This window comes from Kitasatospora sp. NPDC003701, from assembly GCF_053587085.1.
In genome coordinates, this window is record NZ_JBSFNM010000025.1 from 1 (window position 1) to 55,807 (window position 55,807).

49 protein-coding genes and 6 pseudogenes are annotated in these 55,807 nt (G+C 72.2%); 26 read left to right on the top strand and 29 right to left on the bottom strand.

Features of this window, described 5'->3' with window-relative positions:
* Nucleotides 1–101: 101 nt before the first annotated feature.
* Nucleotides 102–236: pseudogene (locus tag ACWDRR_RS23170) on the bottom strand (darcynin family protein); the annotation flags it as partial.
* Between the two features lie 77 nt (nt 237–313).
* Complete coding sequence (locus tag ACWDRR_RS23175; RefSeq protein ID WP_449774094.1) at nt 314–1,207, bottom strand: NAD(P)H-binding protein; 894 nt, start codon at nt 1,205–1,207, stop codon at nt 314–316.
* 112 nt (nt 1,208–1,319) lie between these two features.
* Between ACWDRR_RS23175 and ACWDRR_RS23180 the strand changes: the two genes are divergently transcribed.
* Nucleotides 1,320–2,264, top strand: coding sequence for a LysR family transcriptional regulator (locus ACWDRR_RS23180; protein WP_449774095.1), 945 nt, complete (start codon nt 1,320–1,322; stop codon nt 2,262–2,264).
* A 95-nt stretch (nt 2,265–2,359) separates the two neighbouring features.
* On the opposite strand, the gene ACWDRR_RS23185 is transcribed toward ACWDRR_RS23180, so the two are convergent.
* The 3 genes from ACWDRR_RS23185 to ACWDRR_RS23195 all read right to left on the bottom strand — a co-directional run bounded on the left by ACWDRR_RS23185 (nt 2,360) and on the right by ACWDRR_RS23195 (nt 4,786).
* Nucleotides 2,360–3,013 (bottom strand): nucleotidyltransferase domain-containing protein, encoded by a 654-nt coding sequence (locus tag ACWDRR_RS23185; RefSeq protein WP_449774096.1) that lies wholly within the window; start codon nt 3,011–3,013, stop codon nt 2,360–2,362.
* 146 nt (nt 3,014–3,159) lie between these two features.
* Nucleotides 3,160–3,600: a hypothetical protein gene (locus ACWDRR_RS23190; RefSeq protein WP_449774097.1), complete on the bottom strand. Its 441-nt coding sequence runs from the start codon at nt 3,598–3,600 to the stop codon at nt 3,160–3,162.
* Between the two features lie 301 nt (nt 3,601–3,901).
* On the bottom strand, nt 3,902–4,786 hold the full coding sequence (locus ACWDRR_RS23195) for a helix-turn-helix transcriptional regulator (RefSeq protein ID WP_449774098.1): 885 nt from the start codon (nt 4,784–4,786) through the stop codon (nt 3,902–3,904).
* Nucleotides 4,787–4,937: 151 nt separating this feature from the next.
* On the opposite strand from ACWDRR_RS23195, the gene ACWDRR_RS23200 reads away from it, so the two are divergent.
* Entirely contained in the window at nt 4,938–5,561 is a 624-nt protein-coding gene (locus tag ACWDRR_RS23200) for a YbhB/YbcL family Raf kinase inhibitor-like protein (RefSeq protein WP_449774099.1), read from the top strand.
* A gap of 145 nt (nt 5,562–5,706) precedes the next feature.
* On the opposite strand, the pseudogene ACWDRR_RS23205 reads toward ACWDRR_RS23200, so the two are convergent.
* Together ACWDRR_RS23205 and ACWDRR_RS23210 are read right to left on the bottom strand one after the other, a co-directional pair.
* Nucleotides 5,707–6,015 (bottom strand): annotated as a pseudogene (locus tag ACWDRR_RS23205) (GNAT family N-acetyltransferase); the annotation flags it as partial.
* Nucleotides 6,016–6,073: 58 nt separating this feature from the next.
* Complete coding sequence (locus ACWDRR_RS23210; protein ID WP_449774100.1) at nt 6,074–6,988, bottom strand: CPBP family intramembrane glutamic endopeptidase; 915 nt, start codon at nt 6,986–6,988, stop codon at nt 6,074–6,076.
* Between the two features lie 112 nt (nt 6,989–7,100).
* Between ACWDRR_RS23210 and ACWDRR_RS23215 the strand changes: the two genes are divergently transcribed.
* A complete protein-coding gene (locus ACWDRR_RS23215) occupies nt 7,101–8,396 on the top strand; it encodes a histidine kinase (protein WP_449774101.1) in 1,296 nt (431 codons plus the stop codon).
* On the top strand, nt 8,384–9,076 hold the full coding sequence (locus ACWDRR_RS23220; protein ID WP_449774102.1) for a LuxR C-terminal-related transcriptional regulator: 693 nt from the start codon (nt 8,384–8,386) through the stop codon (nt 9,074–9,076). Before ACWDRR_RS23215 ends, ACWDRR_RS23220 begins: the two co-directional genes overlap by 13 nt.
* A gap of 135 nt (nt 9,077–9,211) precedes the next feature.
* Here ACWDRR_RS23220 and ACWDRR_RS23225 read toward each other — a convergent pair whose 3' ends face one another.
* A complete protein-coding gene (locus ACWDRR_RS23225; RefSeq protein WP_449774103.1) occupies nt 9,212–10,195 on the bottom strand; it encodes a phosphotransferase family protein in 984 nt (327 codons plus the stop codon).
* A 473-nt stretch (nt 10,196–10,668) separates the two neighbouring features.
* Here ACWDRR_RS23225 and ACWDRR_RS23230 point away from each other — a divergent pair, with 473 nt between their 5' ends.
* Nucleotides 10,669–11,850: a phosphotransferase gene (locus ACWDRR_RS23230; RefSeq protein ID WP_449774104.1), complete on the top strand. Its 1,182-nt coding sequence runs from the start codon at nt 10,669–10,671 to the stop codon at nt 11,848–11,850.
* A 287-nt stretch (nt 11,851–12,137) separates the two neighbouring features.
* On the opposite strand, the gene ACWDRR_RS23235 is transcribed toward ACWDRR_RS23230, so the two are convergent.
* On the bottom strand, nt 12,138–12,728 hold the full coding sequence (locus ACWDRR_RS23235) for an HAD domain-containing protein (protein WP_449774105.1): 591 nt from the start codon (nt 12,726–12,728) through the stop codon (nt 12,138–12,140).
* A 116-nt stretch (nt 12,729–12,844) separates the two neighbouring features.
* Here ACWDRR_RS23235 and ACWDRR_RS23240 point away from each other — a divergent pair.
* Nucleotides 12,845–12,979 (top strand): annotated as a pseudogene (locus ACWDRR_RS23240) (IS5/IS1182 family transposase); the annotation flags it as partial.
* 47 nt (nt 12,980–13,026) lie between these two features.
* On the opposite strand, the gene ACWDRR_RS23245 reads toward ACWDRR_RS23240, so the two are convergent.
* The gene (locus tag ACWDRR_RS23245; RefSeq protein WP_449774106.1) at nt 13,027–13,638 is read right to left on the bottom strand and encodes a hypothetical protein; all 612 of its coding nucleotides are present in this window, start codon (nt 13,636–13,638) and stop codon (nt 13,027–13,029) included.
* A gap of 305 nt (nt 13,639–13,943) precedes the next feature.
* Here ACWDRR_RS23245 and ACWDRR_RS23250 point away from each other — a divergent pair, with 305 nt between their 5' ends.
* Nucleotides 13,944–14,303, top strand: coding sequence for an asparagine synthase-related protein (locus tag ACWDRR_RS23250; RefSeq protein WP_449774107.1), 360 nt, complete (start codon nt 13,944–13,946; stop codon nt 14,301–14,303).
* Nucleotides 14,304–14,357: 54 nt separating this feature from the next.
* On the opposite strand, the pseudogene ACWDRR_RS23255 reads toward ACWDRR_RS23250, so the two are convergent.
* A pseudogene (locus ACWDRR_RS23255) lies at nt 14,358–14,735 on the bottom strand (transposase family protein); the annotation flags it as partial.
* A 44-nt stretch (nt 14,736–14,779) separates the two neighbouring features.
* Between ACWDRR_RS23255 and ACWDRR_RS23260 the strand changes: the two are divergent.
* The 3 genes and pseudogenes from ACWDRR_RS23260 (at nt 14,780) to ACWDRR_RS23270 (ending at nt 16,423) form a co-directional block, all read left to right on the top strand.
* Nucleotides 14,780–15,193 (top strand): hypothetical protein, encoded by a 414-nt coding sequence (locus tag ACWDRR_RS23260; RefSeq protein WP_449774108.1) that lies wholly within the window; start codon nt 14,780–14,782, stop codon nt 15,191–15,193.
* A gap of 222 nt (nt 15,194–15,415) precedes the next feature.
* Nucleotides 15,416–15,601, top strand: a pseudogene (locus tag ACWDRR_RS23265) (transposase); the annotation flags it as partial.
* A gap of 363 nt (nt 15,602–15,964) precedes the next feature.
* Nucleotides 15,965–16,423, top strand: coding sequence for a hypothetical protein (locus ACWDRR_RS23270; protein WP_449774109.1), 459 nt, complete (start codon nt 15,965–15,967; stop codon nt 16,421–16,423).
* Nucleotides 16,424–16,589: 166 nt separating this feature from the next.
* Here the strand turns inward: ACWDRR_RS23270 and ACWDRR_RS23275 are convergent, their stop codons facing one another.
* On the bottom strand, nt 16,590–18,413 hold the full coding sequence (locus ACWDRR_RS23275; RefSeq protein WP_449774110.1) for a penicillin-binding transpeptidase domain-containing protein: 1,824 nt from the start codon (nt 18,411–18,413) through the stop codon (nt 16,590–16,592).
* 417 nt (nt 18,414–18,830) lie between these two features.
* On the opposite strand from ACWDRR_RS23275, the gene ACWDRR_RS23280 reads away from it, so the two are divergent.
* From ACWDRR_RS23280 to ACWDRR_RS23295, 4 genes are all read left to right on the top strand, one after another.
* Nucleotides 18,831–19,433, top strand: coding sequence for a helix-turn-helix transcriptional regulator (locus ACWDRR_RS23280; RefSeq protein ID WP_449774111.1), 603 nt, complete (start codon nt 18,831–18,833; stop codon nt 19,431–19,433).
* Nucleotides 19,430–21,193, top strand: coding sequence for a sulfatase (locus ACWDRR_RS23285; protein WP_449774112.1), 1,764 nt, complete (start codon nt 19,430–19,432; stop codon nt 21,191–21,193). Before ACWDRR_RS23280 ends, ACWDRR_RS23285 begins: the two co-directional genes overlap by 4 nt.
* 105 nt (nt 21,194–21,298) lie before the next feature.
* Nucleotides 21,299–23,110 (top strand): zinc-ribbon domain-containing protein, encoded by a 1,812-nt coding sequence (locus tag ACWDRR_RS23290; RefSeq protein WP_449774113.1) that lies wholly within the window; start codon nt 21,299–21,301, stop codon nt 23,108–23,110.
* Between the two features lie 161 nt (nt 23,111–23,271).
* Nucleotides 23,272–23,751, top strand: a complete 480-nt coding sequence (locus ACWDRR_RS23295) for a hypothetical protein (RefSeq protein WP_449774114.1) — start codon at nt 23,272–23,274, stop codon at nt 23,749–23,751.
* 283 nt (nt 23,752–24,034) lie between these two features.
* Here ACWDRR_RS23295 and ACWDRR_RS23300 read toward each other — a convergent pair whose 3' ends face one another.
* From ACWDRR_RS23300 to ACWDRR_RS23345, 10 genes are all read right to left on the bottom strand, one after another.
* Nucleotides 24,035–24,904: a hypothetical protein gene (locus ACWDRR_RS23300; RefSeq protein WP_449774115.1), complete on the bottom strand. Its 870-nt coding sequence runs from the start codon at nt 24,902–24,904 to the stop codon at nt 24,035–24,037.
* Between the two features lie 10 nt (nt 24,905–24,914).
* Nucleotides 24,915–25,478 (bottom strand): papain-like cysteine protease family protein, encoded by a 564-nt coding sequence (locus tag ACWDRR_RS23305; protein ID WP_449774116.1) that lies wholly within the window; start codon nt 25,476–25,478, stop codon nt 24,915–24,917.
* 343 nt (nt 25,479–25,821) lie between these two features.
* Nucleotides 25,822–27,288 (bottom strand): APC family permease, encoded by a 1,467-nt coding sequence (locus ACWDRR_RS23310; protein ID WP_449774117.1) that lies wholly within the window; start codon nt 27,286–27,288, stop codon nt 25,822–25,824.
* Between the two features lie 292 nt (nt 27,289–27,580).
* A complete protein-coding gene (locus tag ACWDRR_RS23315; RefSeq protein ID WP_449774118.1) occupies nt 27,581–28,087 on the bottom strand; it encodes an aegerolysin family protein in 507 nt (168 codons plus the stop codon).
* Nucleotides 28,088–28,267: 180 nt separating this feature from the next.
* Nucleotides 28,268–29,785, bottom strand: a complete 1,518-nt coding sequence (locus ACWDRR_RS23320) for an oxygenase MpaB family protein (RefSeq protein WP_449774119.1) — start codon at nt 29,783–29,785, stop codon at nt 28,268–28,270.
* Nucleotides 29,782–30,471, bottom strand: a complete 690-nt coding sequence (gene uppS, locus ACWDRR_RS23325) for a polyprenyl diphosphate synthase (RefSeq protein ID WP_449774183.1) — start codon at nt 30,469–30,471, stop codon at nt 29,782–29,784. The genes ACWDRR_RS23320 and uppS overlap by 4 nt, the downstream gene beginning before the upstream one ends.
* Before the next feature lie 404 nt (nt 30,472–30,875).
* Nucleotides 30,876–32,108, bottom strand: coding sequence for a serine hydrolase domain-containing protein (locus ACWDRR_RS23330; protein WP_449774120.1), 1,233 nt, complete (start codon nt 32,106–32,108; stop codon nt 30,876–30,878).
* A gap of 178 nt (nt 32,109–32,286) precedes the next feature.
* The gene (locus tag ACWDRR_RS23335; protein WP_449774121.1) at nt 32,287–32,676 is read right to left on the bottom strand and encodes a DUF1048 domain-containing protein; all 390 of its coding nucleotides are present in this window, start codon (nt 32,674–32,676) and stop codon (nt 32,287–32,289) included.
* Nucleotides 32,677–32,678: 2 nt separating this feature from the next.
* Nucleotides 32,679–33,008, bottom strand: coding sequence for a PadR family transcriptional regulator (locus ACWDRR_RS23340; RefSeq protein ID WP_449774122.1), 330 nt, complete (start codon nt 33,006–33,008; stop codon nt 32,679–32,681).
* A 236-nt stretch (nt 33,009–33,244) separates the two neighbouring features.
* Nucleotides 33,245–34,147 (bottom strand): NADP-dependent oxidoreductase, encoded by a 903-nt coding sequence (locus ACWDRR_RS23345; RefSeq protein ID WP_449774123.1) that lies wholly within the window; start codon nt 34,145–34,147, stop codon nt 33,245–33,247.
* A 257-nt stretch (nt 34,148–34,404) separates the two neighbouring features.
* On the opposite strand from ACWDRR_RS23345, the gene ACWDRR_RS23350 reads away from it, so the two are divergent.
* Nucleotides 34,405–35,700, top strand: coding sequence for a hypothetical protein (locus ACWDRR_RS23350; RefSeq protein WP_449774124.1), 1,296 nt, complete (start codon nt 34,405–34,407; stop codon nt 35,698–35,700).
* Nucleotides 35,701–35,744: 44 nt separating this feature from the next.
* On the opposite strand, the gene ACWDRR_RS23355 is transcribed toward ACWDRR_RS23350, so the two are convergent.
* A complete protein-coding gene (locus ACWDRR_RS23355; protein ID WP_449774125.1) occupies nt 35,745–36,251 on the bottom strand; it encodes an RICIN domain-containing protein in 507 nt (168 codons plus the stop codon).
* Between the two features lie 378 nt (nt 36,252–36,629).
* Between ACWDRR_RS23355 and ACWDRR_RS23360 the strand changes: the two genes are divergently transcribed.
* Nucleotides 36,630–36,959: a trypco2 family protein gene (locus ACWDRR_RS23360; protein WP_449774126.1), complete on the top strand. Its 330-nt coding sequence runs from the start codon at nt 36,630–36,632 to the stop codon at nt 36,957–36,959.
* 62 nt (nt 36,960–37,021) lie between these two features.
* The gene (locus tag ACWDRR_RS23365; RefSeq protein WP_449774127.1) at nt 37,022–40,912 is read left to right on the top strand and encodes a tetratricopeptide repeat protein; all 3,891 of its coding nucleotides are present in this window, start codon (nt 37,022–37,024) and stop codon (nt 40,910–40,912) included.
* A gap of 132 nt (nt 40,913–41,044) precedes the next feature.
* On the opposite strand, the gene ACWDRR_RS23370 is transcribed toward ACWDRR_RS23365, so the two are convergent.
* A complete protein-coding gene (locus tag ACWDRR_RS23370) occupies nt 41,045–41,884 on the bottom strand; it encodes an SDR family oxidoreductase (protein WP_449774128.1) in 840 nt (279 codons plus the stop codon).
* Nucleotides 41,885–41,975: 91 nt separating this feature from the next.
* Between ACWDRR_RS23370 and ACWDRR_RS23375 the strand changes: the two genes are divergently transcribed.
* Nucleotides 41,976–42,347 (top strand): winged helix-turn-helix transcriptional regulator, encoded by a 372-nt coding sequence (locus tag ACWDRR_RS23375; protein WP_449774129.1) that lies wholly within the window; start codon nt 41,976–41,978, stop codon nt 42,345–42,347.
* Between the two features lie 27 nt (nt 42,348–42,374).
* Here the strand turns inward: ACWDRR_RS23375 and ACWDRR_RS23380 are convergent, their stop codons facing one another.
* Nucleotides 42,375–42,845, bottom strand: coding sequence for an ArsI/CadI family heavy metal resistance metalloenzyme (locus ACWDRR_RS23380; protein WP_449774130.1), 471 nt, complete (start codon nt 42,843–42,845; stop codon nt 42,375–42,377).
* A 102-nt stretch (nt 42,846–42,947) separates the two neighbouring features.
* Here ACWDRR_RS23380 and ACWDRR_RS23385 point away from each other — a divergent pair, with 102 nt between their 5' ends.
* From ACWDRR_RS23385 to ACWDRR_RS23400, 4 genes are all read left to right on the top strand, one after another.
* Nucleotides 42,948–43,325, top strand: coding sequence for an ArsR/SmtB family transcription factor (locus ACWDRR_RS23385; protein WP_449774131.1), 378 nt, complete (start codon nt 42,948–42,950; stop codon nt 43,323–43,325).
* On the top strand, nt 43,322–44,104 hold the full coding sequence (locus ACWDRR_RS23390) for an aquaporin (RefSeq protein ID WP_449774132.1): 783 nt from the start codon (nt 43,322–43,324) through the stop codon (nt 44,102–44,104). The genes ACWDRR_RS23385 and ACWDRR_RS23390 overlap by 4 nt, the downstream gene beginning before the upstream one ends.
* Before the next feature lie 42 nt (nt 44,105–44,146).
* Nucleotides 44,147–44,566: an arsenate reductase ArsC gene (locus tag ACWDRR_RS23395; protein WP_449774133.1), complete on the top strand. Its 420-nt coding sequence runs from the start codon at nt 44,147–44,149 to the stop codon at nt 44,564–44,566.
* A 75-nt stretch (nt 44,567–44,641) separates the two neighbouring features.
* On the top strand, nt 44,642–47,011 hold the full coding sequence (locus ACWDRR_RS23400; RefSeq protein WP_449774134.1) for an FHA domain-containing protein: 2,370 nt from the start codon (nt 44,642–44,644) through the stop codon (nt 47,009–47,011).
* A gap of 58 nt (nt 47,012–47,069) precedes the next feature.
* Here the strand turns inward: ACWDRR_RS23400 and ACWDRR_RS23405 are convergent, their stop codons facing one another.
* Together ACWDRR_RS23405 and ACWDRR_RS23410 are read right to left on the bottom strand one after the other, a co-directional pair.
* Complete coding sequence (locus ACWDRR_RS23405; RefSeq protein WP_449774135.1) at nt 47,070–47,720, bottom strand: hypothetical protein; 651 nt, start codon at nt 47,718–47,720, stop codon at nt 47,070–47,072.
* A 292-nt stretch (nt 47,721–48,012) separates the two neighbouring features.
* Nucleotides 48,013–48,237, bottom strand: coding sequence for a hypothetical protein (locus tag ACWDRR_RS23410; protein WP_449774136.1), 225 nt, complete (start codon nt 48,235–48,237; stop codon nt 48,013–48,015).
* Nucleotides 48,238–48,374: 137 nt separating this feature from the next.
* On the opposite strand from ACWDRR_RS23410, the gene ACWDRR_RS23415 reads away from it, so the two are divergent.
* The 3 genes from ACWDRR_RS23415 to ACWDRR_RS23425 all read left to right on the top strand — a co-directional run bounded on the left by ACWDRR_RS23415 (nt 48,375) and on the right by ACWDRR_RS23425 (nt 51,410).
* Nucleotides 48,375–49,664 (top strand): outer membrane protein assembly factor BamB family protein, encoded by a 1,290-nt coding sequence (locus tag ACWDRR_RS23415; RefSeq protein ID WP_449774137.1) that lies wholly within the window; start codon nt 48,375–48,377, stop codon nt 49,662–49,664.
* 478 nt (nt 49,665–50,142) lie between these two features.
* Entirely contained in the window at nt 50,143–50,379 is a 237-nt protein-coding gene (locus ACWDRR_RS23420) for an EF-hand domain-containing protein (protein WP_449774138.1), read from the top strand.
* 215 nt (nt 50,380–50,594) lie between these two features.
* Nucleotides 50,595–51,410, top strand: a complete 816-nt coding sequence (locus ACWDRR_RS23425; RefSeq protein ID WP_449774139.1) for a sulfite exporter TauE/SafE family protein — start codon at nt 50,595–50,597, stop codon at nt 51,408–51,410.
* Between the two features lie 366 nt (nt 51,411–51,776).
* Here the strand turns inward: ACWDRR_RS23425 and ACWDRR_RS23430 are convergent, their stop codons facing one another.
* Nucleotides 51,777–52,844 (bottom strand): hypothetical protein, encoded by a 1,068-nt coding sequence (locus tag ACWDRR_RS23430; protein ID WP_449774140.1) that lies wholly within the window; start codon nt 52,842–52,844, stop codon nt 51,777–51,779.
* Nucleotides 52,845–52,994: 150 nt separating this feature from the next.
* Here ACWDRR_RS23430 and ACWDRR_RS23435 point away from each other — a divergent pair.
* Nucleotides 52,995–53,291 (top strand): annotated as a pseudogene (locus ACWDRR_RS23435) (MmyB family transcriptional regulator); the annotation flags it as partial.
* 314 nt (nt 53,292–53,605) lie between these two features.
* Here the strand turns inward: ACWDRR_RS23435 and ACWDRR_RS23440 are convergent.
* On the bottom strand, nt 53,606–55,420 hold the full coding sequence (locus ACWDRR_RS23440; protein ID WP_449774141.1) for a CocE/NonD family hydrolase: 1,815 nt from the start codon (nt 55,418–55,420) through the stop codon (nt 53,606–53,608).
* Nucleotides 55,421–55,807 lie beyond the last annotated feature (387 nt).

The window sequence follows — 55,807 nt, forward strand, 5'->3', positions numbered from 1 at the left end:
GGCCGCGGTGACCGGGCGCGGCTCGGGCATCGACGACCGGGTGTGGATGGTCAAGTGCGCGACCGTCCGCGACTCGCTGCGGCGGGCCCGGCCGGCGTGACCTTGCCCTCGATCGCGGGGACGACCTGGGTGGTGAACGCCTCCATCCGCTCCCGGGGGGTCATCGCGAGCCATTCGGGTGTGGTCTTGACGAGCATGAACGCCGTCACGGGCGCTTCGGTTTCCTCAGTGGGCACGGCAGCTCCTTCGGAGAGCGGGAGAGTGGTGCTCCCGGTGCGGCGGGCACCGGGGCGTGGCTGTTCGCGGTGGGGGGTCAGGGGCGGACGGCGGGCACCAGGGTCTCGGCGCACCACCGCTCGAAGCCGGTGCGGGCGGCGGCGTCCGGGGTGCGCGCGATGCCGGTGTCCAGGCCGTCGTCCTTGGCCTGCTTCATGTCGACGATGCCCTGGACGAACGCCTCGTCGAGGCCGTAGCCGACGAGGGTGTCGCGCAGGTCGTGGGGGTGCTGGCGCTCGTAGCGGACGGCACGACCCAGCTGCTCGCCGATGATGCGGGCGAGGTCGTCCGGGGAGAGGTCCTCGGGACCGACGACCGGGACGTCGGCCGTGCCGGTCCAGGAGCGGTCCAACAGCAGTCGGGCGGCGACGGCCGCGATGTCGGCGACGGCGACCATGGGGGCCTTGCGGCCGGCAGCGACGACGTCGGCGAAGACCCCCTTCTCGCGGATCGAGTCGGCCTCCTCCAGGAGGTTCTCGAAGAAGGACGGGCAGGCCAGGGCCCGGTAGGCCGCGCCGCTGCCCGCGAGGAGGTCGTCCATGGCGTGGGAGGCGGTGACGAGTCCGGCGCGGCCGGCGACCGGGGTGCCGCGGCCGAGGGCGGAGACGCCGACGACATGGCCGACGCCGTGGGCCGCGAGCGCGTGCACCGCGGGGAGGGTGAAGCCCGAGTAGGCGTCGTGCGGGGTCAGGGAGGCGTCCGGGGGGACGAGCCAGAAGACGGCGTCCGCGCCGTCGAAGGCCCGGTCGACGACCTCGGCGGTGCCGTGCGAGCCGACGACCACCTCGACGCGCTCGCGCACCGCGTCGGGGAGCCGGGCGGGGTCGCGCACGATCACGCGCAGGTCCTCGCCCCGGGCCGGGGCGGACTCCAGGAGCAGGGGCAGCAGGTGGCGGCCGATGTTCCCGGTGGGAGCAGTGATGACGATCATGAAAACCTCATGGGTCGTGCCGTTGGGGTAGGACCTCATCCTGCTGAGCGCCGATGTGTTGCCACAATGGGAACGTCAGCAACACATCATTGCCCGGAACGGAATTACCCTGGTGAACAGCCCCGACCCCGTCATCGACGCCAACCTCGCCGTCGCGCTGGACGCCCTGCTGACCGAGCAGAGCGTGACCCGCGCCGCCGAACGCCTGCACACCTCCCCCGCCGCCATGAGCCGCACCCTCGCCCGCCTGCGCCGCGCCCTCCAGGACCCGCTCCTGGTGCGGGCCGGACAGGCCATGGTCCCCACCCCCCGCGCCCAGGCCCTGCGCGACGAGGCCGCCACCGTGGTCCGCAGTCTCGGAGCGCTGCTCTCCCCCGGCACCGGCGTCGACCCCGCCGCACTGCGCAGCACCTTCACCCTCCAGACCGCCGACCTGGTCGGCGCGGCGCTGGCCCCCGGACTGCTGCGACTGGCCCGGCAGGAGGCCCCCGGCGTCTCGTTGCGCTTCCGGGCCGAGGACCTGGAGGCCGGGGCGGCCCTGCGCGACGGCCGGATCGATCTGGAGATCGGATCCATCGACCACGTCGATCCCGAGACGCAGGTCGAGGAACTCGTCACCCTGCGCATGGTGCTGGCCGTCCGCCCGGGGCATCCCCTCACCGAGGGCGCCCTGACCCCGGAGCGGCTCGCCGCCGCCGAACACGTCGCGGTCAGCCGACGCGGCCGCTTCACCGGGCCCCTCGACACCGCCCTGGCCGAACGGGACCTCCGCCGGCGGGTCGCCGTCGTCCTCCCCAGCCACCTGGCCGCGATGACCCTGGCCGCCCGCAGCGACATCGTCTGCCTCGTCCCGGCCACCGCCCCCGACGCCGCGCCCTCGCCCCTCACCGAGACCGCAGGTGCCCTCGGCCTCCGCCTCCTCGACGTCCCCCTGCCACTGCCGCCGCTGACCATCGGCATGGCCTGGCACCCCCGCCACGCCGCCGACGGAGCCCACCGCTGGCTCCGCGACGCCGTCCGCCGGACCGTTCGCACGACCGACGCGGCGAGCGCCTGACGGGTTTTCGGAGGCGGTGCGCGCCGTGGCGCCCGGGGCGTCTGCGCGACCCGGGTGGGTGACCGTGTCCGGCTCAGGGCCGGGCGGCGGGCCCGTCAGACGGTGGGCCCGCCGCCCGGCCCGAGGTCCGCCAGCCAGTCGTGTCCCGGATGGACCCGGGCGAGGAGGGTGGCCAGCGTCCGCCGCTGGGTCCGGTCCAGCAGGGGAAGGGCGCCGGCGAAGTCCTGCCGGTCCTTGGGGCGGGTCGCCTTGGCCTTGAACAGCAGTGCCAACTCCGGTGCGAGGTAGGGAATCCCGTCCGGTGTACGGCGGACGACGTCGCTGTACGGCAGGCGGATCGACGGGTCGCGCCGACAGATCCAGGTCGTGCCGTCGTGCGGTTCGCGGAACACGTCCACCAGGAACTTCCCGGTCGACGGGTCGCGCAGCCAGGTCTGGTGGGACAGCTCCGCGACCTCCGGGGTGAGTTCCCAGATCCGGTCGGAGGCCACGACGTCGAAGGTGAACTCGGGGAACCGGGAGCGGATTTCGGGGAACCGCGCGGCCGGGACGGCGATCTCCAGGTCACCGTGCTCACGGGTCCGCCCGCCCCGGAACAGGTCGACGGCCCACCCTCCGGCCACGTACCAGGGGGCCGAGACACCTGCCAGCCGCGCCGTCACCTCGGCGGGCGTCCAGGCGTCCGCCCACCTCGCCACCGCCTCGGCCTCGGTGATCGGGACACCGCCCGGAGGAAGTCCATCGGTCATCCGGCCAGACTACCGAGAGGCCGGTCACCGCACGGGGTTCCCGGCCGAACGCCCACGGGCCGTCCCGTGGCAGGCGGTTGTGCCCAAGGGCCCGACCCGGCCTCGGACCCTCGCCCGCCGGCCGGGCCTCGAACGCATGCGGGGGGTCAGCGGCGGCCGGTGGCCAGGATGACGAGGAACTGGCCGCCGCCCGCCTCGATGTCGGCGGTCACCGGCAGCCCCGGTACGAGTCGGGAGAACCGGTCCACCAGCCAGTCCGCCGCCTCCTGGGCGTCCTTCCTGGTCGGGCAACGACCCACCATCTCCCGGCCCCCCTTGCGCTCCAGCCTCCCGGCCACGGTGATCAGCGGCGCGGGTTCGACCACGTACAGGCGATCCGGCCAGGCGATGACCACCTTGACCGCGCCCTTGCGGGAATTGCAGCCCCGGTGCGCGAGGCGCTCGGCGACCTTGGCCTTCCGGTCCGCCGTCCGGCTGTCGACACTGGGCCCCCGCGGATCGTTCACCGACTCGTCGGGGTCCACCGGTTCGTCGCACACCCAGCACCGCCAGCCGTCACGCTCGGCCACATCATCAAGAAGACTCATCCGAGCAAACTAGCCTGCCCGACCCCCACCCCGCACACCAGGCGCCCGACGACCGGTCTGGCCGGCGCCGTCACCCCCTTCCGGCCCCCTTCCGGCCCCCTTCCGGTTCTGGCAGCACAGGCTGAGCGACGCACCGGCGCCACTACGGCGACGGCCCGCCGCGGACTGTCGCCTCGGCGTCCTCCCGACCGGGCACCCGGCTCGGCGTACGGCCCTCGACCGCTCGCCCGCTTGACCGCTTGACCGCTCGACCGCTCGCCCGCGGTCGTGACGGTGCCGGGCCCCTCGGACACCCGGTGGCTCAGGCGGTCCGGGCCGCCTTGAGCACCTGCTCCGAAGCGCCCACGGCGCCCTGCGAGTAGCCGGCGACCAGCAGCCGAAGCGCCCGCTCGGTCGCCCCGTCCCCCGGGGTGAGCACCATGAGCCGCTGGTCGGAGCCGTCCGTGGCGGCGAGCTGGTCGTAGCACAGGGTCAGCTCGCCGCCCAGCGGGTGTCGCAACCGCTTGCTGCCGTGGGAACGTTCGCGAACCGTCCGGTCCTCCCACCAGCGGGCGAATTCCGGGCTGCCGGCCAGGAGGCGCGCCACGACCGCGTGCAGTCGCGGGTCGTCGCGGTGCCGCGCGGACGCCGACCGCAGCGCACCGACCGTCTCGCGCGCGAACTGCTCCCAGGACAGCTGCGTCCGGCGGCTCTCGGGATCCAGGAACGTCAGGCACGCCGTGTTGGCGGCCGGGCCGGTCCCGAAGTCGTCGCCGAACAACGCGGAGGCCGCGCTGTTCCACGCCAGGACGTCGAGGCGGTGATCGATGATGTAGGCGGGCAGCAGCGGCATGCCGTTCAGCACCGCGCGCAGGGAGGCCGCCGGATCGGAGGCGACATGGCGGCGCGGTGGCGCCTCGCCACGCGCGGTGAGGTGCACGTACTCGCGCTCCGCGGGGGTCAGCCGCAGCGCGCCGGCGATCGCGTCCAGCACCGCCGATCCGGGCGTCCCGGCGCGGCCCTGCTCCAGCCTGATGTACCAGTCGATGCTCACCGCCGCGAGCTCGGCCACTTCCTGGCGGCGCAGTCCCGGGGTTCGGCGGTTCCCGCCCGCCCGCAGGCCGATGTCGCCCGGCAGGGTCCGCTCGCGCGCCGCCCGCAGGAACGCCCCCAGCTCGGTTCGGGGCCCGCTCTGTCGATCGCTCACACCGGACATCGTCGCCGGTCGGGCCCCGCGCGGTCCATTCCCGAGGGTGGCACGCCGAGTACCAGGATGCGCTCGGCCTCCCCCGGGACGCCGGGCGCCGGAAGGCTGGTGCCGACCGAACACCACCGTCCGACCCGGAACAGGAACCTCCATGAAGCGCTCGACCCGCACCGTGACAGCCCTCGCGGCGACCACGGCCGCCACCCTCGCCGTCGCCGGCGCCGCGTCGGCAACGGCCTACTCCGCGACCCACCCGAACCGCTTCGGACACACCGAAGTGCGTGCGGGCATCCCCTCGCACACACCCCGGTTCGTTGTCAGCAGCCCCGAGTGGAAGGGCGGGAAGGTCCCGGCCGCCGGCTACGCGAACGTCTTCGGCTGCTCCGGCGCGAACCACGCACCGACCGTTCGCTGGTCCGGGGCGCCGGCGAGCACCCGCAGCTACGCCGTCTCGCTCTTCGATCCGGACGCGCCGACCGGCAGCGGCTTCTGGCACTTGATGACCTGGGACATCCCGGCCTCCACCACCACCCTCGCGGGCGCAACGCCGGCCGGCGCGGTCAGCGGGCCCAACGACGCCGGCGCCACCGGCTACCTGGGACCGTGCCCGCCGGCCGGCGACGGCGTGCACCACTACGTGCTCCGGGTGGTGGCGCTGGACGTGCCGAGCCTGGGCCTGCCGGCCACCAGCACCCCCGCCGTGGCCTCCTTCTCGATGGCGATGAGCGGGCACATCGTCGGCACCGCGGAGCTGACCGCCACCGCCCGGCGCTGACACTCCCGGCCTCGGCCGGCGGGAACGGGCCGGTGCAGCGCGTGATCGTGCTGCTGGGGGCCTGGTCGCCCGGCATACCGCCGGGCAGTGGCGAGCGGTCCGGGCCTGTCCTCGGACCGGACCGCTCGCCGCCTGCTACGCCTCGCTACGACGCCCGGCCCGCCGGAAGGAAGTTGAGGCGTTCACGGATGACGGGGAAGCCCGCCTTGGCGAAGTCCGCGGCCATGGGGACGTTGGCCCGGTCCGTCGCGCCGCTGACGAACTCCGCGCCCTGCTCGACGAGGACGTGGGTGCACTCCCCGAGGAGGTCGTAGGCGTAGCCGCGGCCACGCTGTTCCGGGACGACCCCGATGAAGCCGATGGTCGGGCCGGAGGGGTTGTGGGCCGGGATGTGGATCCCCGCCAGGTCGCCCTCCGGCGTGCGCGCGACCTGCCACCACTCCCGTGGAGAGGGCTCCGGCTTCGTCGGAAGCGGGCGGGGTCAGACCTGCGCTCGGCGGGTTTCACCGAGATCAATGATCGGACAAGGCCTGGCGGGCCGCGGTCGGCCGACCTTCCGTCGGCGGCAAGGGCCAGTCCCGCCCGGCGCGCCGCCGGTATGCCAGCCAGCCGCCCAGCACGGCGAGGGCGGCCACCGGCCAGGTCGAGATGCTCAGCGGGCCGGCGAGCAGCGGGTCGACGAGGCGGCCCGACACCTCGCGGGTGAGCGGCAGCGTGAACTCGTTGAGCGACAGGTGCGCCGCGACGGCCGCCCACACCGATCCGGTGGACAGCCGGACGGTGGCGATGACCGTACCGAGCAGCATCGCGGTCACCACGGCGACGGGTATGCCCAGCAGCACCGAGTGGCCGGGGTAGCTTCCGCCGAGCGCCGTCATCGGGACGTGCCACGCCCCCCAGATCGCGCCGCCGATCAGGAGGCCCCGGGTGCGGCCGTAGCGGAGCAGCCGGGGCAACAGGTAGCCCTGCCAGCCGAGTTCCTCACCGAAGTACAGCGGAACGGAGAGCAGCGCGCTCAGCACGAGCGGCGCGACGGTGGCGGGCCCGGGCAGGTGCGCGGGGGTGTACCAGCCGATCAGCGTGGCCACGGTCAGGCCGGCGGCGGTGAGGCCGAGCGGGATCGCCAACGCGACCGCGACGGAGCGGACTTCGTGCCGCCACGGGGTGGCCCTGGCGAGTCCGAGGACCCGCAGGGCCCGGCGCGGCCCCCGGCCGCGCGCGGTGAGACCGAACGCGGTCAGCGCCGGCACCAGCATCATCAGGATCATGCACAGCGCCGCGAGCCGAGGCGTCCCCTGCGCGGCGCTCGTCCGGCGGAGGCCGTCCACCCAGAGTGGGACCATGGTGATCCACGCGCCGACGAAACTGATCGACAGGAAGAGGAAGAGATCGGAGCGGGAGCCGCCCGACGTACTCGTTCGTTTCATGGCCCTGACGCTACGAATCGCGCGGCGGCCGGGGCGATCGTGCAGGCTCGCCCAGCGATGGTGTAGCACGCTCCACTGCGCCGGGAGGCCGAGGAGGGGAAGACTGGCCGCCGTGACCGACCTATCGATGACACGAGCGGGCGTGGCGCGTTCGGCCCGTGCCGCCGGGTACTGCACGACCGTGCTCGTCCACGCACTGGCCCTGGTCGTGCTGCTGCCCGTCCTCCTGTACTCGGCCGTACTCTGCCTGGTCGGCGTGGGCCTGCTCGTCCTGCCGCACGAGCTCCGGCTGCTGCGCCGGCTGGCCGACGGCGAACGCGACCGGCTGGGACGGTGGGCGGCGTCCACGCCACCGGCCGGGCCGCACGCGCGAAGGCGCCTGACAGCGGTGCTGTCGGACCCGGCAACCGGCCGCGACCTGCGGTGGGCGACCGCCATGACGGTCGTCGGCACCGCACTCGGACTCCTCGGCGCGGCCCTGTTCCTGTTCCCGGCGGCCGTCCTCGTGCTGGTCGGCCTGTGGTGGCTGTTCCCCGCGGACGATCCGATCAGGCTGATCCTGAACATCCCGATCGACGGCTGGGGATCCGCGGTCTACGCCGGGGTGCCGCAGTTGCTGCTGAGCGTGCTGCTCGCCCTGTTCGGTCCGCCGCTGCTCGCCAGGCTCGCGGCGTCCGTGAGCCGGTGGCTGCTCGCCCCCTCGGCCGCTGCGGTCCTCGCCGAACGCGTGTCGACACTGGACCGGACACGCACCGGGGCGATCGACGCGCACGGCAGCGAACTGCGCCGCATCGAACGGGACCTGCACGACGGCACCCAGGCCCGGCTGGTCTCCCTGGCCATGCAACTCGGGCTCGCCGAAAGGACGCTGCGCGCCGACCCCGCCGCGGTCGGCCCACTGCTGACCCGGGCACGGGAGGGCGCCGAGGAGGCCATGGCCGAACTGCGCGACGTGCTGCGCTCCGTCTACCCGCCGATCCTCGCCGACCGCGGCCTCGCCGGCGCCGTCTCGGCGGTCGTCGCCCGCTGCCCGGTGCCCGCCACCGTCGAGCTCGGCGAGCTCGGCGAGCTCGGGCAGCCCGGCGGACCCCGCGGACACCGTGGACCGCGCGGACTCGGTGACGTACCGGCGCAGATCGAGGTGGCCGTCTACTTCGCCATCGCCGAGGCTCTCACCAACGTGGCCAAGCACGCCCGCGCCGACTCCGTGTCGGTCACCCTCGCCAGGGCCGGCGGCACGCTCCGCGCGGAGATCACCGACGACGGCCGCGGCGGGGCGGCCGAGGGCGGCGGCACCGGACTGCGCGGAATGCGGCAGCGCATCGAGGCGGTCGACGGCGTCCTGCGGGTCCAGAGCCCGCCCGGCGGACCCACCGTGATCACCGTGGAGTGCCCGTGCGGATCGTGATCGCCGAGGACAACGCGCTGCTCGCGCAGGGACTGACCGCGCTGCTGGAGGCCCTGGGGAACGAGGTGCTCGCCACGACCGAGGACGCCGAGTCCTTCGTGACGGCCGCCGTCACCCACCGACCGGACGTGGCCGTGGTGGACGTCCGCCTCCCGCCGACCTTCACCGACGAGGGCATCAGGGCCGCGCTGCGCGCCCGGGAACGTGTCCCCGGCCTGCCGATCCTCGTACTCTCCCAGTACGTCGAGGGCACCTACGCCCGAGAACTGCTCGCCGACGGCACCGGCGTCGGCTACCTGCTCAAGGACCGGGTCGCCCGCGTCGACGACTTCCTCGACGCGCTCCACCGGGTCGCGGCCGGCGGCACGGCGCTGGACCCCGACGTGGTCCGGCAGCTGCTCGCCACGCGCGGCAACCCGCTGTCGCGGCTCACCGAGCGCGAACGCGAGGTACTCGCGATGATGGCCCAGGGATACGGGAACTCCGAGATCGCCGATCGCCTCGTGGTCACCGAGCGGGCCGTGCACAAGCACATCGGAAACATCTTCCTGAAGCTCGACCTCCCGCCCGAGGACCGCGGCGACCGGCGCGTCCTCGCCGTCCTCACCCACCTCGGAGCCCCTCAGCGCCGGACCTCGTCCGGGTGGACGCCCACCCGGCTGCCCGACCTCAGATCGTAGCCGTTGGTGGCGCGGCAGCCGGGTCGAACGGGTCGATCCTGATGCGGCTCTGAGGCGCGGCTCTGAGGCGCGGCTCTGAGGCGACGTCGTCCCGGCGATCGAGCAGTTCCTCGGCTCCTCGGCCGGGTCTCGGACTCACTCGTACCAGTCGAACAGGGCCTGGACGTACTGCTCGAGCCTGTTCGTCAACACGGCGGACGTCAGATCGGCCCGGCCCAGTTCACGCCAGGGGACGGCGACCTTCTCGGCGTCCGGGGCAAAGGCCAGGGCGTCCAGAAGCCGCCAGTAGAGATGGGCGGCCGGATCCTCGGCCAGGATCCCTCCTGCTTCGACATACCGGTCGGCGAAGGTCATGCCCGAGGGAACTCCGTGCAGCAGGGCCAGCGCCGTCGAGCAGTGGGCCACGTCCAGATCGGCCGGCCCCCAGGACGTCTCCACCCAGTCGACGACGCCACTGATCCGCAGGGCCCCGCCGCCGCCCTCGAAGAGGACGTTGCCGGGGTGGAAGTCCCGGTGCAGGAAGCAGGGCAGGTACTCGGGCGGCCGACGTCGAATGACGTCCACGGCCCGCCGCCACAACTCCGGCCGCTCGCTCCGTGCAGGCGGGCTCACCCGCTCGGGCGCCGTCCACGCCTGATAGGCACGCGGCCGGTCCGCGAGGGGTACGTGCACCTGGTGGATGAGCAGCAGTTGGCGGGCCAGCAGGTCCACACGCCGGTCGGCGTCCTCGTCGGCGAGGCGCACGGACCCGGGCAGCAGGGACATCAGCAAGGAGGGGTGGTCGCAGTGCTCCGCCGTCGCGTCCACGTTCACAAGCCGCGCGGCGGGCACGTCCGTGCCCTCGAGCAGGCGCAGAACGCCCGCCTCCCGCGTCAGGAGCGCCTCCGCGTGTCGAAGGTAGAACGGCTTGACGAAGGAGCGGAGGACCAGGGAACGCCGGCCCTGCGGCCCGGAGATGTCCAGACGGCGCATCTCCGACGTCCACCCACCGCGCAACCGAGCCGCACCTTCGATGGATTCCGATCCGAGCAGCCCCTTCTCGACCCAGTCACGCGTCGCTCGCCAGTCCTGGCTGTCACGATCCTCACCGACGCGCTCGGCGCCCCCACCTATGACCATGGGAGCAGGCTATCGGCCGTCCCACCAAGGCACCCCGCGAGTCGGCCCACCGTGTAGCGATTCCCGCCGGCCGGAATCCTCTGGTGCCCCCTCACCGAAGAACCGTTCCATCAACTCACCCATGGACCCGGGAGCGTGGAAGGCTGCCCTGGCCCCTGAGGACAGCGGCCAGGCGCCTCGTCCTCGACCGGACGGCCGCCTACCGGCCGTAGCCTGAACGGTGCATGGTCCGACCCGACCTCGGGCCACGCACCGCCCCCGACCACCCTCTCGCAGCGATCCGGATCAGGAGTTGCCCGACGGCCCTCGCCAAGACCGCCCCCGACCCCCGCTCCGCCATCACCGCGGGGAGCACCCGATGACCACCCAGCCCGTGCGAGTCGGCGGTCCAGCTGCCGCGCGGGCGGCGGACGTCGTCCGGCGCGGGGGCGCAGCAGAACCCGAGCCTGTCTGACAGGAAGGAGCACAGAACCGTGCCCGACTGGGACGAGATGACCGCGGCCGCCCGCACGGTGCGCCGCCTCTACGACGAAGCCAACCACCGTACGCTGGGCCGTACCTGGGACCTGGCGGACTTCACCCTCGGATTCGTCGGTGACGTCGGCGACCTTGCCAAGCTCGTCATGGCGCACGAGGGCCACCGCGCCGACGTCTCGGCCGACCGGGAGCGGATCGGCCACGAGCTGTCCGACTGCCTGTTCTCCCTGCTCGTCATCGCCGACGAGACCGGGATCGACCTCGCCGGCCGGTTCACCGCCGACATGGCCGCGATCGCCGCCCGCGTCGGCACCTCGCCGGCCCTGCCCGCCCCCGAGCTGCGGCAGTTCGCGCAGGACGCCGTCGGGCGCATCACCTCCTGGACGGACACCTCCTGGGTGCGCGCGGGCAGCCGGGTGTGGCGGGTACGCGGCCAGGGCGGCGGCGAGTGGTTCGTCAAGGTCCACCGGGAGAACCGGCGCTTCCACGACCGGGAAGTGACCGCCTACCGGACCTGGGTCCCCCGTCTGGGCGCGGCCGCGCCCCGCCTGGTGGCCGTCGACCCCGCGCTGCGGGCCGTCATCGTCACCGCGGTACCCGGCCGTTCCCTGCACGGGGCGGTCCACCCCCGCCACGAGGAGCGGCGGATCCACCGCCGCATCGGCGAACTCGCCGCGGCGATCCACCGCTCCGCCGTGGCCGTGCCCGGCCACCGGCCGGCAGCCGCGCTCGACAAGCTGGAACGGCACCTCGCCGGCGCCCGCCCCCACCTCGCGCCGGGCGACGAGGACCACATCCGCGCGCTCACCGCGACCGCGGCCGACCTGCCCGCCCTCGACGCGCTGCCCACCCACGGCGACCTCCAGCCGCGCAACCTCCTCTGGGACGAGCGGTCCGGGGAGCTGTGCGTGATCGACTTCGAGCGCGCCGAACCGGGCCCGGCCGTCCGCGACTTCGTGCGCCTCGCCGACAGCTGGGCCGACCGTCCGGATCTCGCGGAAGCCCTCTTCGACGGGTACGGCCGGTCCCTCACCGACGCCGAGCAGGAGCACCTGGCCGTCCACTGCGCCCTGGACGCCGTCTCCGGGATCCAGTACGGCGCGGCCAACCGCGACCCCGAACTCGTCGAACGCGGCCTGCGCACCCTCGCCCGGCTGCGCGCCACCCACCGACCCTGACCACCACCAACGAGGAGCATCGTGGGAAGCGTTCCGCAGGAAGTGTGGGAGCAGCACTACGCCGACGGCCGAGGACACCCCGGCCGAGAAGCGGGGCATCGCCCTGGACGAGGACGAACTCACCCTGCTGACGGCCGGCTGGAAGACGGCGCAGCGCCTCGACGCAGACGGGTTGGCCGCTCTCGTCCTGCGTGGCCCCCGCCACGCCGACAGCGCCGCGGTCGAGCGCCGATGTCCGCTCTCGGGATCTGCCGCGACGGCGGCGCTGAAGGTTGTCCCGTAAACGATCACATGGCGCCCGGGGTTGTCGCGCCACGCGATCCGCGGTGTCGGTGCGGGTCGGTCGCCCAGTCGGCCAGGGTTGCGAAGTCAGCGGCAGTCAGCCCGGTCCGGGGATCGACCCAGTGCAGGAGGGCCGGGCCGTCATGGTGCGCTTGGGCCCACGCGCGATCCGCATCGGTGATCTGGTCGTCGATCCAGGCGAACGGACGGCCCTGGGCCCACGCGACGATCTCCGGCGTCTTCCAGAACACGCCCCCTTCCGGCTGGGGCCGAGGCTCGGACCAGGCGATGAACGGCAGTGCGGGCAGCCGCAGCAGGGGTGCGAGGAAGTCGTTCGCCTCCTCTTCCCATGTCGTTGCCCAGACAAGGTCGAAGGGGAGCCTGGTCAGCGCCCGCCCGTGGTCCGGGTTGAGCCATATCCGTAGCGGCTTGACCGGTTTGTCCGGCAGTCCCCATTCGGTGAGCCGACGCCGCTCGGCCGCTTCCCATCGCGGTGTGAGCAGCCGGTGCGTCCCGTAGCCCTCGGGGTGCCTGTAGGGCTTCGCCGCGTACGGATTCAGCGGCCCGTCGACGTCCACCAGCAGCACCGGCCGCATCAGCCCACCCCCTGAGATCGTTTTCGCACAGTACCGGCCGGCGATGTGAAGACCCAGCGCATTTCCTGATCGCACCGGCCGCCGACCCACGGTGACATGATCTTGTCGCGGCTGGTGTGATCACGGCATCGGAGCCGTCCTGGACAGCCCCGTCCACCGGGCCGAGTCCGCCCTGCTTCGACGAGCTGCTGACGGCTCCTCGGCGCGAGGGCGCCGACACCGTGCGGCGGAGTCGGCCGTGGCGTCCGCCTCCGCAACAAGGAGGCGGGCAGCTTCTGTTGCAGTGACCTGCCCGCGCCTATCGGTGCGGGGTCTCCGGAAGCGGCAACGGCTCGTGGTGGTGCCAGAGGAGCGATCGGTCTTCGCGGCGAAGTTCTGCCGATCCCCACTCCAGTCGCACCACTCCGCTGGCCAGGGAGCACGCGTAGGCGACGATCACCAGCTTGGTCTCGGGCGACAGACGCAGGAGGTCCGCGTGCGGCTCGTCCTCCTCCGGAAGCGCGATGCCGAGGTCGAACGAATACTGGCGAGGCTCTGGGCCATGACGGCGGATGAGGTTCGCGCGGAGCCCGGAGGCGCGTCGGAGCCTGGCGGCCGTGACCGGTACGTCCTTCTTCGCGTAGCGGATCGGGTAGATGACGTGGCCGGCGATGACCATGACCGTTCGTGCCTGGAGCCGGACCGGTTCGGAGCCCGGAAGGCCGGCCAGCCCGGCTGCAAGCTCTTCGTACTGCACCGCGTAGAGGCCGTGGCCGTAAGCCTCGTGGGTTTGGGTGTGAACGCCCTCGTGGCCGCCGCGGGCCCGGTCGTGCGCGCGGAGGATGCAGGCCGGCACGATCGTCGTCAGCTGGGAGGCGAGCTTGCCGAAGACCTCCGTAGCCCAAGGACTGGCGGCGTCGTTCGATCCCATGGGTCCCCCGATCAAAGTCCGCTGGTTCGACCTCCGACGGTCCGGCGGCGGGCTTTGCGGATCAAGGGCGCATCGGGGGTCGCACGATGCACTTGCTGGAGTCGGAGCAGGCTGATCGGACCTCAGGAGCAACGAGACCTGCGGTCAGTTCGCCTCTGGTCGCGGGACCAGGGCGGGACGACACGCTGTGCGCGCGCCGGAACGGGACCAACGCGAACGGGCGACCTGGCGTGCATCGACGGGCCGCTGGAGCCGGCCGAGGCGATCGTGAAGCCCGTCCTGCGCGGCGCCGCCCGGACGGGTGCGTGCGCGAGGTCGTCGCCGACGCGCTCCGGCGGGCCGGCGGGGACCTGGCCCAAGGGCTGACGCTGGCCGACCTGGCCACGGCTTGGCGCCCGCTGGTGATGGCGAGCGACAAGCTGGCCTCCGCGTTCGCGCTGGAGCGGCGCTCGCCGTTCCTGGCGCGGGACCTGATCGAGTTCTGCTACCGCCTGCCGGTCGAGTACAAGATCGGCGATCCGGCGGCCGGCAAGCGGATCCTGCGGGACGCCGCGGAGGTGCTCGGGCTTCCGCCGGAGGTCTGGGGCAGCCGGGACACTCGGGCTCGCCTCCCCGGTCCCGAGCTGGCTGACCGGCCCGCTGGAAGCCTGAGGGCTGTCCCGTAATTGATCTCTGAAGGGTGTGCTGCGGGTTGGGACCGCGCCTGGAAGGGCGGCCCGCTATGCAGTCGCCTGGACGAGGTTGTGGAGGTGGGCGATGCCGAGCATGGCGTGGTGGACGCCGTCGCCGTTGAGGCGGCAGTCGCGCAGGATCTTCCAGGTCTTCATGCGTGCGAAGACGTGCTCGACGCGGGCGCGGACCTGCTTGTGCTCACGATTGTGCTCGCAGAGCTCGCCGCCGGCCGGGCGGCGGTGCGGGATCACCAGTCCGGTGCCCGGGTAGCCACTGTCGCCAATCGTGGTGGTCTTGCCGACCGCGGCCCTGGCACCTGACCCGGCCCAGGCCTTGCAGTCGTCGCGGTTCCCAGGCAACGGGCGTCCGACGACAACGACCAGCCGGCTGTCGGCGTCGATCACGACCTGATGGTTGGTGGAGTACATCTCGGTAGCCCGGACGGTTTCGGCATGAGAGCCTCACGATCATGGCCACTGCAACCGAGGTAGGCGAGCTGTTGCACCAGCGCGGCTGGCGGACGGCGTTCACCGTCGCTGAAAGGGTGAACGCGTGGGCTGCCTTGGTGAGTGCCATCGAGCACGGCTATGACGACGACATCTACGAGTACACCAACGACCTCTACTGCCGGAATTGGCTCCACGAGGCTTGGCTCCTGCTGGACGAACACATCGTCCAGCTCTGGACGCCGCAGATCAAAGCCCTGGACGACCGGTACAAGGCCGCGTCCGTCGACGACGACGGCCAAGCACTCGACCAGTTCCACAAGCTGCCCGGCCCCGACCTGTGGTGGTGGCGGCGACACCCCCGCATCCTCACCGGAGACCTCGGGCGATCACTCCGTTCGGCCGGCGCCATCGGCACCGACCCGGACACGGCATGACCATCAGCCTGTTGGGGCTACGGGACAACTCTTGGCGACCGCCCAGATCAGCGCCGCCCTGGACCAGGCGCCGCTCCCGCCCTCGGGCCCCACGCCCGCGCGCCCACCCGCCCGCCTCCGGCGCTACAACAGCCTCGGTCCGCCCTAGGGCCTGTGTGATGTCGTGATCAATCCCCGGGTTCTGCCCCTGTTCCGGGGCAGAACCCGGAATGTTTCTGTGACATGGAGTTGATCGAGCCCCACCTGCCGATCGGCGGGTTCGGGCCCTATCCCGGACGACTTCGCGACCCGTTCGAGGGAGTGATCCGGCGGTCTCGTTCCAGCGCCCAGTGGCGGGAGATGCCTGACGAGTTCGGCCCCTGGTCCACGGTCTTCGGCAGCGGGTTTCGGGTCCGGCGGGACGCCGGAGCAGGGGCGCGGTGCAGGGGCGCGGTGCGGGGACGACAGCCACGCCGCCCCCGCACCGCGCGGTCGTCCGGCGGCCGGGCCGCCACCTTCCCGCCCGCCGGAACCACGGGACCCCGACCCCGGTGGTGGGTCTCACGGCGTCCCCGGTGAGCGGCGGGGACGGTGCAATCGAGACGGCGCCCGTCTGCCACCTGGTTCGCCTCGGAGCGTCCGATGTCAAGCGTTGCACTGCTGTGCATACGTGAGCGAACAGTTGATTCAATCTGGCCGAAATCCATTCACTCCTTCGAGGGATGGAAATGTCCACCGCCGACGATCTAGGTTTGATGCACAACCCAGCATGGACATAAGGATATTGGTTCAATGCGTTTGACCTCGGCATTCAAGTCCCGTATCGCCTCAGTGGTTTTGCTCTCCGCGTGCGCAACGGTCATGGCCACGCCCTACGCCGGCGCGGCGACGAACTCGGTGACGCCCGGTTCCACGGACGTTTACCTCTTGGTGGAGAATGCCCACGGTTCGGGCGCGGTCAAGGGTTCGCTGTCGTGGAACGGTGAGGGCGGATACGTCTTCGAGGGAACTGCCAACGCGGAGTGCGATTTCGACAACAGGGTCACCGCGTGGCTTGAGTACGGAGGCGCCAGCGAGAGCTGGAAGAAGTCCAACGAGTCGGATTGCACGAAGACGCCGCACGCGGTCCCCGTGAAGGTCTCCGGCACCCTGAACAAAGGGGAGAAGCTGGAACTGCGCGTCAGCACGTGGCGTGCGTGGTCGCTCAACCCGTACGCAGCCAGCAACAAGAACGTCTACAGCATCTCGTAACCTCCACCAGCCCGTTCACTCGGCTCAGTGCGTGCTGGCTGAACCGGGGCGATCGTGATCCCCCCGTGGGTGGCCGGTTGCGGGGCGCGCCATACGCGGAGAACGGTCATCCCCCGTTGAGCGCAGTGTCACCTGCGAGGCTCCGGTGCCGGCCCCACCGTCGGTGTCAGCCCTTGCCGCCGGCCTTGAGGACCTGGGCGGCGGCAACGCCGGCCGCGCTGTTGCCGTGACCGCCGCCCTCGACCTCGGCCGCCACCGCGAGGTCGTCGCGGAAGGCGATGAACCAGCTGTTGGTGCCCTTGCCCGGGCCGGCCTCGACGGTGCCGGTCTTGGCGCCGATCCGCCCGGAGAGCCCGGACATCGGGGCCCGTGCGGTGCCCTGGGTCGCGGTCTTCGCCATCATCGCCCGCAGGTCCCGGGCGACACCCTCGGGCAGCTTGCCGGGAGTCGTCACCCGCTTCGCGTCCGGCCGCAGGACGGGCTGACGGAACGTTCCGCTCTGGACGGTGGCCGCGACCGAGGCCATCAGCAGTGAGTTCACCTGGATCTGACCCTGGCCGATGAAGGTGGCGGCCGCCTCGTCCTTGCTCTTCGGTACCGGGATGGTGGCGTCCCTGCTCGGGATGCCGATGTGCCACTCCAGGCCGAGGCCGAACTGGTTGCGGGCGACCTCCGGCACCGTGCCAAGCTGCAGCTTCTCCAGACCCTTGTCGATGAAACCGGTGTTGCAGGAGTGCGTGAAGTCGTCGGTCAGGGTGTAGCCGGGGAAGTCACCGGGCTCGTCGTTGTGCCAGGGCTTCGGGGAGTTGGTGGTCTCCTTGCACGGCACCACGGTGTCCGGGGCCACCCCGGCCTGGAGCAGGGCGGCGGAGGTGATCACCTTCATCGTGGAGCCCGGCGGCTGCCCGCCGCCGACCGCGCGGTTGAAGCCGTCCGGGGAGGAGTAGGCGAGGGCGAGGATGTGGCCGGTGCTCGGTTGGACGGCGACCAGCGAGGCCGGCTTCCCGCCCGCGGCCTGCTGCTTCACCGCCTCCTCCGCGGCCTGCTGGAGGCGGGCGTCCAGGGTGAGCCTGATCTCCGGCGCGCTCGCCGGGGTGAGGACGAACAACTGCTCCGGTGCCTTCGTGCCGCCGTCGGAGATCACCACGGCCTGCCCGTCGGTGGAGGGCGCGCCCTCCACCGGTGTGATCTGGGGCAGCACGGTCCTGAGGGACGGGAACGCGTCGAGCGGCTTCCCGTTCCGGTCGACCGGCTTCACCACCGGATTGGGCAGGAGCTTGACGCCGATCGTCTCGCCCGGATCGAGATGGGGGTGGATCACGCGCGGCGACCAGCGCACGGCGACCCTCCCGTCGGCCGCCCGCACCACGTTCAGCGCGCTGTCGTACTCCCAGGTGTCGGCCGTGCCCTCGAACTCCGCCTTCGCCCGGAAGCCGACCGCGGGTTCACTCGGCGTGGTGGACGGCGCCGGCCCGGTCCCGGCCAGGGTCATCGAGCGCGGCTTGACCGCATCGCGGAACGCCGCCAGGGCGGTCCGCGCGATCTCCTGACGGTCGGTGAGTGCCGCTGCGGCCGCGAGGTCGCCGCGGCCCCACGCCGCCAGGAAGTCCTTCGCCACCGCCTCGGCCTCGGCGGCGGTCGGCGGCTGCGCCGGCGTGGCCGCGGCGGAGGACTCCGCGTGGTCGCCCTCCCCCGGGCCGTTGCCCGTCACGGCGTTCACCACGTTGTAGGCGCCGTACCCGCCGACTGCCAGCAGTCCGACGACGACGGTGGCCAGCGCCCCCTGCCAGACCCGACGCGTGCCCGATCGGCGCGGCGGCTCGTCGTACTCCGCATCGTCGCCGGAGTCTCCCGGCTCCTCGGCGTACCCGACGTACCCGACGTCCGGCTCGTACCCGACGTCCGGCTCGTACCCGACGTCCGGCTCGTACCCGGCGTGCGGCTCGTACCCGCCGGCGTTCGGGCCGGATTCCTCGTCGTGCCCTGACAATTCGCTTCCCCCCACAGGTCATTTGTCACAGGCCCGACTCCCCGCCATCCCGTTCCGCCGGCCCACCAGGGCTGCCGACAGGATCGCTCGGACCGCGACACAGCATAGGCGGGCCGATACCGGCGGCTGGGGGCAGGGCGGCACTCGTCCGCATGCGCAGGAGAGCGATACGGCCGCGCCCTCGACGCTGGCAAGGTCGCGCGACGGCACGCGGCGGCACGCGGCGGCCGTGGACAGGCAGACGTACGACAAACCTCCCGCCCGGACCGCGCAGGAGTCCGCCGGGTGGAGCGGAACCGTGAATCACCGTGAACTCCCGTGAACAGTCCAACAACTCGCCGTCCGGTGCGTTGACCGCCCTGACGGGCTGTCGATAGAACACTGAGCACATAAGTGATTCTGCACATAGGGGCCTCGATGCAGTTCGAGTATGTCCTGCTCGCCCTGCTGGCCGGCCGTCCGCTCAGCGGGTACGACCTGCGCAAGTGGGTCGAGACCGAGGGCCAGTTCCTTCGTTCACGGGCTCATCACAGCCAGATCTACCGCCTGCTGGGGCGGATGGTGGCCGACGGCTGGGTGGCGTTCGAGGTCGATCCCCGCGAGGGGCGTCCCGACGCGAAGGTGTACCGCCTCACGCCGGTCGGGCGGGAGGCCCTGTTGGACTGGGTCCGCTCCCCGTACGAGCCGCCCAGCCGGTTCCAGGACGCGGACTTCCTGTCGCGCTTCGCCTTCGCCGCGGTCCTGGACCGCGAGGCGGCGATCCGGCTGATCCGCACCGAGTTGGACTACCGGCGCGAGCAGATCGCCCGCAACCGGCCCCGCGACCGCACGGTCCGCTTCGAGGACCCGCTGCCCGAGCTGGACCAGGAGCTGGCGCGCGAGGTCTACGAGGAACTCCACCAGTACGGCGCCGGCGCGATGGACGCGTGGGTGGCCTGGCTGGAGCGCATGCTCCGGCGACTCGAGCAGTGGCAGCCGGGGCCGAAGGCGCCACCGGCCGGAGAGGAGAGCACCCGATGAAGGCGATCATGGTGATGTTCGACAGTCTCAACCGGCACCTGCTGCCGCCCTACGGAGGCGACTGGACGCACGCACCGAACTTCGCCCGGCTGGCCGAGCGGTCGGTCACGTTCGACACCGCCTACGCGGGGTCGATGCCGTGCATGCCGGCCCGCCGTGAGATCCACACCGGCCGGTACAACTTCCTGCACCGCAGCTGGGGCCCGCTGGAGCCGTTCGACGACTCCATGCCCGAACTGCTCAAGCAGCACGGGGTGTACACCCACCTGGTCAGCGACCACCCGCACTACTGGGAGGACGGCGGCGCCACCTACCACGGCCGGTACAACACCTGGGAGTTCTTCCGCGGCCAGGAGGGCGACCCGTGGAAGGGCCAGGTCGCCGACCCGGAGATTCCCGAGGACCTGAAGAAGCTGCGGTTCGACTCCTACCGGCAGGACTGGGTGAACCGCCCGCACATGGCGACCGAGGACAAGCACCCGCAGACGCTGACCTTCGACGCCGGACTGGAGTTCCTGCGCACCAACCGGGACGCGGACAACTGGTTCGTCCAGATCGAGACCTTCGACCCGCACGAGCCGTTCTTCTCCCACCAGCGGTTCAAGGACCTGTACCCGCACGACTACGACGGCCCGCACTTCGACTGGCCCGACTACAAGCGGGTGGTGGAGACCCCCGACCAGGTCGAGCACGCCCGCCTGGAGTACGCGGCCCTGCTGTCGATGTGCGACCACTCCCTCGGCCGGGTGCTGGACCTGATGGACGAGCAGAACCTGTGGGACGACACCCTGCTGATCGTCAACACCGATCACGGCCTGCTGCTCGGCGAGAAGGGCTGGTGGGGCAAGGTCGTCCAGCCCTGGTACAACGAGCTGGTCCACCTGCCACTGTTCGTCTGGGACCCCCGGGCCGGCAAGGCCGGGGAGCGCCGCCGGGCCCTGGCGCAGACGATCGACCTCGCACCGACGCTGCTGGAGTACTTCGGCGTCGAGCGCCCCGCGGACATGCAGGGCCACCCGCTGCCGGTGGCCGAGGACACCCCCGTGCGCGAGGCGGCCCTGTTCGGTGCCCACGGCGGCCACGTCAACGTCACCGACGGCCGGTACGTCTACATGCGCGCTCCTGCCACGTCGCAGAACGCGCCGCTGCTGGAGCACACACTGATGCCCACGCACATGCGCGGGCGGTTCTCCCCGGCCGAGCTGGCCGACCTTCAGCTGGCGGAGCCGTTCACCTTCACCAAGGGCGTGCGCACGCTGCGCATACCCGGCCGCACCTTCATCAACCCCTACCAGCACGGCACCCTGCTGTTCGACCTGGAGAGCGACCCCGAGCAGCGCACCCCGCTCACCGACAACGCGACAGAGCTGCGGATGGCGACCCTGCTGGTGGAGCTGATGCGCGCGAGCGACGCACCGCCGAGCCAGTACGAACGCCTCGGCCTGCCGGCCGAGGGGCCGGTCGAGGCGGAGCACCTGCTGGTCCGCACCCAGCGCGCGCAGGCCGACAAGGCGGCCCGACCGCTGCCCCGCCCGGAGGACTACCCCTCGGGACGCTTCTCGCTGCGGACCCCCGTGTTCGCCCTGATCTCCGACCCGGTCGCCGTGGAGGTGCTGCGCAGGCACCTGCCCGGCATCGTCGACTCGGAGTTCCTGCAGTTCCTCGGCCCGACGCCGCTGATCGACGTCGCCGCCCTGGCCGGCGGGCTCACCGACGTCTCCGCCCTGCACCGGGTGGCCGAGGAACTCGCCGAGCTCTGACCGGTCGGCGCAGCCCTCGCCCGACGCCCGGCCGGCCCGTTCCGGCGTCGTCGGCGAGGGCGGCCGCACCGACGGCCGGGACCGGAGACGTGGGAGAATCCGCAGGTGAGTCCCATACCGCCGCAGAAGACGATCCAGCTGTGCGCCGATCCCGGCTGCTCGCTACCGGCCGCCTTCCGTACGCGCTCGCGTGACGCCTGGTGCGACAGCCACATCACGGAGATCCTCCGGTCCGGCGGTCTGGAGCCGCTGGAGCCCTTCACGAAGCCGACGGCGTGGCGACTGACCCGGTGCCTGGCATGCGGCTGCGAGGCCCACTACCGGTTCGAGTACACGCTCGCCAACAACGCGGCGGGCGTGGCGACATGCCGGGCGTGCTACTGGCGGCAGTGGGCGCAGGAGGACCGCCTGCTCCGCGGCGCGTACGCGGACATGACTCCGGTCCCGGCGGCGCAGGCACAGGCGCACGCGGAGCAGAACGGCTACGACTACCTGGCACCGCTGACCGCGCCGTCCCTCGGCGAGGACCCCCACCACGTCCGCTGCCGGCACTGCGGGCGTCTGAGCGCCGACCGGCTCGGGGACATCGCGTTCGGCTGCCGGTGCCGGACCAACCCGAGTCGCGCCCGGCAGACGCCCAACGCCCCGGGTGAGAAGCAGCGGGCCCTGCTCAAGGACTCCGGGCTGCCCGTCCTCGACTGGTGGGACCACGAGGCCAACGACAGCGCGCAGTGGGAGACCGTCACCGTCACGGCCCGCCGGGAGCTGGCCTGGCGCTGCCCGGACTGCGCGCTGCAGTTCACCGCCCGCGTCAGTGACATGCTCCACAGCCGGCAGTGCCCCGGGTGCGAACCGGAGCGCCGCGCCGAGTGGGAGGCCGAGTACGAGCGTCTCCGGGAGACGCCGGTCGCCGACATACCCGAGCTCCTCGAAGCCTGGGCCGACGACCAGGACCCCCGTACCGTGTTCGTCGCCGACCACGGTCCGCTGCGCCGCTTCCGCTGTCCGCAGGGGCACCACCCCCGGGTGTCGCCGCACACCTACCTGCGCTCGGGCTGTCCCTCCTGCCGGGGCCGGGAGACGCTCTCCGCCGACCTGGAGGTCGCCGGCCCCGCTCCCGCTCCCTTCAGGATCGGTCCGGAGCTCGCCTCCCAGTGGCACCCGACCCGCAACGGCCGCGTCAGGCTGGCCAAGATCTCTCCCCGGTCCCGCAGGGCGGTGTGGTGGCAGGACCCCGACTGCGGCCACGAGTGGCAGGACACCCCGGAGCAACGGGACAAGGGGCAGCGCCTGCGCTGCCCCGAATGCCGCACGATCCTCGACTCGCTCGGCTTCCACTTCCCCGACCTCGCCGCCGAGTGGTCGGCCGCGAACCCCGTCTCCGCCTGGCAGGTGCGTCCGACCGCCCAGACGTCGTTCGTTCCGGCCTGGGTCTGCTCCGCCAACCCCGAGCACGTCTGGCAGGCGCCCCTGCCCTCCCGCGCCAACGGCAGCGGATGCCCCGAGTGCAGGGAGCACGGCAAGTCGCAGGTGGAGCTGAACCATCATCGGTCCGCTGAACGCGCCTTCGGCAAGGCCTCGTCCGGCCAGGCAGTACGCCACGACGCCTTCGTCCGGCGCGGCGTCTGGTCCGTCGACATCACCGTCGACCTCCCCGACGGCCGGAAGCTCGCCGTCGAGTACGACGGCTCCTACTGGCACGTGGACAAGGCCGACATCGATGTGGAGAAGTCCCGGGACCTCCTCGCGGCCGGGTACCTCGTCGCCCGGCTTCGCGAGCACCCGCTGCCGCCGCTGCCCATCGACGATCCCGGCTACGCCGAGTTCACCGTCCACTCCACTGCCCCGGACCCGGACGGCGTGATCGAGCGGGTGAGGCAGTGGACGGCCGGCCACCGATCACACGGCCTGCGGTAACGGCGGCGGGCGCCGCCGAGGTTGGCTGGCCGCCGCACACTGTCGGCACGGTGGGGTCGGCGGTCGGCGGGTGCGCCTTCCTGACTGGTTCGCCCACGAGTGATTGACTTTGCAAAGTCACGTGCTCACCCGGTGTGAGATCCCTCGTCGAGGAGGCCTGCATGTCCTACCGTTCGAAGCTGCGCGGTGTCGTGGTCGGAGCCTGTACCGCGGCACTGGTGGCCGGCTCGGGCCTGTTGGCCCTGCCGGTCCAGGCCGACAGCCGGGCGGCGTCCGCCGCTGCACTCCGGGCACCGCAGGCATCGCGAGCCGAGGTGCAGGTGAACGCCTTCTTCTCCCAGTACCGGAGCGCGGTCCTGGGGCAGAATCCGAACCAGAACCCCCGTGAGGTCCGGCAGGAGTTCCTCACCCCGGAGCTCGACACCGCGCTCGACACGTGGGCGGCCGACAACCAGGCGGACCCGGTGTTCCGCGCCCAGAACGTCCCCGCCAACTGGTCGGTGGCGTACGGGGGCAGTGGCGCCGGCCATTCCACGGTGATCCTCACGGAGTACTGGCGTGATGGCAGCACCACGACCGTCTGGTACCAGGTCCGGCTCTCCGACCTGAGGATCAACGACCTGAAGAACGCGCCGGCCTGATCGCCGATCGCCCACCGCGCCCTCTGCTCGCATCCGTGTGCCCGCCCGTGTCCCCGCGGTCGGGCACACGGTCGTTTCGGCCGTGCACCGGGCGCTCGATGCCCGGCTCGCCGGCGGACTGAACGACCGCCCGCCGGGCGTACCGCACCGACGACCATGGACACCTGACGGTCCCCCGCCCGCTCCCGGGGAGCCGATCGGCCCGGAACCGGCCGAGGGCGCGGCTTAGCCCCGACCCCGGCCCAGGGCCGGAGGCGAGGCGAAGGGGGCGAAGGGGCCGGGTTCAGCCGTTGGTGTTGCGCCGGCGACGGAGGGCGATGGCGCCGCCCGCGAGCGCCACGGCCGCGCTCGAACCGCCGACGAGCGCGGGTGTCGAGGAGGAGGCGTCCTCGGTGTTCTTCACGATGCCGTAGCCGCTGGACATCCCCGCGGTGTCGTACTCCGAGCCGGGCAGCTTGTCGGCGTAACGGGCCTTGACCAGCTTCTGGTAGTCACTCAGCGAGACCGCCGACTGGCCGTCCAGACCCTGCCGCGCCTGGTCGTTGAGCGGTTCGACCGTGGTGAGCTTCAGCTGGTACCAGCCGCGGATCTGCGGTTCGGCGAACACCAGGGTCCCCGCCGTGGCCCTGCCCGCGAACGTGGCGTCGCTGTCGCCCTCGCGCACCGCCGCCAGGTGCCAGCCGCCCCCCTGAGTGGGGGCGAGCATGACGGTGGCGTTCCGTCCGTTGACCGGAGCGTTCAGCGCGGAGACCAGATAGCTCAGTTTGACGGCCTCGGTGGGGATCGGCAGGGACGTCCCCGCGACGAAACCGGGGGTGATCTCGTTCAGGGCCAGCGGGTCGTTGACGGTGAACGCCGGCATGCCCTCGCACGGGTCGGCCTTGTCGGGGATCGGCTGTGGTGTCCCGACCCCGTCGCCCTGGGGCACCGGAACGCTGAGGAAGCGGCAGACGGTGTTGTGGACGTCGGCCGACCTCACCAGGTCGAGGGCGGCCCGGTAGTCCGGGATGTCCGCCGGGAGCGGGTCCATGGGTGCGGCCGCACGGGCGGGCCCGGCGACGGACAGGAGCGCGGTTGCGCTCAGTCCCAGGACGGTGGTCACGAGGGAGCGGCGGGAGGCCGACCGCTTGCTGGACGTTCTTGCTTCGTGCATGCCGACTGCCTTAACGGGAGATGCCGATCCGGGAGTGAGTCCACTTGAACGAGCTGTTGCTGACGTAGTCGTTGTAGTTCCACCACGTGTAGGTGGCGGTGTCCGGCCACGGGTCGGCGACGCCGATGGTGTTGTTCGACGTGTCGAAGCCGTAGACGACGTTCATGTGGCCACCGCCGGACGTCCATCCGATGCGGGCGGCGACCGGCCGGGCCGCCTTGACGTCGGTGTAGACCTGGTTGAACGTGGCCGCGCTGCTCAGGCCCGAGCCGGAGTTGGCCATGCCGAGGCTGCGCCAGCCCTTGGCCATGTCGTCGAGGGTGGCGGGCTGGTTGTTGCAGCCGTAATAGGGCTGGGCCCGGTCGCAGAAGTCCGTCTGCGTGCTGCCGTAGCCCTGGAACTTGGCGATCGTCAGCCCGGAGGCGACCCAGCACCACTGGGACTTCTCCTGCTTGTACATGCCGATGTTGTCCTGCCCCGCCTCGGCGTGGGCCGGGCTCCCTGCGGCGGCGAGCAACCCCGAAGCCGTCAGCGTGAGGGCCGCCGCCGTGGCCGCGAACGTGGATCTGCCCATCTTCCTGCCTTCCCGCGAAAGTGCGATGCGTGCCGGGGGATCTGGCAGAGTTATGACAGCACGGATCGATGCCGGCACATATAGTTGGTACAGAAACTGTACCCGCAAGGGCGAATCCTCATATATACCCAAGGGCCCGACGGCGCCGTCGACTTGTCGGCAGCGAAAAGAAGCTCGAAGACCTGGACGGCTCGACCCGGGGCGCTTGCAGGCCGAATTCCCGCCGGACGCGGGAAACGGTTCGGCCAAGGACTTCCAGGTGATGAACACGAGCATTTCGTCGTGGAGTTGATTCCGGCAGCCGGCCCCGGACCTTCCGTGTCAGTGCCCCGTCAGTGCCCCGTCAGTGCCGGAAGGCGTTCTCGTCGCCCGGCTCGACCGCCAGCACCTCGCGGTCGAAGGCCAGCATGCCGAGGAAGAACAGCCCGCCGACGACGAGCAGGCCGATCACGATCACGACGGGGGTGAGCGCCTCCGAGGGCGTCACCAGCACGAACAGTGCAGCGATCGTCCAGACCAGTGCGCAGATCGCGACCGGCAGCTCCAGGCGTCCGAGGTCGAACGCGCCCTCCTTCCGGCTCAGTCCCCTACGGACGGCCAGGTAGAGGACGACCGTCGAGCCGTAGGTGAGCGCCGGAAGGATCGTCGAGGCCGTCACCAGCTTCAGCAGAGCGGCCCCCGGCAGTGCGACCATCAGGACGACCCCCAGCGCGAAGATCAGGACCGTCGCCGGGATCGGGGTCCTGGTACGGGGGTTGACGCGCCGCATCAAGCGGTACGCGGGGAACCGGGAGTCGCGTGACATCGCGTAGACCAGCCGCGAGCACGCGACCATCACCACGATCCCCGCCCCGAAGAAGGCGATGGTGATCGCGACCAGCAGCGACTTCTCCGCGGTCGAGCCGAGACGTTCCCGCATGATCGCCGCGACCGGCGAGCCGTCGGCGCTGATCCGGGGGATGTCCTCGATCGCGACGGTGAGGGTGATCAGGAACAGCATGCCCAGGACTCCCGCCGCCACCACCGACCCCACGATCGCGCGCGGGACGGTGCGGTAGGGGTCCTTGGCCTCCTCCGCCAGGTTCGCCGCGGAGTCGAAGCCGACCAGGGTGGCGAGTCCCATGATCATGGCGAGCATCAGCCCGCCACCGACGGCGAAGTAGTCGGGGGCGTCCGCGGCGATGCCGCGCGAGGTGAGGTTGCCGGGCGAGCCGTCACCCGCGACCACCACGGCGACGACGAGCGCGATCGCCACCACCACGACGAGCGCCAGTTCAAGCCCCACGGCGACCGAGTTGAGCAGGCTGACGAGGCGCGTCGAGGCGATCGCGAGCACGGCCTGGACGAGCAGCACCACCAGCGTGATCAGGCGTGCGATCTGCTCGTTCTCGTCGATGCCGGCGAGCGGCATGAACGCCTGGCTCGCCAGCGCGTTGTCGATCGCCACCACGCCGATCGCCAGATAGCAGAAGGTCAGCCAGCCGAACCACCAGCCGACCCTCGGGTTGCCCAGCCGGGAGGCCCACTGGTACGAGGAGCCGCTGAGCGGGATGCGGGCCGCGAACTGCGCGACCACCAGCGCCACCAGGGTCTGCCCCACCGCCGCGATCACCCAGAGCCAGATCCCGACCGGGCCGGCCGTCACCAGCACCTCGTCGAAGGTCGCGAAGATCCCGACCGCCACCGAGATGAACGCGAACGAGATCGCGAAGACCTGGAACGGGCCGAGCGTGCGCTTCAGCTCCTGGTGGTACCCCCCGAGTTCAACGGCCCCTTCGCCGTCCTGCGCGTCAGTCGACGTCTCCGCCACCTCGGCCACCTCTCCGTACCCTGGCGCCTCCGCCTCCGCGGTCGGCGGCAGGGCCCGGCCAGTATCCCTATTGGGGCACCTGGGCACGGTTCGCCATGGGCGATTCACGCGATCACACCCCGGACGGACGCCGCCGTTCGAGAGGCCGCCGTTCGGGAGGCCGCCGGGCCGGCGTACGGCGCGGTGGCGACGTCCGGCCCGGCAGCTCGGCTCACGGTTCGGGCCGGGGCGGAGGGCGCGCGCCCGGCCGGCGGAGGGCCCCATTCCGGGTACCGCCACCGGCCGGGGCGGCTCAGTTCTGGGTGATGGTGAAGCTGACCTGGGCGTGCTCCCCGGAGCCTCCGCCGCGCTCGCAGGAGTAGTCGCCGAGCTGCACCGTGCAGGAGTAGGAGTTGGCGCCGACGAGGGGATTGTTCCAGGTCATGTGCACCCTCCCGTCCCGGCCGATCATGTAGTCGGCCCAACCCGATGTGCCCTTCAGGGGACCGCACGACTCGCTCGCGAACATCACCGAGCCCCCGTTCGCGCGCACGATGGCCTGCGGTGCCTGGTTCTCCATCCAGCACTCACCGGAGCTCTCGAGCAGGGTCAGCGGCTTGCTGGTCCTGTTGTACACCCCCACCCAGGTGCTGCGCTGCGCAGTGGGGCGTGCCGCAGCGGGGGCGGGTGCCGACGCCGCCACGGGAGCGGCGATCGTCACGGCGTCGGGGGGGGCGGTCTCGGCCTGGGCGGGAGCGGCGGTCAGCGCGAGCGCCGCGAGAGCGGCCGCGCCGGCAGCGAAGGTACGGATCTTCAGCATGAGGTGTTCCTGGCTGGGTGGGAGGTGGCCCGAACGCGGGCCTGCCTGCGTCACCCTTCGACATGTCCTGACATGTCGTCAACGACTCCGGGGCAGCGAGGTGCGAATGCGGACGAACACTGCCCGAAAGGACATCGTCGGCCCGCACTTCACGCCTCACCACCCCGGACACCCCGCAGGTCACGCCTGGGCGAGCAGCGGGTCGTAGGCCGTGGAGCGCTGACGGCCCGCCATGAAGGCGAGGAAATCCTTGACGAACGCGGCCCGGGTGTACGTCCCGTCGGAGTCGAGCAGTTCCCGCCGGAAGCCGGTGCGGAACAGGGCACGGTACTCGTCCGCGTCGATGGTCTGGTTGCCGTCGGCGTCGGTCGCGTCGAACAGCACCTCGGCGACCCGGATCAGGGCCGGGCCGGCGAGGGAGGGGACCGCCTCCGCGTACTCCTGGCGGCTGATCCGGCCGTCGCCGTCCGTGTCGAGCACCGACTGGAGCTCCCGCCACCAGGCGGCGTAGGCGTCGTAGAGCCTGGTCTCCGCCGGCTCGTCCAGGTCGAGCCGCCCGGACAGCTCCCGTGCCATGGCCGCGAGGTCGGGCCAGTCCAGGTAGCCGTTCCCGGTCTGGTCCAGCACGGCGTCGAAGAACTCCTCGGCACCGCGCCGTCCCGCGCCGCCCCGCGCGTTCCGCCCGGACGACCCGCCGGTGCCGGGGCTGTCGGGCTCGTCCGGCAGCGGAGTGACCAGCCGCAGTAAGGCGCCGAACCGCTTCACCCCGTCGCCCACGGCGGCCAGTGCCCTGGCCCTGGGATCGTCGCTGTCGGGCGACAGGGAGAGCAGGTCGATGAGGTTCTCGGCGGTGATCCAGCCGTCCGGCAGCAACCGCGCCGCGCCCAGGGCCAGGTAGGCGCCCTGGCTCAGCGCCTGGGCGCCGGGGATCTCGGTCAGCCCGGCCCGCCTGCGGAACGCCTCCGGGAGGGAGGCGACCGTGACCACGCCGATCGCCGGTCCGGCCAGGGCGCGCCCGGCCGCCCACACCGTGGGCAGGCCCTCCAGCAGGGGCGGCGCCGGAAGGTGGTCGAAGAGGTGGTACAGGATGGTGCGCAGCGCCTCGGTGTTCTCCAGCTCCTCCTCGACCACCCGGTCGTAGTACGGCCAGAAGTCCTTCAGGGACTCGGGGAGTTGACCGGAGGAGTCGCCCATCACCGTCAGGAAGGCCCGGAACTGCGCGTACAGCTCCTCCATCGCGGGCTGGTCGAGCGGCCGCCCGCTCCAGCGGAACATGGTGACGGCGCTCTCGAACATGGTGGCGACCACCCACGCGCGGGCTGCCGGGTCCATCGCGTCGTAGGGCCGGTTCGCGGCGTCGGTGCCGTTCAGTCGGCCGTGCATCCGGTTGAGCCGGGCCGCCTCCCGCTCCCGCGCCGGTTCGTCCGTACCGGTCATGCGCTGCAGGCTGCGCAGGGTGTTGTTCAGCCGCCGCCAGGGGTGCGTCACGAAGGTGGAGCTGTCGACCAGGGCCGCGCCGATCTGCGGGTGGGCGGCCTCCAGGACCGTCGCCCGGATCATGGCCACGGCCCAGCACGGGTCGTCGAAGAGCCGGTGGAACCGCGTCCCCGGGCCGAACAGCGGTCCCGGCCGCGCGGCGGACTCGGTGTGCGGGGCGCTCTGGGCGCTGCCCTGGTCGGTGCCGGTCGTCAGGGTCACGATCCGGGTTCTCCCTTCGTGTCGGCCGCCACGCCGCCGAACCGGCGCTGGCGTCGCTGATAGGTGGTCAGGCACTCCAGGAAGTGCGTGGCGCGGAAGTCGGGCCACAGCACCGACGGGAAGACCCACTCGGCATAGGCGACCTGCCAGAGCATGAAGTTCGAGATGCGCTGCTCCCCGGAGGTCCGGATGACCAGGTCCACGTCCGGGGTGTCGGGGAAGGGCAGATGGGCCGCGAAGCTCTCCTCGTCCACGGCCTCGGGCGCCGCGCCGCTGCGGATCAGGGAGCGCGCGGCCTCGACGATGTCCCGGCGGCCGCCGTGGTCGAACGCCACGGTCAGCGTCATGCCCCGGTTGCGGCTGGTGAGCGTCGTCAGGTCCGCGAAGTCACGGGCCAGAGCGGCCGGGATCCGCGCATCCGCACCCCCGAGGAAGCGGCAGCGGATGCCGCGTGCGTGCAGCAGCGGCGCGTGCTTGCGCACGACCCGGCGCACCAGGCGCAGGAGGTAGTCGACCTCGTCGTCGGGGCGGCGCCAGTTCTCGGTGGAGAACGCGTACAGGCTGAGCCACCGGACGCCGGCCGACCGGGCCGCCTCGATGACGTCGATCACCGTCGCCTCGGCCGCCCGGTGACCGGAGGTGCGGGGCAGGTCGCGGCTCGCCGCCCAGCGGCCGTTCCCGTCCATCACGCACGCGACATGGCGCGGCACCGCGTCCGACCGCTCCCGTGCCCCGGCCGGCCGGGGCACGACCACCCCCACGGGCGGGGCGAGACCCCCCAAGACCTGCTCCACCGCCAACGCCACCCCTCCGCTCGCCACCGGCCCCGCGACCCCCGCGAACCCGTCAGCAGCGTGCCGGTGCCCGGCCCGGCGTGTCCGGCGTTCCGGGGATCTTCACCCGATCCGGTCATGCCGGACCGTTCCGCCACCGCGGCAGGCCGGTTGCTGCACCTGTGGCGGCCCGGTTCCCGGACGGGGCTGCGGTCTCACTGCCGACGGGCGGCAGCGCCGAGGCCAAGGGCCGGGGGCCGGGGCCTGGTCGAGGTCGTCCGCCGGACCGACCGCGACCAGGCGGGCAGGCCGGCCGGTCAGTCGTCGAGCGCCTGGTAGAGGGTGGCCCAGAAGTCGTGGATGGCCCGCATCGAATCCGGAGTGGACATCCCGGTCTGGGTGAGCAGGATGCCGACGAGCCCGTGCTCCGGGTCGGCGTAGGTCGAGGTGCCGGCTCCGCCGTCCCAGCCGAACTGGCCGATGGGCGCGAAGTCACCGCGGTAGGTGCGCACCGTCATCCCGAAGCCCCAGCCGCCGGTCTGCCCCTGGCCGTGTGACAGATGGACGACGCTGCGCGCCCAGGCCTGAAGGGCGGTGGTCTGCTCGGGCGTCAGACGGTTGGTGGTCATCAGCTCGACGGCCGGCCGGGACAGGATCCGCTCGGTGCCGTGCATCCCGTGGTTGAGCAGCATCCGGAAGTAGGCGTGGTAGTCGTCGACGGTCGAGTCGAGTCCGCCGCCACCCGACTGGAATGCCGGAGGCCGGCTGTGGTGCCCTCCTTCGACCTCGTCCGCCACGGTGAACTCCCCGGTCCGCGGATCGGGGGCGTACAGGGGAGGCAGCCGGTCGATCTTGTCGGCGGGCACGTGGAAGCCGGTGTCCTTCATGCCCAACGGCTCGAAGACGCGCTCACGCAGGAACGCCTCGAACGACTGGCCGGTGACCCTGGCGACGAGCACGCCGAGCACGTCGTCGCCGACGTTGTACAGCCACCGCTCCCCCGGCTGGTACATCAGCGGGAGCGTGCCCAGGCGGCGCATCCACTCGTCCGGATCCGGTGCCGGCAGCATCCATTCCCGGCCGTAGACCCCCTGCTCGAAGAACGCGCTCATCATCGGGGAGCCCATGGCCGTCGTGTCCAGTCCGAGCCCGAACGTGGCGGTCAGCAGGTCCCGTACGGTGATCGGACGCCGGGCCGGCACGGTGTCGTCGAGCGGTCCGTCGGCCCGCTTGAGGACCCGGCGGTCGGCGAGCTCGGGCAGCCACCGGTCGACCGGGTCGTCCAGCCGCAGCCGGCACTCGTCCAGGAGGACCATCGTCGCCGCCACGGCGACCGGCTTGGTCGTGGAGGCCATCCGGAAGATGGTGTCGCGGCGCATCGGTGCGCCACCGTCGTGGCGCATCGTCCCGATCGCCTCGACGTGCGTCTCGTCACCCCGGCCGACCAGGGCGACGAGCCCGGGAATCCTCCGGGACTCCACGTGCCCTGCCAGGACCTCGCGCAGTCGGCGCAGCCCTGCCTCGGAGAAGCCGCCAGTGCGTTGACCCATCATGAATCTCCTTGCCTGCCGTGTTCGATCCACAGAGTGTTCGATCGTGCGAGCCCCGCCCCGGCGTGGCATTCATGGTCTCTGCGCCTTGGCGCGGGCGCGCCCGGCCCGGTTCTCGCAGCTCCGAGGGCGCCGACGACCGCGCTCGGGCCCGGGCAGGACGTGCTGTGCCGCGTTGTCAGACGGCCTTGTCCTGCGTTCCGGTGCGCTCACCGGCCGCGCCCGCGACGGCGTCGGTCAGCCGCTTCCGCTCGCGCGCGGGGACGTAGCCACCCTCCGAGTAGTTCTGGACGAACGCCTCGACGAACTCCACCGGCTCCTCCCCGACGATCTCGCGGATCGGCGTTCCGTTCGCCGCGGCCTGTTCGAACAGGTCGGCGAGGTCCTCGAACATCGCCGCGTTGCTCTCGCCGTCGGTCGGCACGAAGTGCATCAGGTACCGCTCGATCGCTTCGACCGCCGTGCGGTAGTCCTCGGGAAGCCGGCGCGAGCGCGCCTTGTAGGCCCACCAGCGCTTCTTGGGCCCGATCACCTTCGCGAGGAAACCGCTCTTCTCGACATCGGACATGGTCACGTGCCCCCTTCGCGGAGCTGTTCCAGTCGTTCCGCGAGGAAGCTCCACGTCCTCCAGAACTCTTCGAGGTACTCCCGTCCCTGAGCGTTGAGGGAGTGCACCTTGCGTGGCGGCCCCTTCTCGGAGGGGACCTTCTTCACGTCGACGAGACCGCGCTGCTCGATCCTGATGAGCAGCGCGTAGATGGTCCCTTCGGCGATGTCCGAGAAGCCCTGCTCCCGCAGCCGCGCCGTGATCTCGTAGCCGTAGGCGGGCCGGTCGGACAGGGACGCGAGGATGATGCCCTCCAATGTGCCCTTGAGCATCTCCGTCAGCAGCTTGGCCATGGGACACCTCCTCCCCGAGCTATTCAGCGTTGATGAGTACCGGTACACCGTAACGCTGACTACTGGTACTTAGCAAGACGGAATAGTGGGGACGCGAGGCAGTAAGCCGGCGCTGCGAGCGCGAAGTTCGGCGGCACGGCCGGTGGGGCGCGAGCAGGCCGCACCGATGGTGGAGATCGGCGGGCACCCGTGGAGCGCGGTGACCCGGGCGCGGCGGGAGCCCTGGCCGACCGGGGTCAGCCGACCAGCAGGACGAGCTTCCCTCGCACGTGACCGTCCTCGCCGGCGCGGTGCGCCTCGGCGATCTCGGCGAGCGGGAAGGCCCGGGCGACCGGGAGCGAGAAGCGCCCCGCCTCGATCAGCTCGCCGATCCCGGCGATCGCGTGGACCGCACGGCCGGCGTCCCCGCGGCTGAACCTCACCCCGTGCTCCTGCGCACCGGCGAAGTCCGCGATCGTCACGACGTGCTCCGGTCCGCCCGCGAGCTCGATGAGCTCGGGCAGCGCACCGCTCCCCGCGACGTCCAGCGCCAGGTCGACGCCGTCGGGCGCGAGCGCCCGAACCCGCCCCACGAGGCCCGCGCCGTAAGCGACGGGGGCGGCGCCCAGCGAACGCAGGTACGCGTGATTGGCCGCACTGGCGGTACCGATCACCCGTGCGCCGCGCGCCACGGCGAGCTGAACCGCGGCGCTGCCGACGCTCCCGGAGGCGCCGTTGACGAGCAGGTGGCTGCCGGCCCCGACGCCGAGCGCGTCCAGGGAACGCGTGGCCGTCTCGATGGCGGCCGGCAGCGCGGCCGCACCGGCGAAGTCCAGCGACGGCGGGATCGGCGCGTAGGAGGACAGCACCGCCGACTCGGCCTGGGCCGCCCCCTCGGCGGAGAAGCCGAACACACGGTCGCCGACGGCCACGTCCGCCACGCCTTCGCCGAGCTCGTCCACGACGCCCGCCGCCTCGTAGCCCATCGTCTGCGGGAGCTCCTCGTCCATCAGGCCCCTGCGCTTCTTCCAGTCGCTCGGGTTGACGCCGGCCGCGCGCACCGCGATCCGGACCTGACCGGGGCCCGGGTGCGGATCGGGCAGGTCCACGATCTCCAGGACCTCCGGGCCGCCGAACCGACTGAACCGGGCCGCCTTCATCAGTCGCTCCACTCTCGATACCGGGATTCCGCGCCCGTCGCCGCGCTCGAAGAGCACACCGTGCGCTGCGGACACCGTACGTCAGGTCGTGGCGCCGGCCGTGACGCATTACCCCAGCGTCCGACGGCGAGGGGGAAGTGACCAAGCATCATGTGATAAGCCGTTCTTTCGGTACATCACCCGAAATGGCCCCGGCTCCCCTCGCCGTACCAGATCCTGGACTGACAATCGGGACACCCACCCTCGGGGGATGTCGAATGTCGTTCGAGATCGCCGCACGGCCCCTGTCCGCCGACGTCCCGGGCGCGTGGCAGGACGTCGCCTTCCGGGCCCTGCTCACCGTCATCGTCCTGCTCGCCGCGCGGGAGCCCCTGCGCGGGCTGAGCGCCGGGGCGAGCCGGCGGCCCGGCACGCTCGGCGCGAGGCTGGGCGACCGTCTCGTCCGTCCCGGGGTCCGCACCGCACTCGCGGCCGTCCTGGTGCTCGCCGGACTCGCCTTCACGGCCGGTGTCCTCCCGGTGGCGGCGGCCGTGGTCATGGCCGCGGTGTTCGTCCCGGTCACCACCGTTCACCTGTCGCAGGAGTTCGCCGGCTACGTCACCGAGGACGACGACGGGACCCGCCACTTCAAGGTCCACCACCACCTCCACCTGACGGGACTGGTCCTGCTCGCCGTGGCGGGCGCGGGGCTCGCCGCCGCTCCGGGCGGCGACCCGCAGCGGGTCACCGGGTGGATGGCCCAGGGCCTGTGGGGGGCGGTGGCGGCCCACTACTTCGTCTCGGCCGTCTCCAAGGTCCGCAAACGCGGACTGCGCTGGCCGGACCGGCGGCTCTTCCCCTTCTACCTCACCCTGTTCGCCCGCTACCGGGCGGGCGACGGCGAGACCGTCCGGCAGTCCGGTCCGGTCCGGCTCCTGGTGCGGCGGCCGGGCCTCGGGGTGCCGGTCCTGTGGGCCGCGCTCCTGCTGGAGTTCGCCGCCCCCCTCCTGCTGCTCGGGCCGTGGGAGCGAACGGCCGTCGGCCTGTCGCTGGTGCTGTTCCACCTGGCCTCACGGTGGCTGCTCGCGGTCGACTTCCGGGAGAACGCGATGTTGGCGGGCCTGGCGGCATTGCCGCTCCCCGCCGACACCGGCCCGTGGACCGGCCTGGACCCCCGGCCGACGGGCCTGGTCGTGTTCGCGGTGTGCGCGGCGCTGTCGTTCGCCCTGGACGACCGGGTCTACCCCTTCTCCAACCTCCCGATGTTCGCGGACGCCTACCGCCCCTCCCCCGTGGTCACCCTCCGCTCCGCGGACGGTGCCGACGTCCTGCCCACCCCGGCGGCGGCGGGCTGCTCCACCGCCGGGCTGTCGCGCGAGTACGCCGCCGCCGACGCACCGGGCGGCGATCCGGCCGCCTTCCCCGACCTGGTCCGCGAGCGGGCGGCCACCAGCGGGGCGGCCCTGCCCGCGGACACCGCGCTGTGGGTCGAGACCGTCGACGTCGACCTCACCGGCGAGGTCCGCACGACACACCGCCGGCTGCGGCTCCTCACCCCGGCCGAGCGGGACTGAGCAGCCCGGCGGCCGGGCGGGCCGATCCGGTGCAGCGGTGCGTCTCAGCGCCACTTCTGCGTGGCGGACCAGTTGCACTGCCACTGGTTGGCGGTCGCACCGTTGTGGGTGGCGTCGCCCCAGATCTCCAGGCACTTGCCCGAGTTCCTGTTGGCGAGTTCACCGGTGGCGGTGATGAGCCACTGCTGGGTGGGAGATCCGTTGCAGTCCCACTGGCCGGCGCGGGCGCCGTCGTCGACGGAGTCGCCCCAGATCTCCAGGCACCTACCCGAGTTGGCGTTGACGATGGTGGCCCAGGCGCCATCGAGGTGGATCTGCCACACCTGGGTGGCAGAACCGTTGCAGTCCCACTGACCGGCGCGAGCACCGTTGTGGGTGGCGTCACCCCAGATCTCCAGACACTTGCCCGAGTTGACGTTGACGAAGGTTCGTGAACCCGCCGACAGGGCGTGCGCCGGCGCGGCGCCGGCGGACGGCGTGACCGCGAAGCCCGTAGTGATGACGATTCCGGAGACAAGTGCCGCTGTCCCCTTACCGATCCGAAGATTCACAGCTCTCCTTGGAAGTGGGTGGCGCGGTCGAAGCTCCCTGCCCGGACAGCACCTCGCGCCTCCGGGTTCTCCACTGGACCGGCCGGCGGAGACCCCACTGTTCAGCCCGTGCCGATTGTCCGGCAACAGAAGCACGGATGTGGGCAAGTGAGCGGCGGACAACCTGTCTTGTCCGCGGACAGGACAGGAGACGGAGGACGGGTGGAAACGGACGTCCACAGCGGCCCTGATGCCGACTGGGCTGCGCACAGCCGGGGTCCTGAAAAAGCCGGGCGCCTCAACGGGCCGTGGAGATCCGAGGGTTGGTGCGGGGCGGCTGCGGGAATCGGGCCGGTACACGCCCTGTGCGAGGGCAGGGGGACCAGGAGGGGGACGGGTATGAGCGGCACGAATGGCACCGGTGGGGAGTGGTTGGACCTGGCGGACGCGATCACCCTGCTGCGGGACCAGATCGCCGAGGCCCAGCGCCGGATCGCCGACCCGGTGGGCGGGGGCGACAAGGGGGTGCGGTTCACGATGGGCGAGATCACGCTGGACCTCGGCCTGGAGCTGACCGGCACCAAGGGCGTCAACGGCGGGCTGCGGTGGAGCGTCATCAGCTTGGGCGGGAAGAAGGAGAGCGGCAGCAAGGCCACCCACACCGTGCACGTGAAGCTGACCCCGCACCGGACGGGCGGCGGCGACGTCGAGGTGGGCGACGAGGAGTAGCCGCACCGGCTGACCAGCGGGACCGGGTGACCGGGTGGCCGGGGATCGAGGGGGGAGCGTTCATGGAGTTCGACCGTCGGGTGCAGATCCGGGTGAAACGCGCGGGCAAGGACACGAAAGGGTTCGGGACGGGATATCTGGTCGCGCCGCGGTTGGTGCTGACCGCCGACCACGTCATGGACGGCCTGGACCCGGACGGCGGGCCGGGCGCGGTGATGGTGTGCCAACCCGACACGGACGAGCGGGAGTTCCCCGCGACCGTGTGCTGGCGGCGGCGGGACGACGAGGTGGACGCCGCGCTGATCGAGATCGACGCCGACAGCGACTGGCCGATCCCCGAGTCCCTGGGCGATCTGACGGCCAGGCCGCCCCAGCGCTACGGGAGGCTCATCGGCCCCCGCTCCCACCCGGTCGCCCTGACCGGCTTCCCCCGCCTGCAGAAGGACCCCGAACGGGGCCGCCTGGACGAGCAGTTGGAGGGCTGGATCGCCCCCGGCAGCGGGGCGCTGGCCAGCCGCTACGAGGTCACCAGCACCACCCCCACCCCCCAAGGCCCCCTCAGCAGCGGCGGCACCCGCTGGTCCGGCATCTCCGGCGCGGCGGTCCTCGCCGACGACGGAACGGGCGGGGACCTGCTGTGCGGCATCATCCGCTACGACCGCCAGGCCGACGGCGGCACCCGCCTGACCGCAACCCCCATCAGCCGCATCCTCAGCAACCATGGGAGCCGGCCCTCCGCGTTCCGCCGACTGATCGCCGAGCACACCGGATGGGACCCGGTCCTCGAACCCGTCGAACCCGCCCACCTGCTCAAACCCGCCACCGTCGACCGCGACCTGGACTCACCCGCCGCCCTGCTGCGCGCCGACACCGAGGCCGTCGCCTTCCACGGCCGCGACCAGGAACTCGCCGACCTGCACGCCTGGTGCACGACCGACCCGGCCAAGGTCGCGATCCGGGTCGTCACAGGCCCCGGCGGACAGGGCAAGACCCGCCTCGCCCGCCGCCTGACCGACGCGCTCAGCCGCGAGGACTGGGTCACCGGCCATCTGCGCTCCGACCTCACCGACCACGACGCCCCGCCCGACCTGGCCGCGCTCAGCACCGCGCTGCCCCTGCTGCTGGTCGTCGACTACGCCGAGACCCGCCCCCGCCTGCTGCGACGCCTGGTCACCCACCTGCACACCACCCGCCACCGCGTCCGCCTGCTTCTTCTCGCCCGCTCGGACGGCGAGTGGCGCACCGACACCCTCAGCGCCACGCCGCCCGTACGCCGCCTGCTGGCCTCGGCCCCCGTCATCCCGCTGGGCCCGCTCCGGCCCGCCGGCCGGCCCGTCCAGGACCGGAACATCGACTTCCGCAACGCCGTCCGCGACCTGGCACGCCTGCTCCCGCGCATCCCCAGCGTGCCCGACCACGACTGGGCCGCCCTGGCCGGCTCGGTCCGTCCCACCGACGACCTCAGCCACCCCCGCTACGACAACGCCCTCACCCTGCAGCTGACCGCCCTGGTGGCGCTCCTCCAGCAGGGCCCGCGCCCCGCGACCGCCACCCCGGGCGACCCGGCCGAGAAGATCCTGCTGGAGCACGAGGAACGCTTCTGGACGGACAGCGCGCAGGCTCCCGGCTTCGAACTCGGCCTGGACACCACCACCCTCAGGACCGCTGTCGCGGTCGCGGCTCTGTGCGGGGCCGCCACCTCCACCAGCGCCGCCCTCGTCCTCGCCACGGTGCCCGGCCTGCCCGCCGACAGGACCCCCCGCACCGCCGCGTGGCTCGCACGCCTGTACCCGGCCGACCCCGACCGCTACTGGGGATCGCTCCAACCCGACCGCATCGCCGAGTACCACGCCGCCCGCGCCCTGACCCGGCGCGACCTCGAACTTCCCGCCCTCCTGGGCGCGGCCGGCCCCGACCAGCAGGCCCAGACCGTAACCGTCCTGGCCCGTGCCGCCATCGCCCACTACAACGCCGACCGCACCTCCGACAGCGACCACGTGCTCCGCACCGTCGACGCGGCCCTGGACGGCGTCCCCCTCGCCTACCCGGCACTCCGGGCCGCGATGGCCGCACTCCCCTACCCCTCCCGCGTCATCACCCCGCTCGCCGTGCGGCTCGCCGGCGCCCTCGCCCAGGCCGACCGGGACCTCGCACAGGACGACCCCGCCGCCCACGAGCCCGACCTCGCCGGCTCGCTGTCCGGCCTCGGCGTCCGGTTGTCCGAGGTGGGGCGGCGGGTCGAGGCACTGACCGCCGCCGCCGACGCGGTGGAGGTCTACCGGAGGCTGGCGGCCGCCGACCCCGCCACCTACGAGCCCGACCTCGCACGCTCGCTGTCCAACCTCGGCCTGGTTCTGTCGGACGCGGAGCGGCGGGCCGAGGCGCTGACCGCCGTCGAGGAGGCGGTGGAGATCTTCCGGAGGCCGGCGGCCGCCAACCCCGCCGCCTACCAACCCGGCCTCGCCCGCTCGCTGTCCAACCTCGGGAAGGTTCTGTCGGCGGTGGGGCGGCGGATCGAGGCGCTGACCGCGGTCGAGGACTCGGTGGAGATCCGGCGTCGGTTGGCGGCCGCCAACCCGGCCGCCTACGAGCCCGACCTCTCGGCCTCGCTGTCCAACCTCGGCTTGGCCCTGTCCGCGGTCGGGCGTCGGGCCGAGGCGCTGACCGCCGCCGCCGACGCGGTGAAGATCCGCCGGCGCCTGGCGGCCGCCAACCCGGCCGCCCATGAGCCCGACCTCGCCGCTGCGCTGATCAACCTCAGCGGGGCGCTGTCGGCGGTGGGGCGGCAGGGCGAGGCGCTGACCGCCGCCTCCGACGCGATGAAGATCTACCGGAGGCTGGCGGCCGCCAACCCCGCCGCCTACGAGCCCGACCTCGCCGACGCGCTGACCAGCCGCGGCCTGGCCCTGTCCGCGGTCGGGCGCCGGGCCGAGGCACTGACCGCCGCCGCCGACGCGGTGAAGATCCGCCGGCGGCTGGCGGCCGACAACGCCGCCGCCCACGAGCCCGACCTCGCAGGCTCGCTGTCCAACCTGGGCCTGGCGCTGTCGGCAGCGGGGCGCCGGACCGAAGCGCTGACCGCCATCGAGGACGCGGTGGAGATCTTCCGGAGGCTGGCGGCCCGCAACCCCGCCGCCCACGAGCCCGACCTCGCCCTCGCGCTGTCCAACCTCGGCTTGGCGCTGTCCGCGGTCGGGCGCGGGGCCGAGGCACTGACCGCCGCCGCGGACGCGGTGGGGATCTACCGGAGGCTCGTGGTCGGCGACCCGGCCGCCCACGAGCCCGACCTCGCCGCCGCGCTGGCCAACGTCGGCAACCGGTTGTCGGAGGCGGGGCGGCGGGCCGAGGCCCCGACCGCCCTCGGGGACGCGGTGGGGATCTACCGGAGGCTGGCGGCCCGCAACCCCGCCGCCCACGAGCCCGACCTCGCCGCCGCGCTGTCCGACCTCAGCATGGCCCTCGCGGATGGGGGGCGCCCGGCCGAGGCGCTGACCGCCATCAAGGCTGCGGTGGAGATCCGGCGGCGGCTCGCGGCCGCCGAACCCGCCGCCCACGAGCCCGCCCTCGCACGCTCGCTGACCAACCTCGGCGCCCGCCTGTGGCAGGCGGAGCAGTGGGCCGAGGCGCTGACCACAGCCGAGGACGCGGTGAGGAGGTGGCGGCGGCTGGCTGCCGCCGACCCCGCCGCCACCTCCGACCTCACTCACGCGCTGTCCATCCGGGCCATGATCCTGGCGACCGTGGGAGATCTGACTGCGGCGCTCCGTGCCACCGATGAAGCGGTGGAGTCCTGCCGGCCTCACGTCGCCACGCTGCCCGCCTTGCTTCCGGGACTCCACAGGGTGCTGGACCTCCAGGCGACACTGCTGGACGCGGCTGGACGCCCTCAGGACGCCGCGACCGTCCGGCACTGGCTGGAGAAGAATCCGCTGCCGCCGGGTTCTCACAAGTGACGGTGGTGCGTGTTCTGTGAGCCCCCCGAGCACGATGTGGACGGCTCACCCCGCACGCCCACGGCATCGGCCCCGACGTGAACAGCATGCCCCGGCACCCGAAATCGAACGGCGAACCGATCCCCAACAGTTTCAGCGGAACGCGGCAACATGGCGAGCGGCCCAGTCGGCGAACGGGCGCGGGGCGCGGCCGAGGACCCGCTGGACGTCCGGGCTGACGCGCAGTTCGGCCGGGTTCGGGGAACCGAGGATGGCCAGGGTGTCCTCGGCGAGCTCGGCCGGCATGCTCCGGGCCATGGCGGCCTTGGCCTCGGCGCGGGTGAGGTCGTGGAACCGCACCGGCGAGCCCAGCGCGTCCGCGATGGCCGCCGCCTGCTGACGCGGCGTGATCACCTCCGGGCCGGTCAGCTCGTGGACGCCGCCGGTGTGCCGGTCGTCCAGCAGGCAGGCCGCCGCTACCTCGGCGATGTCCGCCGGGTCGATGATCGGCACCCCGACGTCGCCGAAGGGAGCGGCGACGACCCGCTGCGCGCGGATGGACCCGGCCCACCACAGGGCGTTGGAGGCGAAGCCGCCCGGCCGCAGGATGGCCCACTCCAGGCCGGACTCCCGCAGCACGTCCTCCAGCGCGCGCATCGCGATCCGCGTCGCGCCGAAGGGCCTGGTCGCCACGCCCTGCGTGGAGAGCAGCACGACCCGGCGGACGCCGCTGGTCGCGGCCCGGCCGATGATCTCGGCCGGGCGGGCTCCGGCGGCGTGCAGGTCGCCGGAGAGCAGCAGGAACAGCGCCTCCGCCCCGGCCAGCGCGGGGTCGAGGCCGGTCGGCTCGGTCAGGTCGGCCGCCAGGTGGCGGACGCCGTCCGGCACCTGCGCCGCGTGCCGTGACACCGCCGTCACCTGCCGGCCCGCCTCGGCCAACGCCCGCGTCAACGGTCGGCCCACGTTCCCGGTAGCCCCGGTCACCACAATCATGTTCGGCTCCTTGCCACTTGTCCTCTGTGGACTTCACGCTAGGAGCCGGGCTAACTCTTGGTAAGGACATACCTTTGGGTAAGCTCATCACGTGACGGGAAGCGCGCAGCGCACACGGGCCGAGGCCGGCGAACGGTATGAGGTGTTTCACACCGACTGCCCCGCGCGCGATGTGGTCGACCATGTGACCAGCAGGTGGGGCGTCTGGGTCTTGATCTCCCTGCGGAGCACCGACCTCCGGTTCTTCGAACTGCGCGAGAGCATCCAGGGCGTCAGCGAGAAGATGCTCGCCCAGACCCTGCGCGCGCTGGTCCAGGACGGCCTGGTCCGGCGGGAGGTCGAGCCGACGACACCGCCTCAGGTCACCTACGGGCTCACCGAGTTCGGCCGGGACGTCGGCGAGCCGCTGGCGGAGCTGTTCGACCGGATCACACAGCGTCTTTCGCTGCCCGACGCGGGATAGCGCGGTGGCGATCGCTGGTGGCGACGGTCAGCCGCAGGCGCAGCCCGTGGCGGCAGGGGCCGGTTCGGCGGGGCGGTCCGCGTTGGTGCAGCAGGTGCCGGGGGCGCTGTCGGCGCTCTTGCCGAGGGTGTCGGCGTCGGCCTTGACGACATAGACCTCCCAGGGCTCCTTGCCGGGGCCGGTCACCCAGACCTTGTCCTGGAGGGCGTAGCAGCAGGAGGTGTCGTTCTCCTCGAAGGTGGCCAGGCCGGCGTCCTTGAGGCGGGTGGTGGCGGCAGCGACCTGCTCGGCGCTGTCGACCTCGACGCCGAGGTGGTCCAGCCGGGTGTCCTCGCCCTGCTCCCCCTCGATCAGGACGAGCTTGAGCGAGGGCTCGGTGACAGCGAAGTTCGCGTAGCCGGGCCGACGCTTGGCGGGCTCGGTGCCGAAGAGCTTGGAGTAGAAGGCGACGGAGCCTTCGAGGTCGGCGACGCGAAGGGCGAGCTGAACGCGGGACATGGTGGTCTCCCCGATCCGGGATCCCTGAGCGGGATCATTGATTCGACAGTTGTCGATACAGCGAGCTTGCCTCCCGGGATAGATGACTGTCAACATAGACGCATGTCGAATCCGGAACTGCAGGTGCTCGACCAGGACGAGGCCGCCGCGTGCTGCTCGCCGATGGTCCGCGAGCCCCTCGACGAGGCGGCCGCCGTCGACCTGGCGAAGATGTTCAAGGCACTGTCGGACCCGGTGCGGCTGCGGCTGCTGTCGCTGATCGCCTCGCACGAGGGCGGCGAGGCCTGTGTCTGCGACCTGACGGGTCCGTTCGACGTGTCCCAGCCGACCATCTCCCACCACCTCAAGGTGCTGCGCGAGGCCGGGCTGGTCGGGTCCGAACGTCGCGGGACGTGGGTCTACTACTGGGTGCTGCCCGCCGCGCTGGCCCGCCTGTCCGCCCTCCTGGACGCCCCGGCCACCGCGGGCGGGCCCAGATGACCGACAAGGCGCCGCTGGGCCGCCGGGTCATGGCCGAGCTGGTCGGCAGCGCCGCCCTGGTCGCCGTCGTGGTCGGCTCCGGCATCCAGGCCACCGAGCTGTCGCAGGACGTCGGCGTGCGGCTCCTCGCCAACTCGCTCGCGACCGTGCTCGGCCTCGGCGTGCTGATCCTGCTGCTCGGCCCGGTCTCCGGCGCCCACTTCAACCCGGCGGTGACCCTGGCCGCCTGGTGGACCGGCCGCCGGAGCGGGGACGGGCCGACCCTGCGGGAGGTCGCGGCCTACGTCCCGGCCCAGACCGTGGGCGCGATCGGCGGCTCGGTGCTGGCGGACGCGATGTTCGCCGAGCCGCTCGTGCGGTGGTCGACGCACGACCGCTGGGCCCCGCACCTCTGGCTGGGCGAGGTCGTGGCAACCGCCGGCCTGATCCTCGTGGTCTTCGGTCTGGCCCGGACCGGGCGCGCGCACGTCGCCCCGGCCGCGGTCGCCTCCTTCATCGGCGCCGCCTACTGGTTCACGTCCTCGACCAGCTTCGCGAACCCGGCGGTGACGATCGGCCGCGCGTTCACCGACACCTTCGCGGGCATCGCTCCCGCCTCGGTGCCGCCGTTCGTCGCCGCCCAGCTCGCCGGACTGGCCGTCGGCGTCGCACTGGTCGCGGCGCTGTTCGGCCGCCCGGCGCCCGCCCGCGAGGACGTCCTCGCCGCGCGCGACGACCACGCCCCGCACGACGACCACGCCCCGCGCGGCGACCACCACCCGGCTGCGGCCGCGCGCTGACCCCGCTGCCCCCTGCCCGTCCCGAAGATCAAGGACTGTCCCGTGAGCCCTTCCACCATCCCCTCCGTGCTGTTCGTCTGCGTGCACAACGCCGGCAGGTCGCAGATGGCCGCCGCGTTCCTCACCCGCCTCGGCGGCGAGCGGGTGCAGGTCCGCTCCGCCGGCTCCGCCCCCGCCGGGAGCGTCAACCCGGCGGTGGTCGAGGCCCTCGCCGAGGTCGGCATCGACATCGCCGACGAGATCCCGAAGGTCCTGACCGTCGAGGCGGTGCAGGCATCCGATGTGGTGATCACCATGGGCTGCGGCGACGCCTGCCCGTTCTTCCCCGGCAAGACCTATCTGGACTGGAAGCTGGACGACCCGGCCGGCCAGGGTGTCGAGGCCGTCCGACCGATCCGCGACCGGATCGAGGCCCGGATCCGCGGCCTGCTCACCGACCTCGGCATCGAACCCGCCGCATGACCGGCCGCCACGGGCCGGTGCGGCGGGATCCGGCCCCTTGGGCGGGTGCCCACCGGCGGGACTAGCATCGGACATATGGCAGAGCGAGAATTCGCGCTCACCGCGCCGCAGCTCGTCCTCGAGACCGACAACCACTCGCAGGTGATGAGCCCGGGTCGCAGCTACGCCGTCGGCCGCGACCCCACCAGCGATGTCGTGCTCTCCGATCCCAGGGTCTCCTGGCACCACGCCGTCCTGCACGTCGGAGACGGCCACTGGATGCTCGACGACACCGGCTCCACCAACGGCACCTTCTGCAAGGGCCACCGCGTCCAGCACCTGGATGTCGGCCCCGGGTACACGCTCCGCTTCGGCAACGCCGCCGACGGCCCCTGCTGCACCCTGAGCGCCCTGCACAAGGCGACCGAGCTCAGGGAGCAGCCGTCCGCGCTGTCCGTCATCACCGGCCTGGACCGGCCGCCGACCAGCGTCCGGCGGCTGCCCGCCAAGGTGATCAGGATCGGCCGCGCGTCCGACAACGACCTGGTGCTCGGCGACCTGTCCGTCTCCCGCCACCACGCCGAACTGCGCGCCCACGCCGACGGCCGGTACGAGATCGCCGACCTGGAGAGCCACAACGGCACCTACCTCAACGGACTTCCGATCGGGCAGGCGCTGGTCGGCCCCGGTGACATCGTCGGCATCGGCCACTCGGCGTTCTGCCTGGTCGGCGACCAGCTGCAGGAGTTCGTCGACACCGGCGACATCGACCTCGACGTCGAGGACCTCACCGTCGAGGTCACCGACGGCCGCGTCCTGCTCGACGGGGTCACCTTCCCGGTCGGCCAGCACTGTCTGCTCGCCGTCGCGGGCCCGAGCGGCGCCGGCAAGTCCACCCTGCTCAACGCCCTCACCGGGCTGCGCCCCGCCGACCGGGGCACCGTCCGCTACGACGGCCGCGATCTGTACCACGACTACGCGGAGCTGCGCCACCGCATCGGCCTCGTCCCCCAGGACGACATCCTGCACACCCAGCTGGCCGTCCGCCGGGCCCTCGGCTACGCCGCCGAACTGCGCTTCCCCGACGACACCGCCCCCGCCGAACGCGCCGCCCGGGTCGAGGAGGTGATCGCCGAACTCGGCCTGACCCAACGCGCCGACCAGGTGATCTCCACGCTCTCCGGCGGCCAGCGCAAGCGGGTCAGCGTCGCCCTCGAACTGCTCACCAAGCCCTCACTGCTCTTCCTCGACGAGCCCACCAGCGGCCTCGACCCGGGCATGGACCGCTCCGTGATGCAGATGCTCCGCAACCTCGCCGACGACGGACACACCATCATCGTGGTGACCCACAGCGTGCTCAGCCTCGACCTGTGCGACCGCCTGCTGCTGCTCGCCCCCGGCGGACGGCTCGCCTGGTACGGGCCGCCCGACGAGACCCTCGACCACTTCGGGTTCGGCCGCTGGTCCGAGGCGTTCGAAGCGTTCGAGAACGAGACCGACCGCGACTGGGCGGGCCAGTACCGCGCCTCCCCTCCGTACCTCCGCTACATCTCCGGTGCGACCGCACGGCCCGGCGCGACCGCACGGCCCGCCACGCCCGGCCCCGCGGCCCCGGCCGCCGAGGTCCCGCCGCCCAGGCCGAAGCCCAAACCGCGTCGCTGGAGCAAGCAGGTCGCCACCCTGGTCCGGCGCTACGCCACCGCGCTGTCCGCCGACCGCACCTTCCTCGCCGTGATGATCGCCCTGCCGTTCATCATGGGCGCCCTGGTCCGGGCCCTGGCCGGCAGCCGCCTCGACGACTCCACCGCCCTCAACGCGCTGCTCATCCTCTGCGTCAGCGCGGTGCTGATCGGCGCCGCCAACGCGGTGCGCGAGCTGGTCAAGGAACGCAGCATCTACCAACGCGAGAGAGCCGTCGGCCTCTCCAGATCCGCGTACCTCTGCTCGAAGATCGTGGTGCTCGGCACCGTCACCGTCGTCCAGTCCGTGGTCCTCACCATGGTCGGCCTGGTCGGAGTGCAACTCGGGCCACCGGGCACCCAGGGCGTCTTCATGCCACCGCTGTTCGAGATCACCCTCGCCGTGGCCATGCTGTCGCTGACCGCGATGATGTTCGGCCTGGTGATCTCCGCGCTGGTGAAGAAGGAGGAGGTGACCATGCCGCTGCTGGTGCTGGTCGCCATCATCCAGGTGGTCTTCTGCGGGGCGCTGCTGCAGCTGAACAACACGCCGGGGCTCAACCAGCTCTCCTGGCTGGTGCCCTCCCGCTGGGCCTTCGCCGCGATGGCCGCCACGATGGACCTCGGCGCCGCCTTCCCCGCCACCTTCACCAACGACCCGCTCTTCGCCCACCAGGCCGGCACCTGGCTGCTCGACATGGGCATGCTGGTCGCCCTCTCGGTGGGCTGCGGGTTCCTGGTCAGCCGGCTGCTCCGCCGCCACGAACCCGCCATCATGCGCGGGTAGCGGAGCGTTCTGGCGTTCTCACCCGGGCCCGGGGCGCCCGCTCGGCCGCCCCGGGGGCTCAGGCCGGCTCCCCGAGACCGGTCGGGGCCGACGGGCCGGGTGCCACCGCGGAGGTGCCGGCGTCGGTGACCGGTCCGGGCCGGGGCAGCGGGCACAGGGCGATGCCGTCGGCGATCACCCAGGCGGCCTGCTTGTCCTCGCCCCAGCGGACGTGGGCGATCCACGGCAGCTGCGGTCCCGGGCGCCGACGGGCGGTGACCAGGACCGAACGCCAGCTGCCCTCGGCCCGGAGCCAGGCCGGCCGCCAGCACCGCTCCCCCGGGTCCGTCCCGACCGGACCGGCGAGCTCGGCCGGCACCCGCACCGCGTCCCGCCACGTCCCGCGATACGGGGCGGCGGCCGGGGCCGGCCCGGCGGGCTCGGGCAGCGGGCGGATCCGGTCCCCGTCGAACAGGAACCACCCCCACTCGCCGGTGCTCTCCGGGCCCCAGGTGACGTGGACGACCCACACCCCGCTCCCCGGCGGGCGCCGCCACACCGTGAGCATGCCCGGACACCACCGCCCGCCCAGCCGGATCTCCACCAGCCGCCACCGCCGCTCGTCCCGGTAGTGGCCCGGCAGCGACATCAGCTCCCGCGGCGCCCGCTCGGCATCACCCGGACTCTCGGCGGAGCGAACGGGACGGGAGAACGGGACGGACGAGGTCATGAACCCATTATTCGATTGTTTGTTCGAGTGATCAAACGTCAGCTTCCCGCTTCACCCATCGGGCCCGTGTTGTGCCGAAGCGCGACAACTGCCACATCAGCACGCAAGCTGTCACCAAGACCGTCGTGGCTGCGGTGGGTGTATCCGCGGAGCTGTCCTGTCGCAGTGCAGCTGGCGAATTCTGACTCGGTCTCATCCGTGCTGTCGGATTCTCACTGCATCGCGCGCTGAACGATGGCTTTGCCCCGTTTGGGGGAATGTCGCTTCGCCGGTCCGGTTCTCACTGCACCTGTCACGGTCGCTTCGACATGTGTACGTGAGGGCCGGGGGTGGCGAGTTTCAGCACGGTCTCCCGGGTGATTTCCGGCCGCTCCAGCCGGTGCTCCGCGGCGGCGAGTTGCCCGCTGAGCTGGGCGATCTGCTCGCGCAGGCGGGCTGCTTCCTTGCAGCCGATGGCCTTCGGACATGACTGGCGTGTTGGGGAGTCGATTTCGGGTCGGATGAGGCCGGATGCCACTTATGGGTGGGTTGGCGATCTTCCCGGGTGAGCGACGAAATGCCTACGCTGCGTGGCGGCGGGTGGCAGAGCACGGGCGCATGGGGCGACCGGGGCCGCTCGCCGTTCGGAAGGATCGTCGCGTGACGGAGTCGGGTGTGTCTCACTTCTACATCGCCTACCGGCAGACGGGGCCGGAGCCGGGCGGCATCGCGGTGCTGGATGCTGCCACCGGCCGGATCAGGACGACCCAGGCCCTGATGGGTAACCGCGGCCTGGCCGCCCAGCCCGGCGGCGCCGGCACGAAGCTGTACGCCCTGGCCGAAGGGGGCTACAACGCCAGCACGGTCGACACCCGGACCCTGGAAACGGACACCCTCTACTCCGACCAGGAGAGTCCCTCGGCAACGGACGCGGCGGTGAATGCCGACGGCAGCCGTCTGTTCCTGGCCCAGGGCTTGGTCGTGCTCGAGCTGGACGCGGCCTCGGGGAAGGTGGAGGGGGACCACCCCGTCCCTCAGGAGCCCGTGTTCAGCGCCTGGGCGACCGTCGCGCTGTCCCCGGACGGCAAACGACTCTACCTGGGCAGGCAGGGTCAGAACTCGAACCGGAAGCAGACGCCCTGCGTGCTGGCCATGGACGTCCCCGAGCGGGCCCAGGACGGGAGCAAGGCGCAGGAGGACAACGCGGAGGAGACCGACTCGGGTCCGGGGCAGGCGGTCGACATCGCCGCCCCCGCCGAGAAGTACCGCGCCGTCCGGGTGCTCCTCAGCGCCGACGGCGCCACCCTGTACGCGTTCGTGCCCCATCAGGCCGACCCGCTGGTCGCCATCGACACCGCCACCATGACCGTCACCGCCCGCGCCGAGGGCCCCGCCCCGACCGCCCTCGCGCTGTCCCCGGACGGCACCCTCCTCTACGCCGTCCACGCCGACCGCGCGGGCAGCATCCTCAACGCCGCCGACCTCACCGAGACCGGCACCTTCCCCAGCACCCCGGACGGGGCCCCGGCCATCGCCGTCGCCCCTGACGGCACCGTGTGCGTGGCCTACTCCGACCACACCTGCACCGTGATCTCCCCTGACGCCGCAGAGGCATCCGCTCCCGCCCGCCTGGCCGGCGCACCGCTGGCCGTGGTCACCGCCGCGGCCAGCGAGGCCGACCCCCAACCCCAACCCGAGTACGTCGGCCAGTACCGGCGCGATGCCATGCCGCGCCGGTACAACGAGTACTCCGAAGGGCACGGCATGTGGTCCACCGACGTCACCTGCGAACAGGGCACCTTCGTGCCCGCCTACAACAAGGTCTACGAGGGCTCCTACACCCTCACCGACGGCGTCGGCGTCTGGCGCAAGGCCGTCCTCGGCGGCGGCGAGAACAAGAAGTTCTACCGCATCCCCGCCTGGGACAACCTGATCGTCGACGGCGACGACGTCACCTGGCTGTAGGCGCCCCGCACCCACCCGGCCGGCACAGCCCGAGGCGATCCGATTCCCAACAGCAGCTCCAGCACACCAGGGGAAGCCCCCGGCCACCGTGGCCGGGGGCTTCCCCCTCATGCGGCGTGCCATTGATCCGATAGCTGCTGGGTGCCCGCTGACCTGCTCAGACGCACTGACACGCGACCGAACGAGCAGTCGACTGTCCGGGGCACGACGCGGCCCGCCGCACAAGTCTGCTTGCGCAGGAGCCAACTTGTTTGAGAACGATGCCCGATCCTATTCCCAAACCACCTGGCAGCCCCGCAGGTCAGAGCCGTGACAGCTGCCAACTCGGATTGGACGGGACAGGAGTTCTTGCCCGATCGGCGGCGCGGCCGGCCGAGTGGCCTGGCGGTTCCATCGGAAGCCCTGCCGAAACGATCACTGATGTGGTTGGCTCGCCCCCGGTAGAGCTCGTACGGACACACAAAGAATGGGGTGGGACATGGCAGACGCGGAGAAGGAAGAGAAGGCGGCCATCGTGCAGGCGTTCGTGGACCAGATCGCGGGCCCGATGACCGTCCAGGAGGCCGAGGACGTTATGCAGGCGATCTCCGCCCAGCTGGGCTCCTACGGGCAGCTGGCGAAGGAGACCTTCAAGGGCATAGGGGCTCGGGCCGACAAGGACGGGGACGGCATGGTCACCGCCGAGGAGCTCAAGCAGGCTCTCCTCGCCCTCTGATCCACTCCGGCTGGAGCCGGGTGGACGAGTCCGGCACGGTGATGGGCGGTCGGGGCGTCGTGCCCCGACCGCTCCTCACCCGCTTCCGCGTCGGCCCTCGTACCGGGCCACGCCGGGAGCCGCTTCGCCAGGCCCTCTCCAAGATCCAGATTGCGGCGCCGTTCTGTGGGATCTGACGTAGCGCGCGGGGACCAAGTCCCGCGAGGATGCCCGCCATGGCCATGGACGACGACCTCGCCCCCGTCCGCTCGACGCACCCGGTGCCCGTGGTGTTCGCCGCCGGGGCGGCGATCGGCGTGCTCGGCGGGATGATCGGACTGGGTGGGGCGGAGTTCCGCCTGCCCCTGCTGATCGGCCTGTTCGGGTTCGCCGCCCTGTCGGCGGTCATCCTGAACAAGGCGATGAGCCTGGTGGTGGTGCTGACCGCACTGCCCGCCCGGCTCGCGGCGGTGCCCGCCTCGCAGGTCGCCGAGCACTGGCCCGTCGCGGTGAACCTCCTCGCCGGGAGCCTGCTGGGCGCCTGGGCCGGGGCGTCCTGGGCGGTGAGGATGCGCTCCGCCACCCTCTACAAGGTGCTGGCCACCCTCATGGTGCTGATGGCCGCCGCCCTGGTGTTCACCCACACCGCCGACCTGGACGGCCTCGCCCTCCCGCTGTGGGCGCAGATCCCGGCCGGGGTGGTGACCGGGTTCGGCATCGGCGTGGTCGCGGCGATCATGGGTGTGGCCGGGGGCGAACTGCTGATCCCCACGATCGTGCTGCTCTTCGCCGTGGACATCAAGACGGCCGGGAGCCTGTCTCTGCTGGTGTCGCTGCCCACCATGCTGGTCGCCTTCGCCCGGTACTCGCGCGACGGCAGCTTCGCCGTCCTGCGCGCCAACGTCCGCTTCACCGCCGTGACGGCCGCCGGCTCGATCATCGGGGCCGTCCTGGGCGGGCTGCTGCTCGGGGTGTTCCCGGACGTGGTCCTCATCCCGGCGCTCGCCGTGATCCTGCTCGTCTCCGCCGTCAAGCTCGCCCGGCACGATTGAGCCCGGACTGCGGCTCACCCTGGTGACAACCGTCCTGGCGATCCGGTGACAGATACCCTGCAACGTTCCGCGGGAACACCCAGGTGAGCGGAGGCCGCTGGTGACATCTACCGCGGCTCGGCACTGTTCGCCGTCGTTGGCGAGTGTTCGGGCTTGTTGGCGAGGCAGCCGCGACGATCACCTGAACTGTGTTTCTGCCAGTGGGAGCGCACCAGTCCGAGGCTGGCGGGGACCGACAGGGGGCGCACCTGATCCGTCGTGGGGCATGCCGGACGGCGGGAAGCGTCGGACGGAGTTGGTGCCCGGTGTCGAGCGTGCGAAAGGCCCCCGTCGTGACGACGGGGGCCTTCGGTGCTGCGGGCCGGGTCAGCGCCAGGTGGCATCCTCGATCTGGAACCGGCCCGGTGTCGCGCCCGCGACGAATCGCAGGCAGTCCTTCTCCACGACCAGCGGGCGCCCCTTCTGGCGGGTGCCCTGCCAGATCTCGTAGTGGGTACCCATGTCGTAGAACGTGGTGCCGTCCACCTTGGAGCCCTGGGAGGCGACCCAGCCGTCGGAGGAGTCGATCCACCGGCCCTTGAGGTCGCCTCCGGAGGTGATCTGGAGGTAGCCGCCCCAGTCGCCGTCCTCCTCCCACCCGCCGTCGGCGACCTTCACCCACAGCGTCTGGCTCTGCGCGTGCGCGATCTCGCCCTGGTTGCGGTTGACGTAGCCGCCCTTGTCGTCGCTCCAGACCAGGGGGCTTGCGACCTCGTTGACGCCGAAGCGCGCACCGTCCTTGGACCGGACCGTCCGCTCCGGGGCGCGGTGGGGGGTGTAGGTGTCGCCGGGGAGCTCGGCCTTGGAGACCACGATCTTGTAGACGTCCCAGGCGAAGTCCCGCAGGTGCTTCTCGGCGGTGGTGGGGAAGGTCTTGCGCAGGTAGTCCTTGAAGGCGTTCTCGTCGACGACGCTGTCGTCCTGGACCTGGCGGACGATGGTCCGCAGCCGGTCGCCCTCGGAGCCGGCGACCTTCGCGTCGGTCGCCGCCACGTCCTCCCTCTCCCCCGGCCGGACGGCACCGGTGTAGTCAGCGACCACACCCGCGTTCGAGCCGAGGTTCGCCAGGCCCGCAGGCAGGCCCGGGACCGCGGACTCCTGGTTGTAGGAGCTGCTGTAAACGACCCCGGTGTCCTGGGCTGCCGGGGAGTCCCCAGGAATCTGGGTGTCGTCCCCGTCGAGTACGGAGACGACCCCCATTCCGCCCAGGTCGTGGACAACCAGCTTGCCCCGGATGAGCGCGTCGATACGGCCCTGCTTACCGGCCTCGTGCGCGGCCTCGACCTTCGCGATCTCCGCCGCGTCGAGGACCTTCCTGTCAGGCGCGCCCGGGTCATGGAAGATCAGGAAGCTGGTCTTGCGCAGATAGCCCATCGAGTGGTCCTCCCATGTCATCGGTCAGTTGCAGCAGGCAGACGCTAACCGATCAACGGCCTGTCGGGGCCGCGCCAAACCGCGTTCACCCGATCGAGCGAACTCGTCGCCAACACCCCTTCAGCTCGCGCGCTCCGGCCCGCAGAGGCACCCGTCCGCGACTGCCCCGCGATGATCGCCAACCTCGCCCGGACCGCGGACGGCGCCGCCCATCTGCGCGCGGCCCGGGCCGCCCACCCGCAGGACCGGGCACTGGCCGGGCTGATCGCCGAATTCACCGCGCAGGACGAGGACTTCGCCCGGCTCTGGGCCGAGCGGGAGGTCCGCGTCAACGGCCGCGGCCGCACGCTGCTGCGGCACCCGGCCGTCGGGACGATCGCCGTCGACTTCGAGGTCCCGCTCCCGCTGGAGGATCCGGAGCCGCGGCTTCTGGTCTACCGCACCGCGGACGACGAGAGCCGCGCGGCCCTGCACCGGCTGTGCGGCAGGTCGTACGCCGATAAGCCACCAGCCCGACCGGGTCGGCGCCAGGGATCCGGGGATGTGGCTGCGGTGCCCGGCCTCGGAGTCGAACCGCAGCCGGTACGCCGCGACGCCACGTCGACCAGTTCCGCAGCGAGGTCCGTGCCAGCAGGACCCGCGTCTCCTCCAGGCTCTCCGCGCACTGGCCCACTTCGGCCCACCCGTGTGCGGGCGCGGCGGAAGCGCCGGCCCCGGCGGGAGCGCGGGGTGCAGGTGCGGGCGGGCCGCCGTACTGCGGCCCGCCCGCACCTGAACCGGGTTCAGCCGAGCGGCAGGTCCAGGAAGACCGGGTGGTCGGCCGGCGAGGTGACGGTGGTGGTGCTGCCCTCGGCCCCGGCGAATGAGTACAGCTCGTCGCGGCCGTTCACCACCAGGGCCAGGCGGTGACCGGTGGGCAGGTCGTAGGCGGCGGGCTGCAGCCGCACCTCGACGAAGCGGTCCGTACCCGGCTCCGAACCGGACGCGGTGAACGGCTCGTGGGTGATGATCCGGGCGGTACCGTCCGGGGCGACGTCGAACAGGTACACCACCACGGTGGAGTCGCCCCCGGTGTTGCGGACGGTCAGACCCACCGTGGCGGCGCCGCGGACGGCACGGGCCACGCCGTCCCGGCCGGTGAGCGGCTCGCTCGACCAGACCAGCAGCTGCGACCGCTCGAACTTCGCCAGGTCGTAGACCTTGGGGTTGCCGTACCACTCCTTCTGCCCGGTCTGCAGGATGGCGTCCACCGCGGTGGCGGCGGTCGGGGCGCCGGCCGTGAAGTCCCGCTTCCACCCGGCGGCCTGCTCCGCGGTGGTCAGCGCGCCGTCCCCCGAGGCGCCGGCGGCGGAGAGGTGCCACCGCTCGGTGCCGGTGGTGACGTCGTCCCACGTCGCGCGCTCCTCGCGGCGGGCCGGCGCCCCGATCTGGTTGCTGCCGTCGGGCAGCGGCGTGGTCCGGTAGGTGAACATCACCTGGTTGCTCACCTGCGGCCAGCCTGCCACGCCGTTGTCCTTGCCGAGCAGGTGGTGGTCCAGCCAGGCGTAGGCCTCCTGGATCGGCTCGCGCAGGCCCGGGAACGCCTGGCCGGCCGGGAGCCCGGCCAGGCCGGGGCCCTCGGGGGCGCCGTGGTCGCCGATCCACAGGTTCAGCCGCTTCGGCCCGGTCAGCCGGTTGAAGTGGTCGACCGTCTGCCCGGCCGGGAACAGGGTCTCGTGCCAGGTGTTGGAGAAGAACGTCGGGACACCCCGTTCGTTGGTCCGATCAATGTAGGTCTCCGGGGACCGGTCCGCGGCCCACTGCCACACCTCCTCGGTGATCCTGCCGTTCAGGAAGTCGGTGAGGATCCGCCGGTTCTTCTCGTCGAACTTCTCCTCCAGCGGGCCGCCGGTGAAGGCGATCAGTGCCTTCACCGCCGCCACGTGCTGGGTCTCGTTGCCCAGCAGGCTGGTGGCCAGGTTGCCCCAGGTACTGAGCGCCACCACCGTGCGCACCCGGGTGTCGTGGGCGGCGACCAGCTGGCTGATCCCCGAGCCGTACGACTCGCCGAACAGTCCGACCCGCGACATGTCCGCCGTGGCGAGGTGCTCCGCCGCCCAGTCGATCACCGCTGTCCCGTCGGCCACGTCGTTGGCCCCGGCGACGTCGACGAACCCCTTGGACGTCGAGACCAACCCGGCGGCGCCGAGCCCGCGGGGCGTGTAGGCCAGCACGTTGTAGCCGCGCAGCGCCAGGGTGAGGTAGGAGTACAGGAACGGCAGCCAGCCGTAGGGGCTCCAGCCGGCCGGAACCACCACGAGCGGGCGCGGGTCGGGACCGTTCGAGCTGATGGAGAAGGCCGACAGGCTGACCCCCTCCTCCCGGGGGATCGAGTGGACGCCGACCGTCGCGACCCGGCGGACATCCGCCACCAGGCTCGCCAGCTCCGCCGGAAGCGTCCCGCCCTTCTCGCCCCGCACGGCGGCGAGCAGGGCCTTGCCCGTGTCGACGGCGGCCGGGTTGACCGTCAGGCCGGACCCCCAGAAGCCGTTCGCGGCGATATCGGTGAGCGTTGCGTCGGTGATCGACGGAATCGGCCCTGCGCCAGAAGCAGTCATGCGAACCACCCTCTTCGGTAACGGACAACAAGCCCTCGGGGGCCGGCCCCGGAGGCAGCGCGGGACACCCGGGTCCCGAAACGGGTACGCCCGGGAAGCGCCGAAAGCCATCATGATCAACGCATGCGCAGAGAACCTGAGCTTGCCTCACATTCGCCGGATAGGGTGAACCCCCGACCGATCCACCCGGCCAGCCGCCTTCCGTGTGCTATCTCCGTCGGTCGGGTGCGGAGTGACCGCCCCGCCCGCCGAGGCCGGCGGCCCGGAACAGCGGTACCGCGGGAAGGGGCTGGACCTCCGATCCGCCCCCGTGCACACGTACAGGCACAGAGCGCGGGAAGCGGCGGCCGGCCCGGGGGCGCAGGCACAACGCGAAGTGCAGGGCGC

What these genes read in the sequence shown, in the direction of transcription:
- ACWDRR_RS23175 (WP_449774094.1), bottom strand. Translation starts at nt 1,207, where the DNA reads ATGATCGTCATCACTGCTCCCACCGGGAACATCGGCCGCCACCTGCTG.
- ACWDRR_RS23185 (WP_449774096.1), bottom strand. Translation starts at nt 3,013, where the DNA reads ATGACCGATGGACTTCCTCCGGGCGGTGTCCCGATCACCGAGGCCGAG.
- ACWDRR_RS23190 (WP_449774097.1), bottom strand. Translation starts at nt 3,600, where the DNA reads ATGAGTCTTCTTGATGATGTGGCCGAGCGTGACGGCTGGCGGTGCTGG.
- ACWDRR_RS23200 (WP_449774099.1), top strand. Translation starts at nt 4,938, where the DNA reads ATGAAGCGCTCGACCCGCACCGTGACAGCCCTCGCGGCGACCACGGCC.
- ACWDRR_RS23210 (WP_449774100.1), bottom strand. Translation starts at nt 6,988, where the DNA reads ATGAAACGAACGAGTACGTCGGGCGGCTCCCGCTCCGATCTCTTCCTC.
- ACWDRR_RS23225 (WP_449774103.1), bottom strand. Translation starts at nt 10,195, where the DNA reads ATGGTCATAGGTGGGGGCGCCGAGCGCGTCGGTGAGGATCGTGACAGC.
- ACWDRR_RS23235 (WP_449774105.1), bottom strand. Translation starts at nt 12,728, where the DNA reads ATGCGGCCGGTGCTGCTGGTGGACGTCGACGGGCCGCTGAATCCGTAC.
- ACWDRR_RS23245 (WP_449774106.1), bottom strand. Translation starts at nt 13,638, where the DNA reads ATGGGATCGAACGACGCCGCCAGTCCTTGGGCTACGGAGGTCTTCGGC.
- ACWDRR_RS23260 (WP_449774108.1), top strand. Translation starts at nt 14,780, where the DNA reads ATGGCCACTGCAACCGAGGTAGGCGAGCTGTTGCACCAGCGCGGCTGG.
- ACWDRR_RS23270 (WP_449774109.1), top strand. Translation starts at nt 15,965, where the DNA reads ATGCGTTTGACCTCGGCATTCAAGTCCCGTATCGCCTCAGTGGTTTTG.
- ACWDRR_RS23280 (WP_449774111.1), top strand. Translation starts at nt 18,831, where the DNA reads ATGCAGTTCGAGTATGTCCTGCTCGCCCTGCTGGCCGGCCGTCCGCTC.
- ACWDRR_RS23285 (WP_449774112.1), top strand. Translation starts at nt 19,430, where the DNA reads ATGAAGGCGATCATGGTGATGTTCGACAGTCTCAACCGGCACCTGCTG.
- ACWDRR_RS23295 (WP_449774114.1), top strand. Translation starts at nt 23,272, where the DNA reads ATGTCCTACCGTTCGAAGCTGCGCGGTGTCGTGGTCGGAGCCTGTACC.
- ACWDRR_RS23300 (WP_449774115.1), bottom strand. Translation starts at nt 24,904, where the DNA reads ATGCACGAAGCAAGAACGTCCAGCAAGCGGTCGGCCTCCCGCCGCTCC.
- ACWDRR_RS23305 (WP_449774116.1), bottom strand. Translation starts at nt 25,478, where the DNA reads ATGGGCAGATCCACGTTCGCGGCCACGGCGGCGGCCCTCACGCTGACG.
- ACWDRR_RS23315 (WP_449774118.1), bottom strand. Translation starts at nt 28,087, where the DNA reads ATGCTGAAGATCCGTACCTTCGCTGCCGGCGCGGCCGCTCTCGCGGCG.
- uppS (WP_449774183.1), bottom strand. Translation starts at nt 30,471, where the DNA reads ATGGACGGGAACGGCCGCTGGGCGGCGAGCCGCGACCTGCCCCGCACC.
- ACWDRR_RS23330 (WP_449774120.1), bottom strand. Translation starts at nt 32,108, where the DNA reads ATGGGTCAACGCACTGGCGGCTTCTCCGAGGCAGGGCTGCGCCGACTG.
- ACWDRR_RS23335 (WP_449774121.1), bottom strand. Translation starts at nt 32,676, where the DNA reads ATGTCCGATGTCGAGAAGAGCGGTTTCCTCGCGAAGGTGATCGGGCCC.
- ACWDRR_RS23340 (WP_449774122.1), bottom strand. Translation starts at nt 33,008, where the DNA reads ATGGCCAAGCTGCTGACGGAGATGCTCAAGGGCACATTGGAGGGCATC.
- ACWDRR_RS23345 (WP_449774123.1), bottom strand. Translation starts at nt 34,147, where the DNA reads ATGAAGGCGGCCCGGTTCAGTCGGTTCGGCGGCCCGGAGGTCCTGGAG.
- ACWDRR_RS23350 (WP_449774124.1), top strand. Translation starts at nt 34,405, where the DNA reads ATGTCGTTCGAGATCGCCGCACGGCCCCTGTCCGCCGACGTCCCGGGC.
- ACWDRR_RS23360 (WP_449774126.1), top strand. Translation starts at nt 36,630, where the DNA reads ATGAGCGGCACGAATGGCACCGGTGGGGAGTGGTTGGACCTGGCGGAC.
- ACWDRR_RS23365 (WP_449774127.1), top strand. Translation starts at nt 37,022, where the DNA reads ATGGAGTTCGACCGTCGGGTGCAGATCCGGGTGAAACGCGCGGGCAAG.
- ACWDRR_RS23370 (WP_449774128.1), bottom strand. Translation starts at nt 41,884, where the DNA reads ATGATTGTGGTGACCGGGGCTACCGGGAACGTGGGCCGACCGTTGACG.
- ACWDRR_RS23380 (WP_449774130.1), bottom strand. Translation starts at nt 42,845, where the DNA reads ATGTCCCGCGTTCAGCTCGCCCTTCGCGTCGCCGACCTCGAAGGCTCC.
- ACWDRR_RS23385 (WP_449774131.1), top strand. Translation starts at nt 42,948, where the DNA reads ATGTCGAATCCGGAACTGCAGGTGCTCGACCAGGACGAGGCCGCCGCG.
- ACWDRR_RS23390 (WP_449774132.1), top strand. Translation starts at nt 43,322, where the DNA reads ATGACCGACAAGGCGCCGCTGGGCCGCCGGGTCATGGCCGAGCTGGTC.
- ACWDRR_RS23400 (WP_449774134.1), top strand. Translation starts at nt 44,642, where the DNA reads ATGGCAGAGCGAGAATTCGCGCTCACCGCGCCGCAGCTCGTCCTCGAG.
- ACWDRR_RS23405 (WP_449774135.1), bottom strand. Translation starts at nt 47,720, where the DNA reads ATGACCTCGTCCGTCCCGTTCTCCCGTCCCGTTCGCTCCGCCGAGAGT.
- ACWDRR_RS23420 (WP_449774138.1), top strand. Translation starts at nt 50,143, where the DNA reads ATGGCAGACGCGGAGAAGGAAGAGAAGGCGGCCATCGTGCAGGCGTTC.
- ACWDRR_RS23425 (WP_449774139.1), top strand. Translation starts at nt 50,595, where the DNA reads ATGGCCATGGACGACGACCTCGCCCCCGTCCGCTCGACGCACCCGGTG.
- ACWDRR_RS23430 (WP_449774140.1), bottom strand. Translation starts at nt 52,844, where the DNA reads ATGACATGGGAGGACCACTCGATGGGCTATCTGCGCAAGACCAGCTTC.
- ACWDRR_RS23440 (WP_449774141.1), bottom strand. Translation starts at nt 55,420, where the DNA reads ATGACTGCTTCTGGCGCAGGGCCGATTCCGTCGATCACCGACGCAACG.